Origin of the sequence: Pseudomonas inefficax (assembly GCF_032164165.1) — a bacterium.
GTDB lineage: Bacteria > Pseudomonadota > Gammaproteobacteria > Pseudomonadales > Pseudomonadaceae > Aquipseudomonas > Aquipseudomonas inefficax.
This window is the reverse complement of record NZ_CP134401.1, coordinates 4,863,202-4,920,872: the sequence shown is the minus strand read 5'-3', so window position 1 is coordinate 4,920,872 and position 57,671 is coordinate 4,863,202. Positions and strand designations below refer to the sequence as shown.

At 64.4% G+C, this 57,671-nt stretch carries 42 protein-coding genes (2 of these 42 only partly in view); 16 read left to right on the top strand and 26 right to left on the bottom strand.

What is annotated here, in order from left to right:
• Positions 1–198 carry the end of an FAD-dependent oxidoreductase gene (locus tag RIN61_RS22215; RefSeq protein WP_207879481.1) on the top strand. Its footprint begins 1,515 nt before the window's first position, so only the last 198 of its 1,713 coding nucleotides appear in the window; the start codon falls outside the window, past its left edge; it ends in the stop codon at positions 196–198.
• A gap of 693 nt (positions 199–891) precedes the next feature.
• Here the strand turns inward: RIN61_RS22215 and RIN61_RS22210 are convergent.
• From RIN61_RS22210 to RIN61_RS22195, 4 genes are all read right to left on the bottom strand, one after another.
• On the bottom strand, positions 892–3,777 hold the full coding sequence (locus tag RIN61_RS22210; RefSeq protein ID WP_313854126.1) for an HD domain-containing phosphohydrolase: 2,886 nt from the start codon (positions 3,775–3,777) through the stop codon (positions 892–894).
• A gap of 269 nt (positions 3,778–4,046) precedes the next feature.
• A complete protein-coding gene (locus RIN61_RS22205; RefSeq protein ID WP_313854123.1) occupies positions 4,047–5,540 on the bottom strand; it encodes an aldehyde dehydrogenase in 1,494 nt (497 codons plus the stop codon).
• A 165-nt stretch (positions 5,541–5,705) separates the two neighbouring features.
• The gene (locus tag RIN61_RS22200; RefSeq protein ID WP_207879158.1) at positions 5,706–7,088 is read right to left on the bottom strand and encodes an aspartate aminotransferase family protein; all 1,383 of its coding nucleotides are present in this window, start codon (positions 7,086–7,088) and stop codon (positions 5,706–5,708) included.
• 42 nt (positions 7,089–7,130) lie between these two features.
• The gene (locus RIN61_RS22195) at positions 7,131–7,973 is read right to left on the bottom strand and encodes a helix-turn-helix transcriptional regulator (protein ID WP_215521483.1); all 843 of its coding nucleotides are present in this window, start codon (positions 7,971–7,973) and stop codon (positions 7,131–7,133) included.
• Positions 7,974–8,254: 281 nt separating this feature from the next.
• On the opposite strand from RIN61_RS22195, the gene RIN61_RS22190 reads away from it, so the two are divergent.
• The 3 genes from RIN61_RS22190 to RIN61_RS22180 all read left to right on the top strand — a co-directional run bounded on the left by RIN61_RS22190 (position 8,255) and on the right by RIN61_RS22180 (position 13,075).
• Entirely contained in the window at positions 8,255–9,634 is a 1,380-nt protein-coding gene (locus RIN61_RS22190) for an APC family permease (protein ID WP_207879154.1), read from the top strand.
• Positions 9,635–9,896: 262 nt separating this feature from the next.
• Entirely contained in the window at positions 9,897–11,477 is a 1,581-nt protein-coding gene (locus RIN61_RS22185) for an aldehyde dehydrogenase (NADP(+)) (RefSeq protein ID WP_313854120.1), read from the top strand.
• Positions 11,478–11,701: 224 nt separating this feature from the next.
• Positions 11,702–13,075 carry an 8-oxoguanine deaminase gene (locus RIN61_RS22180; protein WP_112252204.1) on the top strand — a complete coding sequence of 458 codons (1,374 nt, stop codon included), beginning with the start codon at positions 11,702–11,704 and terminating at the stop codon, positions 13,073–13,075.
• A 60-nt stretch (positions 13,076–13,135) separates the two neighbouring features.
• On the opposite strand, the gene RIN61_RS22175 is transcribed toward RIN61_RS22180, so the two are convergent.
• Positions 13,136–13,627 carry a GNAT family N-acetyltransferase gene (locus RIN61_RS22175; protein ID WP_112252205.1) on the bottom strand — a complete coding sequence of 164 codons (492 nt, stop codon included), beginning with the start codon at positions 13,625–13,627 and terminating at the stop codon, positions 13,136–13,138.
• A gap of 254 nt (positions 13,628–13,881) precedes the next feature.
• Here RIN61_RS22175 and RIN61_RS22170 point away from each other — a divergent pair, with 254 nt between their 5' ends.
• The gene (locus tag RIN61_RS22170; RefSeq protein WP_112252206.1) at positions 13,882–14,250 is read left to right on the top strand and encodes a hypothetical protein; all 369 of its coding nucleotides are present in this window, start codon (positions 13,882–13,884) and stop codon (positions 14,248–14,250) included.
• A gap of 160 nt (positions 14,251–14,410) precedes the next feature.
• Here RIN61_RS22170 and RIN61_RS22165 read toward each other — a convergent pair whose 3' ends face one another.
• Positions 14,411–14,569 (bottom strand): DUF2986 domain-containing protein, encoded by a 159-nt coding sequence (locus RIN61_RS22165; protein ID WP_207879145.1) that lies wholly within the window; start codon positions 14,567–14,569, stop codon positions 14,411–14,413.
• Positions 14,570–14,722: 153 nt separating this feature from the next.
• Here RIN61_RS22165 and RIN61_RS22160 point away from each other — a divergent pair, with 153 nt between their 5' ends.
• Entirely contained in the window at positions 14,723–16,501 is a 1,779-nt protein-coding gene (locus RIN61_RS22160) for a phosphoethanolamine transferase CptA (protein ID WP_112252208.1), read from the top strand.
• 74 nt (positions 16,502–16,575) lie between these two features.
• On the opposite strand, the gene RIN61_RS22155 is transcribed toward RIN61_RS22160, so the two are convergent.
• Genes RIN61_RS22155 through RIN61_RS22140 form a run of 4 tightly spaced genes read right to left on the bottom strand, consistent with a single transcriptional unit; the run spans position 16,576 to position 19,985 of the window.
• A complete protein-coding gene (locus tag RIN61_RS22155) occupies positions 16,576–17,112 on the bottom strand; it encodes a PqiC family protein (RefSeq protein ID WP_112252209.1) in 537 nt (178 codons plus the stop codon).
• Positions 17,113–17,123: 11 nt separating this feature from the next.
• Complete coding sequence (locus RIN61_RS22150) at positions 17,124–18,764, bottom strand: PqiB family protein (protein ID WP_207879141.1); 1,641 nt, start codon at positions 18,762–18,764, stop codon at positions 17,124–17,126.
• Positions 18,748–19,392 carry a paraquat-inducible protein A gene (locus RIN61_RS22145; RefSeq protein ID WP_313854113.1) on the bottom strand — a complete coding sequence of 215 codons (645 nt, stop codon included), beginning with the start codon at positions 19,390–19,392 and terminating at the stop codon, positions 18,748–18,750. Before RIN61_RS22145 ends, RIN61_RS22150 begins: the two co-directional genes overlap by 17 nt.
• On the bottom strand, positions 19,389–19,985 hold the full coding sequence (locus RIN61_RS22140) for a paraquat-inducible protein A (protein WP_112252211.1): 597 nt from the start codon (positions 19,983–19,985) through the stop codon (positions 19,389–19,391). The genes RIN61_RS22145 and RIN61_RS22140 overlap by 4 nt, the downstream gene beginning before the upstream one ends.
• Before the next feature lie 151 nt (positions 19,986–20,136).
• Here RIN61_RS22140 and RIN61_RS22135 point away from each other — a divergent pair, with 151 nt between their 5' ends.
• Positions 20,137–20,610, top strand: a complete 474-nt coding sequence (locus tag RIN61_RS22135; protein ID WP_207879135.1) for a YMGG-like glycine zipper-containing protein — start codon at positions 20,137–20,139, stop codon at positions 20,608–20,610.
• Positions 20,611–20,648: 38 nt separating this feature from the next.
• Here the strand turns inward: RIN61_RS22135 and RIN61_RS22130 are convergent, their stop codons facing one another.
• Positions 20,649–21,554 (bottom strand): LysR family transcriptional regulator, encoded by a 906-nt coding sequence (locus RIN61_RS22130; protein WP_112252213.1) that lies wholly within the window; start codon positions 21,552–21,554, stop codon positions 20,649–20,651.
• A gap of 240 nt (positions 21,555–21,794) precedes the next feature.
• Here RIN61_RS22130 and RIN61_RS22125 point away from each other — a divergent pair, with 240 nt between their 5' ends.
• Complete coding sequence (locus RIN61_RS22125; RefSeq protein WP_112252214.1) at positions 21,795–22,181, top strand: VOC family protein; 387 nt, start codon at positions 21,795–21,797, stop codon at positions 22,179–22,181.
• A gap of 6 nt (positions 22,182–22,187) precedes the next feature.
• On the opposite strand, the gene RIN61_RS22120 is transcribed toward RIN61_RS22125, so the two are convergent.
• Genes RIN61_RS22120 through RIN61_RS22090 form a run of 7 tightly spaced genes read right to left on the bottom strand, consistent with a single transcriptional unit; the run spans position 22,188 to position 28,471 of the window.
• Positions 22,188–23,555, bottom strand: coding sequence for a sensor histidine kinase (locus tag RIN61_RS22120; protein WP_313854103.1), 1,368 nt, complete (start codon positions 23,553–23,555; stop codon positions 22,188–22,190).
• Positions 23,552–24,214: a response regulator gene (locus RIN61_RS22115; protein ID WP_112252216.1), complete on the bottom strand. Its 663-nt coding sequence runs from the start codon at positions 24,212–24,214 to the stop codon at positions 23,552–23,554. The genes RIN61_RS22120 and RIN61_RS22115 overlap by 4 nt, the downstream gene beginning before the upstream one ends.
• Before the next feature lie 2 nt (positions 24,215–24,216).
• The gene (locus tag RIN61_RS22110) at positions 24,217–24,858 is read right to left on the bottom strand and encodes a tetratricopeptide repeat protein (protein ID WP_112252217.1); all 642 of its coding nucleotides are present in this window, start codon (positions 24,856–24,858) and stop codon (positions 24,217–24,219) included.
• Positions 24,855–25,661, bottom strand: coding sequence for an SDR family oxidoreductase (locus RIN61_RS22105; protein WP_112252218.1), 807 nt, complete (start codon positions 25,659–25,661; stop codon positions 24,855–24,857). Before RIN61_RS22105 ends, RIN61_RS22110 begins: the two co-directional genes overlap by 4 nt.
• On the bottom strand, positions 25,648–26,328 hold the full coding sequence (locus RIN61_RS22100) for an iron-containing redox enzyme family protein (protein WP_112252219.1): 681 nt from the start codon (positions 26,326–26,328) through the stop codon (positions 25,648–25,650). The genes RIN61_RS22105 and RIN61_RS22100 overlap by 14 nt, the downstream gene beginning before the upstream one ends.
• 15 nt (positions 26,329–26,343) lie before the next feature.
• Positions 26,344–27,804: an AMP-binding protein gene (locus tag RIN61_RS22095; RefSeq protein WP_112252220.1), complete on the bottom strand. Its 1,461-nt coding sequence runs from the start codon at positions 27,802–27,804 to the stop codon at positions 26,344–26,346.
• Positions 27,794–28,471, bottom strand: coding sequence for a thermostable hemolysin (locus RIN61_RS22090; RefSeq protein ID WP_112252221.1), 678 nt, complete (start codon positions 28,469–28,471; stop codon positions 27,794–27,796). Before RIN61_RS22090 ends, RIN61_RS22095 begins: the two co-directional genes overlap by 11 nt.
• Positions 28,472–28,582: 111 nt before the next feature.
• On the opposite strand from RIN61_RS22090, the gene RIN61_RS22085 reads away from it, so the two are divergent.
• Positions 28,583–29,152, top strand: coding sequence for a hypothetical protein (locus tag RIN61_RS22085; RefSeq protein WP_313854097.1), 570 nt, complete (start codon positions 28,583–28,585; stop codon positions 29,150–29,152).
• 128 nt (positions 29,153–29,280) lie between these two features.
• Here the strand turns inward: RIN61_RS22085 and RIN61_RS22080 are convergent, their stop codons facing one another.
• The 5 genes from RIN61_RS22080 to RIN61_RS22060 form a co-directional block, all read right to left on the bottom strand.
• Entirely contained in the window at positions 29,281–30,957 is a 1,677-nt protein-coding gene (locus tag RIN61_RS22080) for an MFS transporter (RefSeq protein ID WP_207879124.1), read from the bottom strand.
• Positions 30,958–31,191: 234 nt separating this feature from the next.
• Positions 31,192–31,329, bottom strand: coding sequence for a hypothetical protein (locus RIN61_RS22075; RefSeq protein ID WP_252192250.1), 138 nt, complete (start codon positions 31,327–31,329; stop codon positions 31,192–31,194).
• On the bottom strand, positions 31,326–31,751 hold the full coding sequence (locus RIN61_RS22070; protein WP_207879122.1) for a VOC family protein: 426 nt from the start codon (positions 31,749–31,751) through the stop codon (positions 31,326–31,328). The genes RIN61_RS22075 and RIN61_RS22070 overlap by 4 nt, the downstream gene beginning before the upstream one ends.
• 223 nt (positions 31,752–31,974) lie before the next feature.
• On the bottom strand, positions 31,975–32,901 hold the full coding sequence (locus RIN61_RS22065; protein ID WP_112252224.1) for an alpha/beta fold hydrolase: 927 nt from the start codon (positions 32,899–32,901) through the stop codon (positions 31,975–31,977).
• Between the two features lie 185 nt (positions 32,902–33,086).
• On the bottom strand, positions 33,087–35,603 hold the full coding sequence (locus RIN61_RS22060) for a UvrD-helicase domain-containing protein (protein ID WP_207879120.1): 2,517 nt from the start codon (positions 35,601–35,603) through the stop codon (positions 33,087–33,089).
• Between the two features lie 175 nt (positions 35,604–35,778).
• On the opposite strand from RIN61_RS22060, the gene RIN61_RS22055 reads away from it, so the two are divergent.
• Positions 35,779–36,477 (top strand): pirin family protein, encoded by a 699-nt coding sequence (locus RIN61_RS22055; protein WP_047934682.1) that lies wholly within the window; start codon positions 35,779–35,781, stop codon positions 36,475–36,477.
• Between the two features lie 248 nt (positions 36,478–36,725).
• Here RIN61_RS22055 and RIN61_RS22050 read toward each other — a convergent pair whose 3' ends face one another.
• Positions 36,726–37,211 carry an isochorismatase family protein gene (locus RIN61_RS22050; protein WP_085592701.1) on the bottom strand — a complete coding sequence of 162 codons (486 nt, stop codon included), beginning with the start codon at positions 37,209–37,211 and terminating at the stop codon, positions 36,726–36,728.
• A 61-nt stretch (positions 37,212–37,272) separates the two neighbouring features.
• Complete coding sequence (locus RIN61_RS22045) at positions 37,273–38,184, bottom strand: LysR family transcriptional regulator (RefSeq protein WP_112252226.1); 912 nt, start codon at positions 38,182–38,184, stop codon at positions 37,273–37,275.
• Positions 38,185–38,379: 195 nt separating this feature from the next.
• Here RIN61_RS22045 and RIN61_RS22040 point away from each other — a divergent pair, with 195 nt between their 5' ends.
• From RIN61_RS22040 to ttdB, 3 genes are read left to right on the top strand one after another with little or no spacing between them, the layout of a single operon-like run.
• Complete coding sequence (locus RIN61_RS22040) at positions 38,380–39,735, top strand: dicarboxylate/amino acid:cation symporter (protein ID WP_313854089.1); 1,356 nt, start codon at positions 38,380–38,382, stop codon at positions 39,733–39,735.
• Between the two features lie 54 nt (positions 39,736–39,789).
• Positions 39,790–40,689, top strand: coding sequence for a L(+)-tartrate dehydratase subunit alpha (gene ttdA, locus RIN61_RS22035; RefSeq protein WP_112252228.1), 900 nt, complete (start codon positions 39,790–39,792; stop codon positions 40,687–40,689).
• The gene (gene ttdB / locus RIN61_RS22030) at positions 40,686–41,294 is read left to right on the top strand and encodes a L(+)-tartrate dehydratase subunit beta (RefSeq protein WP_003259286.1); all 609 of its coding nucleotides are present in this window, start codon (positions 40,686–40,688) and stop codon (positions 41,292–41,294) included. The genes ttdA and ttdB overlap by 4 nt, the downstream gene beginning before the upstream one ends.
• A gap of 241 nt (positions 41,295–41,535) precedes the next feature.
• Here the strand turns inward: ttdB and RIN61_RS22025 are convergent, their stop codons facing one another.
• Positions 41,536–53,190, bottom strand: a complete 11,655-nt coding sequence (locus tag RIN61_RS22025) for a peroxidase family protein (protein WP_313854080.1) — start codon at positions 53,188–53,190, stop codon at positions 41,536–41,538.
• 548 nt (positions 53,191–53,738) lie between these two features.
• Between RIN61_RS22025 and RIN61_RS22020 the strand changes: the two genes are divergently transcribed.
• The 3 genes in view from RIN61_RS22020 to RIN61_RS22010 are tightly spaced (at most 6 nt apart) and all read left to right on the top strand, a layout consistent with a single transcriptional unit that may run on beyond the window.
• Positions 53,739–55,475, top strand: a complete 1,737-nt coding sequence (locus tag RIN61_RS22020; protein ID WP_313854078.1) for a type I secretion system permease/ATPase — start codon at positions 53,739–53,741, stop codon at positions 55,473–55,475.
• Positions 55,476–55,481: 6 nt separating this feature from the next.
• Positions 55,482–56,822, top strand: coding sequence for an HlyD family type I secretion periplasmic adaptor subunit (locus RIN61_RS22015; RefSeq protein WP_133971540.1), 1,341 nt, complete (start codon positions 55,482–55,484; stop codon positions 56,820–56,822).
• Position 56,823: 1 nt separating this feature from the next.
• Positions 56,824–57,671, top strand: the 5' portion of a protein-coding gene (locus tag RIN61_RS22010) for a TolC family outer membrane protein (protein WP_313854075.1). Its footprint extends 481 nt past the window's final position; the window shows 848 of its 1,329 coding nt (coding positions 1–848); it begins with the start codon at positions 56,824–56,826; its stop codon lies beyond the right edge, outside the window.

The following is a 57,671-nucleotide window of genomic DNA, read 5'->3' as shown; positions in this document are numbered from 1 at the left end:
GCCGGGCTGCGCACCGACGGCAATGCCCGGGTGCTGGATGAGGCTGGGCAGCCGATTGCAGGCCTGTATGCAGCGGGTACCGACATGGCCAGCGTGTTTGGCGGCTGGTATCCGTCGGGTGGCATCAACCTGGGCCCGGCGCTGACTTTTGGCTATGTGGCCGGGCGGCATATTGCCGGGGCGCAGGGGTATGAGTGAAGTAAGGTAAGGCCGGCAATTTTGCAGCGCCTGTGAGATCGAGCGCCGCCCGCGCGGCGCTTCGCGGGGCAAGCCCGCTCCCACATTTGTTGCAACGTGGCCATGCCTGTGGGAGAGGCGTTGCCCGCTTTGGTGGAGAGTTTGAGACCGGAGAAGCGGCGGTAGCGCCAGCCGGGAAACCGCACAAAGGCAACAAGGCTGGCAACCATGGCCTGACAGGTTTGGCACGTTGCAACAAATGTGGGAGCGGGCTTGCCCCGCGAAGCGCCGCGCGGGCGGCGCTCGATCTCACAGGCGCTAAAACTGCCACGGCAAACGCCTTGCGGCCCTCATGCGCCCCGGAGGCAAACTCTCACTGCTTCATGCCCAGCTCGGCATCATCCATCTGCGCCTTTGGTAGAACGTGGTCTTGCCGACAGTGAATTGAGTGTCTTCTGTGGTCATTATTCAATCCCCCTGAAATATCTCGAGTGCCTGAGCCGGCCCTTTCGCGGGTAAACCCGCTCCCACAGGTACTGTGCAAGTCTTGAAGTCTGTGGTGATCCTGTGGGAGCGGGTTCACCCGCGAAGAGGCCAGCCCTGGCGACACATCAATAAAGCCTTAATGCAAAGTGCTGCGCCCATTGGGCATCTGCACCTGGATCAAGGTGTCTTCGAAGAAATGGGGGGTGTGGGTGGATCGGGGACTTTTGCTCAAGCCGGGCAACGCATCTGCTCCAACCAGTACGCCACGTCCACCTCGTCGATCTGCTCGGCCCGCAGGAAGCGCTCGGCATACTGGCGGTACACCCCACTGCTGAGAAACAGCTCCAGCAACTGCCCGTCGATGTGCCCGTCGCGGGCCATGCCCACCAGGATCTTCACCGACTCGGACAAGGTCTTCGGCGCCTTGTAGGGCCGGTCGGTCGCGGTCAGCGCCTCGAAGATGTCGGCAATCGCCATCACCCGCTCGGCAATGCCCAGGTCCTGCTCGCCCAGCCGGCGCGGGTAGCCGCTGCCGTCCATTTTCTCGTGGTGGTTGCCGGCAATGTCCGGCACCCGCTTGAGGTGGCGGGGGAACGGCAAGGAACTGAGCATGATGATGGTCTGCACGATGTGCTCGTTGATCTTGAAGCGTTCCTCATCATTCAGCGTGCCGCGGCGGATCGCCAGGTTGTACAGCTCGCCGTAATTGCTGGCGCAGGCCGGCAGGCGCATGTCGAAGCCCCAGCGGTTGCGCGGGTCGTCCTTGGCCACCGGCGGCTTGCGGGGGCCCCAGGGCACGCGATGCTCAGGGCGGTCGGCCAGCAGTGGCTCGTCAACCGGTAGTGCAGGCGCAGGTACGTCGGCAAAGCGTTCCGCTTCATCACGGGAAATGCCCAGGCGGTTGTCGAAATGGCGCTGCCAGCAGCGCTGGCCAATCTGCTGCAGGCGTTCGATGTCGGCGTCCTGCATGAACTCGCCGCCAATGTTGGCCTGGGCGACGAAGGCGAAGTCGTCCTGCAACTGAGCCTGGCTGCGCGCCAGGGTGGCTTGCAGCGCCTGCTGGTCGCCACCGCTGGCCAGGCCTTGCCAATAGGCCAGCCCGGCATCCCGCCAGAGCACCTCGAAACGCATGCGTACCTCGTGGATACGGTTGTACAAGGTTTCCAGCTTGGTCGCCTTGTCCACCACATACTCGGGGCTGGTGACCTTGCCGCAGTCGTGCAGCCAGGCCGCCACGTGGAATTCGTAGCGTTCAGCCGTGGTCATGCTGAAGCTGGCATACGGGCCGGTTTCGGCCGCCACCGCCTGGTCCAGCAGCATCTGCGCCAGTTGTGGCACCCGCTCGCAATGGCCGCCGGTATAGGGGCTCTTGGCATCGATGGCATCGGCCAGCAGCTTGATCATGGCATCCAGCAGGCGTTGCTGGGCTTCGGCCAGCTGGCGCGTCTCGATGGCCACCGCCGCCACCCCGGACAGTTCCGCAACAAAGCTGCGGAACGGCTGGCCTGCCTGTTCGTGTACAGGCCCATCGCCCAGTTGCAGGACCAGAATGCCCAACAGCGCCTGGCTACGGTCATTCAACACCAGGGCCATGCTGCCCTCATGCAGGCCGAGGGCCTGGGTCACCGCCGCGGCCAGGTGCTGCTGGGCCGTCTCGTCCACGGCCAGCTCGCCAGGGTACTGCTCGCCACGGCAGGCGGCGGCCAGGCGCAGCAAGGCGTGTTCGGCATCGAACAGGTACACCACGCCGGCATCGACCCCGGCGGCTTCCACCAGATGGGTCAACACACCGTCGAGCATGTGCTCCAGGTCGCGCTCGCTGCTGAGTGTGAGGGTAATCGCCTGGAAGCTGCGGATGGTCCCGGACATGCGGCCAAGCACGCGGCTCAGCTCACGCACCTCGGACACCCGGGAGCGCACCCCGACTTCGCGGCTGAAATCAAAGCCTGCCAGGCCTTGTACCTGCTCAGCCAGCAGCCGCAACGGGCGGCCGATACGCCGGCCGAGCACACCACCGAGCACCAGCAGCACGCTTATCAGGGCAGCGGTCCAGAGCAACTGCTCGAGCAGTACCTTGCGCGCACCGGCCAGCAATTCATGGCCTGGCACGGCAATCAGCACCTGCAGGTCCTGCCCGGCCAGGTTGGTCAGTTGCACATGCATGCCATACCAGGTCTGACCGTCCACCTGGTAAGGCTGCGGCCGGGTACCTTGCGGCAGGTCGGCGTAAAGATGCTCCAGGCTGGGAATGCCCAGTTCACCGATACGCGACAAGCGTGCGGCCTGCCCTTCGTGCACGATTACCCGCTGCAGTTCCGGGTAGGCCACCACACTGCCCTGATCGTCGACCACGACGATCTCGGTGCCGGGTGTCATGCGCAGGCCCTGGGTCTCGCTGGCCAGGTCGTCGACCGAAACGTCCATGCCGATCACCGCCCCACCGTCGACGCTGCGCTGGGCCATGGTCAGGCCGATCTCGCGGGTGGTGAAGAACACATAGGGGTGGGTCAGCACGGTGGTGGGCTGGGCGCTGGCTTCGACAAACCATGGGCGCGTGCGCGGGTCGTAGCGGTATTGGGGCTTGGCCTGGGCCTGCAAAAGGTTCAGCGCGCGGTCGTAGAAGCGCCATTCACCCTGCACCGCTCCACCCTCACGGCTGACGCTCTGCACCAGAAATGCCGAGCCCGGCGGCGCAGCGAAACGCTGCAGCAACTGCGGATCGCGAAGGCGCCGCACCAGCAGGAAATCACCACTGGGGTAACCCATGTAGGCAGCACTGAGCATGCGGTTGGCTTCCAGCGTCTCGACCAGTTGCGGCAAGCGTTCCAGGCGCTGCGCCGAGTTTTGCGCAGACGGGTTGTGGGCGAGCAGGCGGATACTGCTGTGCACCGGGTCGATCAGGCGCCGAGCGCGTTCGTCGATGGTCTTGCCAATTTGCTGGGCAGAATCACCCGCTGCGGCCACCAAGGTCTGGCGAATGCCGTGATAGCCCTGCCAGGCCAGGGCGGCGCCGAGCAACAACATGCCCAGTACGATGGCGAGTGCCACCAGCCACTGTAGTGAAATGCCACGTTCGGCGTTGCCAGCAGCACGACCATTCGACACGCAGCCCATCACAGGTACTCCATGTATGGCACATTGCCTTGGCTGATACCCGCAGCAGTGTAGAGGGCGGACGGGCTTTTTGCCGGGTTAGAGAAGAAATTTAGTCTTGCATGGCTCTTCTAGCCAGCACTGGCCCTTGTAGGAGCGGCCTTGTGTCGCGATAGGGCTGCAAAGCAGCCCCGGCAATTTGTGCATCCGTGCTGAAACCCTGGGGCTGCTTTGCAGCCCTATCGCGACACAAGGCCGCTCCTACAGGTCCTGGGTATGCCTTCAGGGTATCAGGCGCGCAACTGGTACCAGGTGGTCTTGAGCTGCGAATACTTGTCGAACGAATGCAGCGACAGGTCGCGGCCAAACCCGGACTGCCTGCCACCGCCGAACGGCACCGTCACGTCCAGCGCATCGACCGTGTTCACCGACACGGTGCCGGCTTTCAACGCCCGTGCCACTCGGTGCACCTGGTTGAAGTCATCGCTCCACACCGACGCCGCCAAGCCGTAGATGCTGTCGTTGGCCAGGCGCACGGCCTGCTCTTCACTGTCGAAGGCACTGACCGCCAGCACCGGCCCGAATACCTCCTCCCGCGCCAGGCTCATACGGCCATCGACCCCGGCAAAAATGGTCGGCTCGATGTAATTGTCCGAACCGTCGATAGTCAGGCGGCGACCACCGCATACCAACCGCGCCCCCTCCTGCCCGGCGCGGGCGATGGCAGCTTCGATGCGGCCCGTCTGCCCGGCATCGACAATCGCACCGGCCCGGCTCGCCGGGTCCAGCGGGTTGCCTGGCAGCCACTGGCGCGCCTTGGCCTGCAGGCGCTCGATGAACTCGTCATGGATCGAGCGCTGCACGTACAGCCGCGAATTGGCCGAGCACACCTCGCCCTGGTTGAAGAAGATACCGAATGCCGCCTTTTCCGTCGCCAGGTCCAGGTCCTGGCAGTTTTCGAACACCAGGTTGGGGCTCTTGCCGCCGCACTCCAGCCACACCTGCTTGAGGTTGGACTGTGCCGAGTACTGCATGAAGTACTTGCCCACCTGGGTGGAGCCAGTGAATACCAGGCAATCCACGTCCGGGTGCAGGCCCAGCGCTTGCCCGGCCTGTTCGCCCAGGCCCGGCACCACGTTCAGCACGCCTTCCGGCACACCGGCCTGCAGCGCCAGCTGGGCCAGGCGCAGGGCCGAGAACGGTGATTGCTCGGCGGGCTTGAGCACCACGCTGTTGCCGGCAGCCAATGCCGGGGCGAGCTTCCAGGCGGCCATATCGAGCGGGAAGTTCCACGGCACCACGGCGGCGACCACGCCGAGGGCTTCGCGGGTGATGGTGGCCAACGCGTCGGGCGCGGTGGGTGCCACCTGGTCATACAGCTTGTCCAGCGCCTCGCCGTACCAGGCGAACACCTGCGCCGAGCCCGGCACATCGATGTTGTAGGCGTCCATGACCGGCTTGCCCATGTTCAGCGAGTCGAGCAGGGCCAGTTCTTCGCGATTGGCCATGATCAGCTCGGCCAGGCGCAGCAGCACTTTCTTGCGTTCAGTTGGGGCCATGCGCGCCCACGGGCCTTGCTCGAAAGCCCGGCGGGCGCTGGCAACGGCCAGGTCGACCTCGGCCTGGCCACAGGCGCTGACCTGGGCCAGTACCTTGTTGGTGGCGGGGTTGATGGCGGCGAAGGTGGCGCCGTCCTGTGCGCTGACGGGCTTGCCGTCGATCAGTGCAGTTGCCGGGAGGTAGAGGTCCGAGGCACGTTGTTGCCAGAATTCGAGGGTGTACATTTGTACTCCTGATGAATATTGGAGCAGATCTTTATCTAGCGCCCTACATGATTCCTGTGGGAGCGGGTTCACCCGCGAAGAATGCAACTCGGTGCATGGCACCGGCTTCGCCGGTGTTCGCGGGTGAACCCGCTCCCACAGGGGCTGCGGAGCTCTCGCAGGTTTTTAGAGCTTGCCGACCATGCGCGCCGTGCGGTCCACGGCAATGCGGGTCTTTTCCACCAGCTCGTCCAGCTCGCTGTGGTTAGCGATCAGCGCCGGCGCCATGATCATCCGGCCCAGGGTCGAGCGAATGATCACCCCCTCCTCGAAACCGAAGGTGCGGCACTGCCAGGCCAGGTCGTTCTCGTTGGCAAAGCGCTTGCGTGTCGGCTTGTGCTCGGCGAACTGCAGCGCCGCCACCAAACCGGCGCCCTGCACCTGGCCGATCAATGGGTGGTCGGCAAACACCTCGCGCAGGATGCGCTGCAGGTACGGCCCGGTGTCGTCCTTTACCTGGCGCACGATGCCTTCGTCACGCAGCGCCTTCAGGTTGGCAATGGCCACCGCCGCCGCCACCGGGTGGCCGGAATAGGTCAGGCCGTGGGCGAACACCCCGCCCCGCTCCACCAGCGCCTCGGCAATGCGCTTGCTCAGCACCAGCCCGCCCATGGGCACGTAGCCGCTGGTCAGGCCCTTGGCGATCGACAGGGTGTCGGGCTCGAAGCCGAAGTACTCGTGGGCGAACCATTCGCCAGTGCGGCCAAAGCCGCCGATCACTTCATCGGCGCACAGCAACACATCGTACTGGCGGCAGATGCGCTGGATCTCGGGCCAGTAGCTTTCCGGCGGGAAGATCATGCCGCCGGCGCCCTGGAACGGCTCGGCGATGAAGCCGGCAACGTTCTCGGCACCCAGTTCGAGGATCTTCTCCTCCAGCTGCAGGGCGCAGCGGCGGCCGAACTCGGCCGGGGTCAGGTCGCCGCCCTCGGCGTACCAGTAGGGTTCGTCGATGTGCGCCACATCCGGGATCAACCCGCCCATTTCGTGCATGAACTTCATGCCACCCAGCGCCGTGGCAGCCAGGGTCGAACCGTGGTAACCGTTCCAGCGGCCGATCATGATCTTCTTGTTCGGCTGGCCAACTACCTGCCAGTAGCGGCGCACGGTACGGATCAGTACCTCGTTGGCCTCGGAGCCGGAGTTGGTGTAGATCGCGTGGCTGTAGTGCCCCGGCAACAGACTGAACAGCAGCTCGGACAGTTCGATCACCGCCGGGTGGGTGGTGTGGAAGAACATGTTGTAGTAGGCCAGCTGGTCCATCTGCGTGGCAGCGGCGGCGGTCAGGTCGCGACGGCCGTAGCCGAGCTGGGTGCACCACAGGCCGGACATGCCGTCCAGGTAGCGCTTGCCCTCGCTGTCCCACAGGTGCAGGCGTTCGCCGCCGACGATCACGCGCGGCCCTTCGGCGTTCAGCGCCTTCTGATCGAGGAAGGCATGGATGTGGTGCGCGGCATCGGCTGCCTGGTAGTCGCGGGTCTGGCGTTGCGGGGCGAAAGGCGCATTCATTGTTGGTTTTCCTTTGCGGTGGGGTTGCAGGGTGGCTTGCGCTCAGCGCAGCTTGCCCATGTAGCTTTCCAGCGGGTCCTTGCCCAGCACGCCCTGGGCATTGGCCAGCGCGTCGATGAACAGGGAGAACAACTCGGACTGGGTGCCGATGTCGAGCTTGGCGTAGACGTTCTTGCGGTGTGACTTGATGGTGTCCTCCGACACCGCCAGGCGCTCGGCCAGCGACTTGGTCGAGTGGCCACGCAGGATCAACTGGGCGATACGGCATTCACGCTCGGTCAGCAGCGAGCTGCCGAAGTTGTTCAGCGCCGCGTGGATGCGCTGCTCGAGGATGTTCTCGAAGCGCCCGGCGCGGCTGTCCAGCCCGGCGAAGTGCTTGCCGAGCACCGCCAGCACCCAGGGCGTGATAAGCGCGAACAACGCACGGGTTTGCCCATCGAGCTTGTCGGTGAACGCCAGCGATACCGCCAGGCTCTGCCTGGGTGCGACCTGCAGGATGTAGTTGAGCTCATCCTCCAGGTGCGAGTGCCGGTAGAACGACTGGTAGTACTCGCTGACCTCGAACTGGTCGGGCGCCACTTCGAACAGGCCGTAGCAACCGGACTCGACCTGCTCCACACAGGCCCCGTAGAACGGGTCGAGCAGATAAAAACCGGACAGGTAGCGGCTGACATTGCCCTCGGGCTGCCAGGGCGCCTTGTCGTCCTGCTCGAACAGCGCGCAGGGCATGCCGTCGTGCGGGTACAGGTACACCGTGGTCGCCTGGATCGGCCGGATCACGCCAAGTGCAGTAAACAGGGTGGCGGCAAAGCCCGGTCGGCCGATCGCCTCGGTAACCTTGGCCAGGTGCTCGAACCACTGTTGCGAAAGCAATTGATCAGTCACTGTGGGCCTGCCGTCTCAAGTAAAGGCACCGCCGCCAGTGCGGTGCGTCGTTGGCCAGATACTCCCATGGCATTGCAAACACCGAAATCACCCTTTGGGGTGAGCAGGCAAAGCCGTTTCCCGGCTCACCCCAAAGGGTGATTCCGGGTACCGGCGGGGTGTGGGAGCATCAACCCGCCCCAGCGCTGCGAGCCACTCGCTCGACCTCCTTGCACAACACCCACCGGTATCGAGCCCGCTCGCATACCGCGGCGTCCTGCATCCCTTTTCAGGAGTTAGCAATGCATACAACAACAAGTACAGCCCATAGCCCTGCACATAGCCCGTCGCAACCCACCGCCAGCAACGGCCGTTTCCGCAAGTCCATGGGGCTGCCCGCCCTGGTGCTGTTCGGCCTGGCTTACATGGTCCCCCTCGCAGTATTCACCACCTACGGGCTGGTCACCCAGATGACCAAGGGGCACCTGCCCACCGCCTACCTGCTGACCCTCGCCGCCATGCTGCTGACCGCCTACAGCTACGGCCGCATGGTCCAGGCCCACCCCTACTCCGGCTCGGTCTACACCTACACCCGCAAGGCCTTCGGCAGCCATATCGGCTTCATCGCCGGTTGGACCCTGCTGCTCGACTACATCTTCCTGCCGCTGCTCAGCTACCTGCTGATCGGCATCTACATGTCGGAGTACTTCCCGGCCATCCACGCCTGGGTCTGGGTGGCGGGCTCCATTGCCCTGGTCACCTTCCTCAACCTGATCGGCATCGAGTCGATCACCCGGGTCAACTGGATCCTGGTGGTGATGCAACTGGTGTTCATCATCGTGTTCGTCGCCCTGTCCATCCACAACCTCAGCGGGCAGGCGCAGCCGGTGTCGCTGCTGGCGCCCTTCCACCACGAAGGCTTCAGCGTGCCGTTGATCATGACCGGCGCCGCCGTGCTGTGCCTGTCGTTCCTGGGCTTCGACGCGGTCTCGACCATGGCCGAGGAAACCAGCAACCCCACCTACCGCATTCCCGTGGCGATTCTCGCCGTGTCGCTGATCGGCGGCATGTTGTTCCTGGTGGTGTCGTATTGCGCCCAGATGGTGTTCCCTGACTGGGGCAGCTTCGCCGACCCGGACTCGGCATCGGTGGACGTGATGCGTCGGGTCGGCGGCGAGCTGCTGGTGACCGCCTTCACCGCCACCTACGTAGCCGGCTGCTTCGCCTCGGCCATGGTGTCCCAGGCCAGTGTGTCGCGGGTGCTGTTCGCCATGGGCCGCGACGGTGCATTGCCCCGTGCGTTCGGCCAGCTGGTGACGAGAAAGCGCGTACCGGCCACGGCCATCCTGCTGGTCAGCCTGCTGTCGCTGATTGCCTTGGTGATCACCCTCGACACCGTGGCCAACATGATCAGCTTTGGCGCGCTGTTCGCCTTCTCGGCGGTGAACCTGGCCGTGGTCAAGCACTACCTTGTCGACCACAAGCTGCGTGGAGGTCGCAACTACTTGCTGTATGGCGCCATTCCCGGCCTGGGCTTTCTCAGCACGCTGTGGCTGTGGAGCAGCCTGACCAGCCTGTCGTTCACCATCGGTTTGTGCTGGATGGGCATGGGCCTTGTGGTGCTGCTGGGGCTTACCCGGGCGTTCCGGGTGAAGTTGCCGGAGTTGCAGATGGCCGAGTGACCCACGCGCTTTCGAGCATTTGCGCGGTCCCTGTGGGAGCGGGTTTACCCGCGAAGCAGGCGACTCGGTGGATGGCACCGGCTTCGCCGGTGTTCGCGGGTGAACCCGCTCCCACAGGGGGCCGTGCATACGATGGAAACTTTTGGAGAAGGCCGTTGCGATAACGATCTGTTATCACCTGATCCGCATTAATCATTATTCAGCACACATTTCACCCCCTACAGTCCCAGCCCAACGACTGTCATTGCCAACGGGAAACGAAATGTCCATCGAACATCGCCTGAACCATATCGCCGGCCAGCTCAGCGGCAACGGTGACGTGCTGCTGAACAGCGTCGACGCCCACACCGGCGAGCCGCTGCCATACGCCTTCCACCAGGCGACCGGCGACGAAGTCGATGCTGCCGTACTGGCCGCCGAGGCCGCCTACCCGGCCTACCGCAGCACCAGCCCGGCACAGCGCGCCGCCTTCCTCGACGCCATCGCCAATGAACTGGACGCACTGGCTGATGACTTTGTCCAGCATGTGATGCGCGAAACCGCGCTGCCCGAGGCACGCATCCGCGGCGAGCGCGCCCGCACCAGCAACCAGCTACGGCTGTTCGCCGATGTGGTGCGCCGTGGCGACTTCCTCGGTGCGCGCATCGACCGCGCGCTGCCCGAGCGCACCCCGCTGCCACGTCCGGACCTGCGCCAGTACCGCATCGGCGTCGGCCCGGTGGCCGTATTCGGTGCCAGCAACTTTCCGCTGGCCTTTTCCACCGCCGGCGGTGACACCGCCTCGGCGCTGGCGGCCGGCTGCCCGGTGGTGTTCAAGGCCCACAGCGGGCACATGCTGACCGCCGCCCACGTGGCCGCGGCGATCGACCGCGCGGTAGCCGGCAGTGGCATGCCAGCAGGCGTGTTCAACATGATCTATGGCGCCGGCGTGGGCGAGGCTCTGGTCAAGCACCCGGCCATCCAGGCGGTAGGCTTCACCGGTTCGCTGCGTGGGGGTCGCGCCCTGTGCGACATGGCGGCTGCGCGCCCGCAGCCGATTCCGGTATTCGCCGAAATGAGCAGCATCAACCCGGTAATCGTCCTGCCCCAGGCGCTGCAGGCCCGTGGCGAGCAAGTAGCCGGTGAACTGGCCGCCTCGGTGGTGCTGGGTTGCGGGCAGTTCTGCACCAACCCGGGCCTGGTGGTGGGCATCAAGTCGCCGCAGTTCGAGCGCTTCGTGCACACACTGGTGGCGCGCATGGCCGACCAGGCACCGCAGACCATGCTCAACGCCGGCACCCTGCGCAGCTACCAGAACGGTGTACAGCACCTGCTGGCGCACCCTGGCATCCAGCACCTGGCCGGGCAGCCACACGCCGGCAAGCAGGCCCAGCCGCAGCTGTTCAAGGCTGATGTGAGCCTGCTGCTGGACAGCGACCCACTGCTGCAGGAAGAAGTGTTCGGCCCAACCACCGTGGTGGTGGAAGTCGCCGATGCCCAGCAACTGGCCGAAGCGCTGCGCCACTTGCAAGGCCAGCTGACGGCCACCCTGATTGCCGAACCGGACGATCTGAGCGCCTTTGCCACGCTGGTGCCGCTGCTGGAACGCAAGGCCGGGCGCCTGCTGCTGAACGGCTACCCGACCGGCGTAGAGGTATCGGACGCGATGGTGCATGGCGGGCCATACCCGGCCACCTCTGATGCCCGTGGCACTTCGGTTGGTACCTTGGCCATCGACCGCTTCCTGCGCCCGGTGTGCTTCCAGAACTACCCGGATGCGCTGCTGCCGGATGCGCTGAAAAGTGCCAACCCGCTTGGGATTGCGCGGTTGGTGGATGGGGTCGCCAGCCGTGGGGCGGTTTGATCTGACATTGAGGTAGCCTGTGCTGGCCTCTTCGCGGGTAAACCCGCTCCCACAGGTACTGCACAGTGCTTGAATTCTGTGTAGTACCTGTGGGAGCGGGTTTACCCGCGAAGAGGCCAGCACAGGATCACCACCCCTGTATACAATCTGCAAAACTCTTGCTTACAATGCCATGCGCCTATGACATCGGTAATCGCCGATGCGTATTGCGGCAGGCTTAAGCCATGTCATCTACAAATGCTCCAAGAACGTTACTGATCAAAAACGCCGAGCTTCTGGTCACCATGGACGGCGAGCGCCGCGAGATCAAGAACGGCGGAATGTTCATCGAAGGCAACCTGATCCGCCAGGTCGGCCCCAGCGACACCCTGCCACAGCACGCCGATGTGGTGCTGGACATGGCCGGCAAGGTGGTCATCCCTGGCCTGGTCAACACCCACCACCACATGTACCAGAGCCTCACCCGCGTGGTGCCGGCGGCCCAGGACGGCGAGCTGTTCAACTGGTTGACCAACCTGTACCCGATCTGGGCACGCCTGACCCCCGAAATGATCGCGGTGTCGACCCAGACCGCCATGGCCGAACTGATCCTGTCCGGCTGCACCACCTCCAGCGACCACCTGTACATCTACCCCAACGGCTGCAAGCTCGACGACAGCATCCATGCCGCCGACGAGATCGGCATGCGCTTCCACGCCGCGCGCGGCAGCATGAGCGTGGGCCGCAGCCAGGGCGGCCTGCCGCCTGATTCGGTGGTGGAAAAGGAAGCCGACATCCTCAAGGAATCCCAGCGCCTTATCGAGGACTATCACGACGCCAGCCACGGCTCGATGCGCCGCATCGTGGTGGCGCCCTGCTCGCCGTTCTCGGTCAGCCGCGACCTGATGCGCGAAGCTGCCGTGCTGGCGCGCCAGTACGGGGTGTCGTTGCACACCCACCTGGCCGAAAACGTCAACGACATCGCCTACAGCCGCGAGAAGTTCGGCATGACCCCTGCCGAGTATGCCGAGGACCTCGGCTGGGTCGGCCACGACGTATGGCACGCCCACTGTGTGCAACTCGACCAGCATGGCATCGAGCTGTTCGCCCGCACCGGCACGGGTGTCGCCCACTGCCCATGCTCGAACATGCGTCTGGCCTCGGGCATCGCCCCGGTGCGCAAGATGCGCGACCACGGGGTGCCGGTGGGCCTTGGGGTCGACGGTTCGGCATCCAACGACGGCGCCAGCATGATCGGTGAAGTGCGCCAGGCCTTGCTGCTGCAACGGGTGGGCTTCGGCCCCGACGCGATGACTGCACGCGAGGCGCTGGAAATTGCAACGCTCGGCGGTGCCAAGGTGCTCAACCGCAATGACATCGGAGCCCTGGCCCCAGGCATGGTGGCCGACTTCGTCGCCTTCGACCTCGGCCACGTGGCCTATGCCGGTGGCCACCATGACCCGCTGGCGGCGCTGGTGTTCTGCACCCCGACCCAGGTGCATACCAGTGTCATCAATGGCCGTGTGGTGGTGAAGGACGGCCAGCTGGCCACGGTTGACCTGCCACGGGTGCTGGAGCGCCACAACCAGCTGGCACGCCAGCTGGTCAGCGGCGAATAAGCGGCCATCAGGGGCCGCTTTTGCGGCCCATCGCTGGCAAAGCCTCCGTGTTTTGCGAACTCAGAGGAACATGACCATCTCATGCCAGGCCATGCCGCCGTGGTCCGACGGCGAGGGTTTCACGTACTGATACCCCAGCTTCTGGTACAACGCCACATGCTGCTCCTTGCACATCAGGTGAATGGTCAGCTTGCCCGCAGCTTTCATGCGCAGGATGAATTCTTCCATCAACCGCTTGGCGTAGCCTTTGCCCTGGTGCGTCGGGTCCACCACCACCGACATGATCACCACGTTTGGCGCCGCCGGGTCATGCCCGACCAGCTCCTTGAATGCCTCGTCGGACATCACCACTTCGTGGGCACAGCCGCTGTTGATGAAACCAACGATCTCGCCCGCGTTTTCCAATACCAGAAAGCCCTGCGGGTATTGCGCGATGCGGGTGCGGATCTTCTCCAGCGTGGCCGCCTCATCGCCTTCATAGGCACCGATCTCGATGGCGTAGCAGCGTTCGGCGTCGGCGGCTGTGGGGGTACGGAACTGAGGGGGGCTCATGGCGGGTATCCTTGGCAATGGCTGAAAACAGCCGCCATGGTAAATGAGCCCCGCTGCCACGTGACCATCTTTTTTGAAGCGCAAAAGTTGTACAACTTGTTGCCGCTGCGAACTTTTTCCCGTTTACCGGTCTATGTGGGAGGCACAGAAAGGTAGCGGAACGCGAGACAAGGTTCGCCGACCACCTGCTGGCCAGATGGCTCAATTGTTATCAGAGGTTGGCTTCGCTCATGAAAATGCATGTCGCAAGGTTGATGCTGCTCGGCCTGTTCTCGTTCGCGGCGATGGGCACGGCATCGGCAACACAAATGAAGGCGCCCGTAGTGGCTGCCCCGGCGGTTCAATCACCGTTGCAGCCTGCCGGCAACCCCTGGTCCAGGGTAGCCAGTGTGGCCGATGCACAGCCAGCCACGCTGCTGGCTCACGATGACGACCGCTGGCACGACCACCGCAGCGACTGGCGCCGCGAACAGTGGCGCCGCGAGCAGGCCCGCCGTGATTGGGAGCGCCGGCGAGACTGGGAACGCCGACGCGACTGGGAACGGCGCCGCGACTGGGAGCACCGCCATGAGCGGGCCATGCACCACCGCTACAATGACGACCACCGTTACTACCGCCGTTGATCGTTGATCCGCAGTTGGCGCGCTCGATGTGGGAGCGGCCTTGTGTCGCGAAAGGGCTGCCCAGCAGCCCCAGCGTTGGTTGCCGTAATGCTGAAACCTGGGGCCGCTCTGCGGCCCTATCGCGACACAAGGCCGCTCCCACAGGGTCGCGTGACAGGCATCAGTTCTCCGTAAGGCCTGGGGTATCCCCCGCCACCTCGGCCTCCATCTTCAACCGGTCGGCCTTGCAAATGTACTTGGGCTTGCGCGGCGCCAGCTTGGCGCTGGCCTTCTTGGCATGCGCCTGCATTAGCTGCTTGATCTTCTTGCGACGGTTCATTCTCACTCGACCTGTCAGTCTGGTTTGGCTGGGCACATCATACCTTGCCTGGGCCAGCGTCTCGTTGACGTTATTTTCACACCCGGCAGATTAGCGTCACGCCCTTTCCGGTCACGGGCACATCCGCTGGCTGCCAAGTACGACGAGGCATACGTGTCACACACTCCATCCCCCTCCTCGCCCAAGCGCGTGGACTGGGCCGGCCTGGGCTGGCTTTTGCTGTTCTTCTGGTACTTCTCGGGCGTGACCCAGGCGCTGCTGCTGTTCAGTGGCACCACCGGGTTCGCCGGTTTTCGCGATGCATTCTTCCTCAGCAGCCTGTGGCTGGCACCGGTACTGCTGCTGCCGCGCTTCACCCGCGCCACGGCAGCGGTCATCGGCCTGGTGCTGTGGGCCGCTTCATTGGTGGGGCTGAGCTACTTCGGCATCTACCGCCAGGAGTTCTCGCAAAGCGTCATCTTCGTGATGTTCGAGTCCAACACCGCCGAGGCCGGTGAGTACTTCAGCCAGTACTTCAGCGCCTGGCTGGGCCTGGCACTGCTGTTGTACACGCTGGTGGCGGTGCTGTTGTGGAAGCGCGTACGCCCGGTCAGCCTGCCACTGCGCAGCCGCCTGCCGGTGGTCGCCCTGTTGCTGCTGGCCAACCTGGTGTACCCGTTCTACAAGCAGATGGTGACCCAGGAGCGCAGCTTCGCCGACGCGGCGGAAAAAGTGCAACAGCGCATGGAACCCGCCGTGCCCTGGCAATTACTGGTCGGCTACCGCCAGTACCGCCAGCAGCTGGACAACATGCAGGAACTGCTGGCCCAGAACGCCGCGCTGCCGCCCCTGCAGAACCTGCGTGACAACAGCGGTGCAGCGCCACGCACGCTGGTGCTGGTGCTGGGCGAATCCACCACCCGCGAGCACATGCACCTGTACGGCTACAACCGCGACACCACACCCAACCTCGATGCGCTGGCCGCCAGCGACAAGAGCCTGACGGTGTTCAGCAACGTCGTGTCGCCACGCCCGTACACCATCGAAGTCATGCAGCAGATCCTCACCTTCGGCAACGAGCAGAACCCGGACCGCTTCCTCACCGACCCGTCGCTGATCAACCTGATGAAGCAGGCCGGCTACAAGACCTTCTGGATCACCAACCAGCAGACCATGACCAAGCGCAACACCATGCTGACCACCTTTTCGCAGCAGACGGACGCGCCGGTGTACCTGAACAACCAGCGCAACCAGAATGCCAGCCAGTACGACGATGTGGTGCTGACACCGTTCGAGAAGGCCCTGCAGGACCCGGCGCCGAACAAGTTCATCATCGTGCACCTGTTGGGTACGCACATGGACTATCGCTACCGCTACCCCGACGACTACGCGCATTTCAACGACCGCCAGGGGGTGCCCGCCAAGCTGACGGACGACCAGGTGCAAACCTACAACTTCTATGACAACGCGGTGCGCTACAACGACTACGTGGTGTCGAGCCTGATCAAGCGTTATTCGGCCAGTACCGCCAATGGTTTCCTGCTGTACCTGTCCGACCATGGTGAAGATGTATACAGCTCTGGCAACCACGACCGCCTGGGGCGCAACGAAGGCGCGCCGACCCGGCCGATGTACACCATCCCCTTCCTGCTGTGGACTTCGCCCAGCTGGCAGGCCGAGCACCCGCGCGACTTGCAGGCGATGGCCGACCGCCCTTACAGCAGCTCGCACCTGATCCATACCCTGTCCGACCTGGCCGGGCTGAGCTATGACCGTTACGAACCGGCCAAGAGCCTGGTGAGCCCGCAGTTCGTGGTGGCACCGCGCTGGATTGGCGACCCGTACCGCAAGGATGGCCTGCGCGAGTTCGACGACTTGCCGCTGGACAAGGCCGAGCGGGAGCAGGAGACGGTCAGTAGTGGCAAGACACAGAACGCTGGGCGCCTGAACTGATTGTTTTGTCGTTGAAATTGCCGGGGGCGCTTTGCGCCCCTTTCACGACACACTGCCGCTCCCACAGGTGCCCGTCAGGCAGGTCGGGCACAGCTGCCCTGCCTGGCACTGCCCCGCACCACCTCGGCCAGTTTGCGCAGGTTGGCCTGGTGAGCATTGACCAGGCTGGCGATGCTGTTGTCCGCTGGCGCCTGCAGCGAGGTACGGCAGGTCAGTTCGGCCTCACCCGAACGTGTCAGGCGCCATACCGCTTCCAGCGAGGCGTAGCGCCCCGGCACGCTATCGAAGCGCTGCACGTCCACCCGCAACAACGCCTTGCCGCCCCCCACCGGCCCGCCCAACTGGTCCTGCAAGGCGCTGCGGAACTCATCTACCAGGTTGGCCCCCCACCACTCCGTTTCGAGGATGGCCAGGCCACTCTGCCCTTGCCGCACCACCAGCTGCGGGCGGTCCACCTGCGGTGGCACGGCTACCCTCTCCACCTGGATGCGCTGGCCGCCGTCGCGCATCGGCTCGCTCGGTACCAGCGTGTGATAGTTGTTCGGGGTACTGCTGCAGCCCGACAGCACGGCCAGCAGGCCGGCGCCACACACATTGCGCAGTCGATGCATCGGCTGTCTCCTCAGGGTTCAAGGTCGGTGGCAGTGGCGGCTTTCGGCCGGCCACGTATCAGCGACTCGGGGTGCCGGCCCAGGTAATCGGCAAGGTCACGCAGCGAACGCGACATGCGCTCCAGTTCGTCCAGGGTTTCGCCCATCCGCTCGCGCTGCGGTGAGTCCTCGGAGATGGCCGAATTGGCCGTGCGCAGGGTCTTGTGCACTTCGTCCAGCGCTACCTTCACGTCCGGCAGCGTCTGGCCATTGAACTGCTTGAGGCTGGCGCGCAACTCTCGCAGGCTGCCATCCAGGTTGTTGGCGATGCTCTCCAGCGGCAACTTGCTGATGCGCTCCACCACCCGCTGCAGCTGCTCCTGCAACTGCTCCAGGCTGCCGGGCAATGTGGGGATGGTGATGGGGTCGGCAGTCTTGTCGAAGGCCACTTTGGGGGCATCCGGGTAGAAGTCCAGGGAAATGAACATCTGCCCGGTGATCAGGTTGCCGCTGCGCGCCTGGGCCCGCAGCCCGTGCTCGACGAAGGTGCCGATCAGCCGCCGTGCGCCGTCCATGTCGCCTTCTGCATGCTTGAACACGGACAGCATCTTGCGGTGCACCGGCCCCAACCGCTGCGGGTAGATCACCGCATCGACCACCACCGGGAAAGTCTGCCGGGCAGCATCGTAGTCGAGCTTGACCGAAGTGACCCTGCCGAACTCGACACCCTTGAACTCCACCGGGGCTCCCACCGACAGACCGCGCATGGCCTGGTCGAAGCGCAACTGCAGGTACTGCGCCTGGCCACTGGGCGGTGCCAGGGCGGTGTCGCGGTCGGCAAACAGCTGGAAGCGCGCCTGGTCGGCAGCGGGCTCGGCTTGCGGGGCGAGGTCGGGCGAGCCAAAGGCCAGCCCGCCCACCAGGATGGACGACAGTGATTCGGTATCGATCTTCAGGCCGTTGGCACCGATCTGCATGTCGACGCCACTGGCGTTCCAGAAGCGGGTATCGGCGGTGACGAAGCTGTCGTAGGGGGCCTGCACGAACACGCCAATCTCCACGCCCTTGCCATCGCCCTGCAGGGCAAAGGACACCACCTCGCCCACCGGGATCTTGCGGTAATAGATCGACGAGCCAATATCCAGCGACCCCAGGTCGCTGGCGGTCAGGACAAAGCGCTTGCCCTTTTCGTCGTAGGTGATCGGCGGTGGCAGCTCCAGGCCGACAAAGGACTTCTCGGGCACTTTCGATTCGCCGGAATCCGCGCCGATGAAACTGCCCGACAGCAGCGTATCCACACCGGACACGCCGCCCACGCCAATGCGTGGCCGCACCACCCAGAAGCGCGCGCCCTGGGTGGCGAACGCGCGTGCGTCATTGGACAGCTGGACCTTGGCGACCACGCTCTTCTTGTCGTCGGCCAGGTCCACCGTGGTGACTTCACCAATTACTACGCTGCGGTACTTGACCTGGGTCTTGTGCGCCACCAGCCCTTCCCCGGTGTGGAAGGAAATGGCGATGACTGGCCCCTGCTGCATCCAGTTGCGCACCACCAGCGAAGCGCCGATCAGAATCGCCAGTATCGGCACGATCCATACCAGCGACACACTCCAGCGCCGGGTGTGCACTTCAACCTGCCCCGCTCCCTCGCGCTTGTCAGTCTGTTGCACCATCAATGCGGCCTCCCTCGTTGCCACGGCTATCCCAGATCAGGCGTGGATCGAAGCTCATCGCAGAAAACATGGTCAGTACCACCACCATGCCGAAAAACAGGATGCCCACTCGCGGCTCGATGGTGCCCAGCCCGCGCAGTTGCACCAGCGCCGCCACCAGCGCCACCACCATCACATCGAGCATCGACCAGTAGCCGATCAGCTCGACGAAACGGTACAGCTGCGAGCGCTGCCGACAGGCCCAGGTAGAACCGCGCTGGGCGGTGAACAGCAACAGCCCGAGCGAGAAGAACTTGATGGCCGGCACGCCTACGCTGGCAATGAAGATGATCAGCGCGATGTCCCAGGCGCCGGCCTCCCAGAACTCCAGCACGCCACCGCCAATGGTGCTTGCACTACCGCTGCCGAGCATTTCGGTGTGCATCACCGGCAGCAGGTTGGCGGGGATGTAGAAAACCAGCGCCGCCAGCAGAAACGCCCAGCCGCGGCTGATGGCATTGGCCTTGCGTCGGTGGATGGCGGCACCACAGCGGTCGCAGGTGTGCTTGCCGCTGCCCAGTTCACAGGCCTGACCGCAGCCATGGCACAGGCACAGGCCCAGGTCGTCGGCGTTGGCCGGGGTATTCATACTTGCTCCCAAAGGTCGCGGATATCCTTGCCGGCGACATGGATGATCAGCATGCTCAGCGCGGCCAGCGCCAACAGGCCGATGCCGGGTATGACGTCAAGCAACCCCGCCAGCTTGATCACCGCCACCATCGCCCCCAGCAAGCACACTTCCAGCATGCTCCACGGCCTCAGGCCTTCCAGGCTGCGCATGCACAGGGCAAAGCCGGGGGCGCGCTGGCCCGCCAGGGCGAAGCCTAGCAGCCAGCACAGCAGGCCGATCTGCAGCACCGGCGCAAAGATGATGGACAACGCCATGACCAGGGCGATGAAGGTGATACTGCCGTGGCTGAGGATCTGCACCGAGTCCCATAATGTCGCGGAATGGGTGAGCCCCTGCATGCCGATGGTCATCACCGGGTAGAAATTGGCCAACACCAGCAGGATGCCCCCCGTCACACTCAGGGCCAGCCGTTGCTCCACGGTCAGCGAAGTGTGGCGGTACAGCACGCCGCCACAGCGCTGGCAAACGGCGCGCTGGTGCTTGAGCAGCGGCGCACGGTGGTACACCGTGTCACAGTACTCACAGATGATCAGGTGCTGGGTCTGGCTCATGGGGTTTCCACAGGTGGCCCGGATTCCCGCCGTGATACGCGAGCGATCCACGTTTGATATCCGGTTTAGACCATCCCGGCAAAACCGCCATCATTGACAGCAAAGTCGAACTATCCTGTGAAACGGGATCCCCACCCGCTGGAGGTTTGCCATGCGTACGTTCACGTGGAGTTGCCTGCTGGTGCTGCTGTGCGCGGCATCGGCAGCCCAGGCGCAGTCGGTGGTGCCGCTCAAGGGCCAGAGCAGCCAGCAGATGCAACTGGATATCAATGACTGCAATACCGTCGCCACCAATGCCGCGAACAGTGCGGCGACCTCCAGCGACCCCCATGTCGGTGGCCGGGTACGCGGTGCTGCCGCCGGCGCGGTTGCCGGTGCGGCAGGCGCACAGGTGCGCGGCAACCAGCACGACGAGTTGTATGACCGGGTCGGTGATGATGCCAAACAGGAATACCGGCAGAACCGCGCCGGTGAAGTGGCCGCCGCCGGTGCTGCGGTCGGTGGCATGCGCCAGCGTCAGGACCGCCGTCAGGACCGGCGCGGCCAGGACGAAGCGAAAGCCCAGGCCCACGCCAGTGCTTACGCCGGGTGCCTGCAAGGGCGCGGCTATCAGGTCAACCCTTGATCAGCGGGCACGCCATGCTTCTGCATGGCGTGCCTGTTTCAGAACTTCGCCAACTGTTCCCGGCAGAACTCCACGAACAGCTGTGCCGGCTTGGTCAGTTGCACACGCTTCAACCATGCTGCCGCCAGCCCTGACAGCGCCACTGGCTCGGCGATATCCAGCATGGCCAGGCGTTGCCCGTCGTAGGTGTACTCCGAATGCGGCCGCGTCACCAGCAGCGAAAAGCCGAAGCCCTGCCCGACCATGCCGCGCACCATCTCGATCGATGGCGAGCTGAAGACGATGTTGGGCGTCAGGCCCATTTCGTTGAACAGGCTGACGAAGTAGGTACGACTGGGGGCAACGTCCAGCAGGATCATCGGCTCGGGGCACAGGTCACGCAGCGACACTTGGGCCTGGCCGGCGAAGCGGTGGTTCTCGGGCAGCAGCACATAGGGTTTCTGCGGCGGCATCAGCGGCTCGGCCTCGATGGTGCCGTCCAGGTCATGGTCGTAGAGGAACGCCAGGTCGAAGGTACCTGCAGTCAGGCCCTGGATCAGGTCCTGCTGCTCGCCGTCGCGCAGGCGGATATCCACCCCCGGGTAACGCTGGCGAAAGCCGGCGATCAGGCGCGGCAGGTACAGCGGTGCCACGGTTTCGAAGCAGCCGATGTCGATCTGCCCGGCCACGGTATCGTTGTCGGCCAGGGCATTCTGCTCGAATTCGTGGGCCATCTGCAGCAGCGACCTGGTCTTGGCATAGAAGCGCTTGCCGCTGGGCGTCAGTGACACGCCCTGGGCATGGTGACGGATGAACAGCTGCACGCCAAAGCTTTCCTCCAGGCTCTTGATCGCCGTGGAAATGGACGGCTGGGCGATGTACAGCTGGCGTGAAGCCTCGGCCACGCTGCCGGCCTCGACGGTGGTGACGAAGTACTTGAGTTGTCGCAATGTATAGGCCGCCACGGGCACCTCTCTGACGCCGGTCTGGGCGCGCTGGAATCGTGCCTGCCACTTTACCCTTGGCAACGGGTGGATGGGGGCTGGCTGATGAAGGATTTACCTATGGCTTGAACAGGTTTTCACGAGGGACGGCGTGCGTCTCGTCGCGTCACGTTCTTCGCGGGTGAACCAGCAGGAACTTGGCCAAAAGCCCCCGATTGTCTTTACTGATACTCAACGGTTCCAGGCATAGGGCGTGCGTTCATGAAGATCGTGGTCACCAGCATCCTCGTCGACGACCAGGCCAAAGCCCTGGCTTTCTACCACTACGTGCTCGGTTTCGAGCCAAAGCACGATATCCCCATGGGCCGCCACCGCTGGCTGACCCTGACCTCCCCCAACGACCCCAACGGCGTCGAGTTGCTGCTCGAACCCGACGCGCACCCGGCCGCCAAGGCATACAAGGCCGCGCTCAGGCAGGACGGCATTCCCGCCACCTCGTTTGGCGTGCGTGACATCCAGGCCGAATACACCCGGCTGTGCGCGGCGGGCGTGCAGTTCACCCAGCCGCCTACCCCCCTGGGGCCTGTCACCGTGGCAGTGTTTGACGACACCTGCGGCAACCTGATCCAGATCGCCCAAAAGCACTAGCGCTGTTCACGGCCCCACGGGCAGCCGCAAGGTTACGCGCAACCCGTGCGGTAGCTGGTTGCGCAACTGCACGCTGCCACCCAGGCGGGTCATGATGGTGCTGACGATCGACAACCCCAGCCCGGCGCCATTGGTCGAGCCCTTGCTGTAGAAACGCTCGAACACCCGCTGCTGTTCGACCTCGGCGATACCCGGCCCTTCGTCGTCGACGCTGACCACCAGGGCCTGCCCCTCCCGCTGCAGTGTCACGGTAACCCGACCGCCTGCCGGCGAATGGTCCACGGCATTGGCCACCAGGTTCTGCAAGGCAATACCCAGCGCGCCAGCGTCGGTGTGCAAGTGGTAGTCGCCGGCGGTGATGTCCAGTGAAGGCTCCAGCCCGCGCTCCAGAATCCATGGGGTCAGCTCGGCCAGGGTCTCGGCCACCACGCCCTCCAGGTCCACCCGCGGCCAGTCATGCCGGCCCGGCCGCGGCTCCAGGCGGGCCAGGGTCAACAGCTGGTTGACCACCCGGGCAAGGCGGTCGACACCGCCCATCAGGAACTGCAGAGCTTTGTCCCGCTCCGCAGCGCTTTCTGCATTGAGGGCGTTCTGCGCATGCAGGCGCAGGATGGCCAAGGGCGTGCGCATCTCGTGGGCAGCGTCGGCGATGAAACGATGCTCGCGGCGCAGCAGATCTTCGATCTGCCCGAGCAGGCGGTTGATCGCCGCCTGCATCGGTTCCAGCTCCTTGGGCAACGGCACCAGCTGCAACGGCTCGAGCGACTCGGCGTGGCGGGCGCGGATAACCCTGGCCATGTTCTGCAGCGGCCGCAGGCCCCAGCCAATGGCCGCCCACACCAGCAAGGCCAGGGCCAGGCTGCCGAACAGGAATGGCAACAGCGTGTGCCGCACGATGCGTTCGATCAGGTCATCACGCACATCGTTGCGCTCGCCCACCCAGATCACCCAGTGTTTTTCCGGCACGGGCAAGACGAAACTGCGCCAACGGCGCCCATCGACCACCACGTCGGCAAAACCCGGCACCCGCGGCGTCTGCCCCAACTGCGGCGCGCTGGGCGTGTGCACCAGCAGTCCGTCGTCGTCGGCCCACACCTGGAAGGCCAGCTTGCTCTCGTAGCGGTGCCCCACCTTGTGCTGCCCGGCCTTGCTCAAGGCCTCGTCGAAGGCGCGGTACAACTCGTCACGGCTCTGCTCCTGCACCGGCAGGCTCATGATGCCCTGCAGCAGCCGGGCGTTTTGCGCCAGGTGGGCGTCGTACACCTCGTTAATTTCGTGGCGGCTGTCGTGGTAGTTGTACAGCGCCAGCAACCCGCTGCCGACCAGCAACAGCAGCATCACCCGCCACAAGGTGCGTTGGCGCAGCGAGCTCATGCCTTGCGTTCCACCAGGTAGCCAATCCCGCGCACGGTGCGGATCAGGCCGTTAAACAGCTTCTTGCGCAGGTGGTAGATATTCACCTCCAGGGTGTTGCTCTCCGGCTCTTCATCCCAGCCATACAGCAACTGGGTCAAGCGTTCGCGGGTGAACACCTTGCCCGGCTGGGCCAGCAGTTCGTGCAGCAGCAGGTATTCCTTGGGCGTGAGCACCACCGGCTGGCCCAGGTAGCGTACCTGCTGGCTGACCGGGTCCAGGCACACCCCGGCATGCTCTATCAGCACCTGGGCGCGGCCGCTACTGCGCCGCAGCAAGGCCCTCAAGCGGGCCTTGAGTTCGTTGAGGTCGAAGGGTTTCACCAGGTAGTCGTCGGCGCCGGCGTCCAGCCCGGCGATGCGGTCCTCGGTGGCGTCGCGTGCGGTCAGCACCAGCACCGGCAGGCTCTTTCCGGCCGCACGCAGGCGCCGCAGCAACTCGATGCCATCCAGGCGCGGCAAACCCAGGTCGAGAATGGTCAGGTCGAACTCCTCGTGGCACAGGGCATGCAAGGCGCTGGCGCCATCCTGCAACCAGTCGAGGGTATAGCCCTCGCGACGCAGGCCGTCACAGATCCCCTCCCCCAGCGCGGCGTCGTCTTCTACCAGCAGCAGGCGCATGCTCAATCCTGTTTGTCCTTGATCGCTTTGAGTAAAGCATCGATTTCACCGCGCCGGCCTTGGTCGGCCAGCTCCCGCCCGGGTCGGGGCGGTGCCTGCAATGCCTTCTGCAGGGCGGCGCGGGCTTCGTCGTAGCGGTTCTGCCGGTACAGGTGGTCAGCCCAGAAGTAGTTGCTGTCGATACCGTCGGGGTTGATCGCCAGCGCCTGGCGCAGCATGGCCTCGGCCTTGGCCTGGTCGCCGAAGCTCAGCGGCCAGCCGGGCACCTGGTCGTACAGCGCGCCCAGGCTGGTGTAGGCCGAGCCCTGCAGCGCCTTGGGGTCCATGGCCAGGGCCTTTTCCAGGCTGGCGCGGGCGGCCTTGACCTTGCCCAGTGCACCCAACCCGCCGGTGGCACCAGCCCAGCTGCTGTTGACGATGCCATCCCAGATCAGTGGCTCGGCCGAACCCGGGTGCTGGTGCACGAACGCCGCCGACTGCACCGCCAGGGCTTCGAACGCCTCGGCACGCTGAGCCTCGGGCAGGTTGTAGCGAATCACCGCCCAGCGCTGCTGGATGGCATCGAGTTGCTGGGTAGCGTTCTGGTCGAGGGCCCAGGTGAACGGGGCGATGGCCAGCAGACTGGCCAGTATCAGACGTTTCATTTGCTCGACTCCTTGCTGTGCCAGGTGCTGTAGCGACGGATCAGCGGCAGTTGCTTGCGCAGGGCGCGATCGACCACACCCGGCAGCATGCCGTTCAGGCGTACGAAGAGTTTTTCCGGCCAGCCCAGGTACAGTTCGCTACGCTCGGCCTGTACCGCGTCGAGCACCGCGCGGGCGACGTCATGCGGGTCGTCGACGCCTACCTTCAACGCCTGGTTCAGGGCCTGCGCGGCGCTGCTGTTCATCGTCGTGCGGGTGGTGCGCGGTGCGGCATACAGCACGTTCACCGAGGTGTCGGCAAGCTCGCGGCGCAATGCCTCGGAGAACCCGCGCAAGGCAAACTTGCTGGCGCAGTAGGTGGCATAGCCCGGGTAGCCGATCGAGCCATAGATCGACCCCACGTTCACCACCAGCGCACTGGGCTGCTCGCGCAGCAGCGGCAGGCAAAGGCGGGTGAGCTGCACGGCGGCCTTGATGTTGAGGTCGAACAACTCGTCCAGGGCAGCCTCGTCCATCTGTTCGAGCAAGGCGAAGCGGTTGACCCCGGCGGCGTTGATCAACAGGTTGCAACTGCCCATCGCCCGCGTCGCCTCCAGCACGTCACGGCGGCCTTCGGCGCAGCGCAGGTCGGCCTGCTGCCAACGCAGTTGCCCGGGGTAGCGCGCCATCAGTTCGGTCAGCCTGCCCTGCTGCCGGCTGACCGCCAGTACACGGGCACCGGCACTGCATAGCTGGGCTGCCAGTTCCAGGCCGATGCCACCGCTGGCGCCGGTAAGCACCGCCACGCAATCAGGCAAGCGCATGCTGTACCTCCTGCTGCGCGGCGCGCGGCAGCCCTTCGAACATGGCGGTATACAGGCGATACACCACTTTGGCAGCGTGGATTACCGCCTGTTGGTCCTCGGGCTGGTCCAGGCGGTTCATCAGGTCACGGTAGGTGACCATGTGGTCCTGGTCCAGGGCGCCGTGGGAACTCAGGTAGCTGAACGCCTGGTCCGGCAGGCCGAGGCTGCTCTGCAGGGTACCGGCAGCCTGGGTGGCCAGGGCAATGCTGGTGCCTTCGAGCACGTTGACCATGCCGAACAGCCCGACCGGGTTGCCGCGGGCAATCTGATCGTAGAGAAACGCCACCATCAGCTCGATGGGCAATGCCGGCCGGCCGCCCACCACCTGATGCGGGTCGCCACCGCAGGCGGCGATATCATCGAGAATCCAGCGCTCATGGCCGTACTCCTCCTCGATGTACTCGCACACTGCCCCGCGCAGCCACTCAAGCCGCACCGGCAAACGGGCCCCGCAAGCCATCATCAATGGCACGGTGTGCCGCACGTGGTGGTAAGCCTGGGTGAGAAAGGCCACATAAGCCTCGAGGCTGGCCTTGCCGGCCAGCGCGTCGCGGATCACCGGGACACTGAACAATGCCGTACGCTCGTCGGCGGTTTCCTGCTGCAGGGTATCGAAGAAAAGCATGGCAAACCTCGCGGATCATTGAAGGTCGGATAACAGGGACTGGTAACACCGCAGGATCTGTTCGCGGCGTGGCCGGCCGTTGGCGGTCAGGGTTTGCCCGGCGGCACTCAAGGGTTCGGGCAGGCGCCGCCAGGCATGCACCCGGGCATAATCCGGCAGGCCGGCATTGGCCTGGCGGATGGCCTGTTCGAGGGTGTGGTCGTCAGCCTGCGGGTCCAGCGGCCAGATCAGCGCCAGGTTGTGTGCCAGGCCTTCGCCGTGGACGAACGCCTGGGCGATCACCCCGCCCTGGGTCAGTTCGGCCTCCACCCACTCGGGGTTGACGTTGCGCCCGAAGCTGGTGCTGTACTGGTGCTTCTTGCGCCCGGCCAGGTACAGGAAGCCGTCGCTGTCGAAGTGGCCCAGGTCACCGGTCGGCAACCACGGCTCGCTGAAGGGTGGCTCGCCCAGATAGCCGAGCAACGTCGAACCGGCCACGTGCACTTCGCCATCTTCGGCAATGCGCACCTGCACATGCGGCAGCGGCCGCCCGACGCTGCCCGGACGGTGCGCCCCGGGGCGATTGAGGCACACCACCGAGGCGCATTCGGACAAGCCATAGCCCTCGAACACCGGCAGCCCGACGGCCTCGACCCGGGCCAGCAGGCTCGGCGCCACCCGCGCGCCGCCCACCGCCACGAAGCGCAACGGGCCGACACGCATCAGGCCGCGCTCGATGGCGGTGACCAGCCCAAGCAGCAGTTGCGGCACCAGGATCAGGCTTTCGGCACCACTCAAGGCGATGGCGCCCAGCAATTGCTTGAAGTCGACCTGGCTGGCACCGCGAAAACCCAATTGCGCCTGCGGGTACAGGGCAATGCTCGCCCCGGCCAGCAGGGCCGCGTACAGGCCCAGGTTTTCCAGCAGCACCGCCAGGGGCAATACTGCCAGGTACTTGCCTGGCGCCGTGGGCCGGCTGGCGGCCTCCAGTTCACCCGCTACCCGCAGCATGGCCTCGGCGCTCAGGCATACGCCCTTGGGTGCACCGGTGCTACCGGAGGTGTAGGTAATCTTCGCGGTGCCCGGCGGTAAGGGCACGGCCGCTGGCGGCTGCCGGCTCCAGAAGCGCTCACCGGCAGTGAAGCCGCTGGCGTGCAAATCGTCAGCGAAGGTCTCATCAGCCAGCGCCAGCACCGCCCCGCTCTGTGCCAGGCAGTGGCGGCGCTGGGCGCTACTGAAGAACGCCGGCAGGATGACGATGGGGCGCGCCGCGAACAGCGCCGCCAGGTCCCAGAACAGCGCCTCGGGGCCGTTTTCCAGGGCCAGGGCGAAGGTGCCCGGTGGCTGCGCGCTCAACCAGGCCCGTCGTTGCTCGACCTCGTCCAGCAACTGTTGATAGGTATGTTGTCTGCCAAGGCCCAGCAACGCCGGTTGCGCCCCTCGGTGGCGGGCATGCAATTGCAACACTTCCCTGAACAACTGGCATTCACGCGGCATGGCCGGCCTCCTGCACGTTCGCGGGCAAGCCCAGCCGCTCGAAAACGCCACTGCGGGCCAGGGCTGCATGGCCGTAGTCGATATTGCCGACGAACACTTGCGGGTGCTGCGCGTAGTAACTGCCCCAACTGTCGGCATCGCCATTCAGCCGGCCTGGGTCGGCCATGGCCAGCGCCGTGGGCACCAGGCCCAGGCGATGAAAGCTGTTGACCAGGGTCGCGGCCCCAGTGAAGGCCACCCACTGCAAGCCGCGGGCAGCCAGCAACCAGGTCACTGCGATGATCATGATCCGCGCGCTGCCGGCGGTGAGCGCGGCCAGGTTGCCCACTTCGACCAACTGCGCACGGCTCACCGGGCTGCCCGACAGCCGGGTCACGGCCACTTCCAGCGGCTCATCCAGGTAACGCTCGATGAAGGTCGGACCACTGCCGGCCAGGCGTATGCCGGCGGCGGCCATCAGGCGCCCGTGGCTGTCATGCAGGCCGAGCAGTTCGGGCAGGTAATGCTGCACGTCGGCGTGGTGCGCGCAGGCAAAGCGGGCGTGAATGAACTGTTCCAGCTCCTCGCGCCCCGGCTCTCCCGGGTGTGTCAGCGTCATGTGGGCGAGGCGATCGCCGTGGCTGCCGATAGCCAGCGGAAACAGGCTGGCGCTGTCTGCCTGGGTCATGGCTGTCCCCCTTTCAAGTCAGGTCTTGGGGGCAGTATCCGGGGGCAATCTGAAGCCAATCTGAAGTGCTACATTTGCCATAGCCCTCATGCGCACCAACAAGGAAAACAGATGCGCCACGAATTCAGCGAAGTGCTCAACGACCTGGTCGACTACTTTCTGCTCGGCGATATCCAGCTGCTCGAGCGCTTCAAACACCAACGTGAACTGCCCGACGACCTGGCCCATGCCTTCACCCACGGCGACAGCGGTGACCAGGCCGTGCGCGAAGGGGTCGTGCTGCCACTGGCCGGGGTCGATAACCTGCCCTACCGCATCCTGTTCACCCTGGACAACCATACGCCGGCCCTGCGCGAACCCGGCAGCCGCCTGAAGCACCGCCGTAATGGCTATGTGCTGCAAGTCGAGCACGGTGCGCTGATGCTGTACACCTGGCGCATCCTGCAGCACTTCACGCCCAAGACCCTGGGTGACCTGATGGCCCGCTACCAGGTGCCGGGGCGGCCGATCATCGAGCTGGACAATGGCTGGTATGACGTGGAAGTGCTGGCGGGTGCGCTGGTGCGTGACGGGATGTATGAGCCGGCGTTCGAGTTCGTGTTGAAGAAGCGCTGGAGCCGGGGCGAGGCTGTTGGGGTGGATACAGGGTATGTGTTTGGGTTGCGGGGCTACTTTGACTGATTGAGCGCCTGTGCCGGCCCTTTCGCGGGTAAACCCGCTCCCACAGGTTCCCCGCTGCCCTCAGGTGCAGTGATATCCCTGTGGGAGCGAGTTTACCCGCGAAGAGGCCAGTCCTGCCAATGTCAATCTCAGGTGTGGTTGATATCCCGGTCCTTGGTTTCGGGCAGGAAGAATATCCCCAGCACCGCCGTCATCACCGCAATCACGATCGGGTACCACAAGCCGTAATAGATATCCCCGGTCGCCGCCACCATGGCAAATGCCACGGTCGGCAGGAAGCCGCCGAACCAGCCGTTGCCGATGTGGTAAGGCAGCGACATCGAGGTGTAGCGGATACGCGCCGGGAACAGCTCCACCAGCCAGGCCGCGATCGGCCCGTAGACCATGGTCACGTAGATCACCAGAATGGTCAGCAGCAACAGTACCATCGGGTAGTGGATCTTCGCCGGGTCGGCTTTTTCCGGGTAGCCGGCTTCCTTCAACGCCCCGGTCAAGGTTGCGGTAAAGGCGTCGCTGCGTGCCTTGAAGTCCGCTGCCGCCAGGCCGCTGCCATCAAAGCTTGGCAGCACCCGTTCACCGATGCGGATCTGCGCCACGCTGCCGGGTTCGGCCGCTTCGTTGGTATAGGGGATGGCCCGCTTGGCCAGCAGGCTCTTGGCGATATCGCACGAGCTGGTGAATTTGGCCTTGCCCACCGGGTCGAACTGGAACGCGCACTGGGCAGGGTCTGCCATCACCACCACCGGGTTCTGCTCCTGGGCGACGAATACGTCCGGGTTGCCGTACTGGGTCAGTGCCTTGAAGATCGGGAAGTAGGTCAGCGCGGCGATGATGCAACCGGCCATGATGATTTTCTTGCGGCCGATGCGGTCGGACAGGCTGCCGAAGAAGATGAAGAACGGTGTGCCGATCAATAGCGAACCGGCAATCAGCAGGTTGGCGGTCTGCGGCTCGATCTTGAGCATCTGCAACAGGAAGAACAACGCATAGAACTGCCCGGTGTACCACACCACGGCCTGGCCGGCGGTGCCGCCGAGCAGCGCCATGATCACCACCTTGAGGTTGTCCCAGCGGGCGAAGGATTCCGTCAGTGGCGCCTTGGACGACTTGCCCTCGGCCTTCATTTTCATGAACACCGGCGACTCGTTGAGTTGCATGCGGATGTACACCGAGATTGCCAGCAGCAGTATCGACAGCAGGAACGGCACCCGCCAGCCCCAGGCCTCGAACACCTCGTTACCCATGACCGTGCGGCAGGTCATGATCACCAGCAGCGAGAGGAACAGCCCCAGGGTGGCGGTGGTCTGGATCCACGCGGTGAAGAAGCCGCGCCGGCCCTTGGGTGCATGTTCGGCCACATAGGTGGCCGCGCCGCCGTACTCGCCACCCAATGCCAGGCCCTGCAGCAGGCGCAGGCTGATGAGGATGATCGGCGCGGCCACACCGATCGTGGCATAGCTGGGTAGCAGGCCCACCACGGCGGTGGACAGGCCCATGATGACGATGGTGATGAGGAAGGTGTACTTGCGCCCGATCATGTCGCCCAGGCGACCGAACACGATGGCGCCGAATGGCCGCACGGCGAAGCCGGCGGCAAAGGCCAGCAAGGCGAAGATGAACGAGGTGGTTTCATTGACCCCGGCAAAGAAGTGCTTGGCGATGATCGCCGCCAGGGAGCCGTACAGGTAGAAGTCGTACCATTCGAATACCGTGCCCAGGGACGAGGCGAAGATGACCTTGCGCTCCTCCCGGGTGATACCGCGTTGGGGCGCGCTGCCCGTGGATGTGCTGTCGAGAACCGCCATGGGGTGCCTCCGTCTTGTCGTCATGCAGGCCGGGAGCACCTCATATCTTTTTCACCATCGCACCCAGGCCCTGGGGGGCTTGCTTTGGATATGCGAAGCACGACGAGGCGGGCCGCCTCGGATCGCAGCAAGGTAACTGAAGCATAATAGGCTTTGCCGGGATATCCACTTGAACCTTGCGCGATCTGTTACCCGACGCCCGGTGGCTTGCGCAAGCTGCGCCGGGAACTCACGTCACAAGGCAACGCAACCCAGCGAATCGTGCAGCAGGCTGACAGGCGCGCCCTGCGCCTGCAGCGGCGCCCATTCCTGGGCGAACAACTTGGCTTGTGCGGTGTCGATCCAGTGCTCGCGAGAGTGCAGGTTACTCATGGAGCGTCCGTTGCCGGTACCGGCCCTTTCAACTCGACCTGGTTGCCATCGGGGTCGTAGCAGTACAGCGACAACCCCTCGCCTTCGGCGCCATAGCGTTTCTCGGCAGGTTCGACTTCAACCTCCGCAGCTTGCAGGTAGGCCGTAAGTGCAGCCTCATCGAACGGCTCGATGCGCAGGCAGAAATGGTGCAGGTTGCGCCCTTCGGCCCCCGGCGCCGCGCCGCCAGGCTGGCCCAGGGGACCGTCCAGGGTCACCAGATCGATCATTGCCGTGCCCGTGGCCAGGTGGACCATGCCCAGGTCTTTGCGCACACGGCTGACCGTGCAGCCGAGCAGTTCGGTGTAGAAGGCGACGCTGCGATCCAGGTCGCTGACGCGCAGAACGAGGTGGTCGATATGCTTGATGGTGAACGGTCGCATGCCAAGGCTCCTTGTGGCCGCTGAATTCCTGTAGAGGCTCGCCCAGCCCTTTGGGCTGCGCTGTCACGCAGGGAACCTGATTCGCAAGCGATCCAGGTACCCTGTGGGAGCGGCTTCAGCCGCGAAGAATCCAACGCGGTGCATGGCACCGGCTGCGCCGGTGTTCGCAGCTAAGCTCCCACAGCCACCATAGCCCAGGTCCGCACGGCATGACCATGCTCACCTACTCGTTTACCAACCGTTGCAGCACGCCCCCTTCATGGCGGGCCAGGATACGCAGCAACTGATCGACCAGCGCGCGATCCGGCGCATCCAGGTGGAAGTGGTGCCCGCCCGGATGCCAGGAGATCTTCGCCTGGCTGGGCAAGGCCGCCTGGCGCCGGGTAAAGGCGTCACCGGTGAATGCCCCCTGGCGACCGAACAGCAGGTACAACGGGCAACGAATCTGGCTGAGCAGGTCGCAGGCTTCGCGCTCGGTCAGCGGCATGGGTTCGGGCAGCACCAGACGTGGGTCGTGACGCCAGCAATAGCCCTCGCCCAGTTGCAGCAGGTCGCGCAGTGCCAGCAGCCGTGCCGCCTCTTCCGACAGCTCGGTGTCCAGGCGCTCGCGGCGTTGCGCCAGCGCCGTGTCCAGGTCCTCGAAACGGCCGACGTCCGGCTCGGCAAAACCCTGCAGCTGGCTGCGCTGCACCATGCGCTTGAGCCGGTAGGCCCGGGCCAGGTGCTGCACGCGGTCATCCTCGGCCACCGTGAACGGTGCGCCCATGCCGTCGAGAAAGGTCATGCTGGCAATACCGCTGGTCATGGCCGCCAGCAACGACGCCACCCCGGTGCCCATGCCATGGGCCAGCACATGGAATTGCGCCAGGCCCAGGCTGTCGGTAACCGCCAGCATGTCCTGGGCATGTTCCCACAGGTAGTAGCCACTGTCGTGGCGGCGATGGTCCGAGCGGCCGTGGCCGACCAGGTCGGGGGCGACCACGAAGCAGCCGTCAAGCATCGGTGCCAGGCGCTCGAACGAGGCGGCGTTGTCCAACCAGCCATGCAAGGCCAGCACGGGGATGCCGTCTTCCCTCCCCCAGGTCCGTACCGCTATTTCAATACCGTCGAGGTCCAGCAGGTGATCCTTGGGTGTCGATGAAGAACGCATGGGTACGCTTCCTGACTGAAGCCTGGCATGACCATGCCAGGCCGAATACGCCGCCGGCCCCTTCGCCTCCTGTCGCCAGCGGCAACCCTTGCGCCGGGCCATTCAGGGCTCCGACACGTTACCTTGGCGCAACCTCAGGCACACCACTGGCCCGTCACCGACCGTGACTTAACCGTCACCGACCCTCACTGCCCGCGCAAGTCCTCGAAGAACGCCTGCCTGCCATCCACCTGGCTGGACGCGCGCGGCGCCGCTGCCACTTCACCGTTGGCGGCTTCCACGTGCCAGTAGCAGTGCTGCACCGCGCGGGTTACCGCTACATAGGCCAGGCGCTGAACCTCTTCTTTCTGCGCGGTATCGAACGGCTGGGCATCACCGGCCTTGCCCAGCCCGGCCTGGCGATACACCTGGTTCTTGTAGGGCGAACTGGTCAGGTACTGGCAGTCGCCCAGCATGAATACTGCATCGGCCTGCAAGCCCTTGGCACTGTGGTAGGTCAACTGGCGCAGCCGACGCTGCTCGGCCGGCAGCGCCGCCTCGGCGTGCAGTACGCCTTGCAGGTGCTCGTTCATCAGCGCCCGGTCGCTGCCCTTGCGGTACAGCATCATCACCGTCTCGCCACGCTGGTAATGCTCGATCAGCGTTTCACCCAGCGCGGCCTCGTCACGGTCGAACACCTTGACCGGCGTGCCCGGCAACTCGGCAGCCGGGCCGCTGGCCCGGGCTTTCTTGCCGGCAATCGCCGGGGTGCCCTTGACCAGATGCTCGGCCGCATCGATCACCTGCTGCTGGCAACGGTAATTGTCGACCAGCATCACCCGGGTGTTGGCCGGTGACGGGAAGGCCTTGGTGAACTCCATGAAGTACTTGGGCGAACTGCCACGCCAGCCGTAGATCGACTGCCAGTCGTCGCCCACGCACAACAGCGACGAATGCTGGGCATGGCGCCCGGTGTGCATCGCCGGGCCACGACGACGGATCTCGGCGAGGCTGGCACGCAGCCAGCTGACGATCTGCGGTGACACGTCCTGGAACTCGTCGATCATCAGGTGCGCCAGCGGCCGCAGCAACGGGTCGGGCAGCAGTTGCAGGTTTTCCGGGTTGTTCTCGCCGAACAAGGCGAACATGCGGTTGTAGCTCATCACCGGCGGCGACTGGTCCAGCAGGTGCGCCTCCAGGGCCTTCCAGTACAGGGCCAATGCCTCGAAGAACAGCGCATCGCTGTCGCCGGAGGGGAAGCTCATCGCCGCCACGGCAGTGTTCACCTCCAGGCCGAGGTTCTCGATGAAATTCGCCGCACCGACAAAGGCATCGAGCAGTGGCGCCGGGGCCAGTTCGCCCTTGACCTTGTATTCGAAGCCGGGGCCGGCCACGGCGTCACCGGCCAGCGAGGCTGCCAGGCGCCGGGCCATGGCGTAGTTGTCGAGCCAGATCAGCGGCTGGTCGCAGAAGGCCTGCAACAGGGTGCGCTTGACCGCCCACTCGGCACGCACTGCCAGCTTGGCGCCAGGGCGCTGGTACTGCGCGCTCTCCGCCGGGTCGAAGCCCAGCACGAGCAAAGGCCCTTGGCCGGCCAGGCGGCCATGCACATGGAAGCGGCTGCCACGGATCTCGATGGTCTCGCGGCAGGGCTCGATGCCTTTGATCGGCCAGGCACCGGCGGCGAACCACAGGTCCTCGATCACGTCGCACAGTTCTTCGTCGCGCTGGGCCGCCAGCTGGGTCACCTGGGCGCGCTTCTGCACATCGGGGTTGTTCGGGTCCAGCGGCTTGAGCTGCAGGGCTTCGCTGCGCAACAGGCCAACCAGCTCGGCAAACCGCGGGTTCTCGCCCAGCAGGGTGCTGTAACACTGGTTCAGCTGCTGGCGCTGGGCATCGTTCAGGCGCAGGTCGAACGGGTTGCTCTCGGCCTCGGCCTCACGCCCGGCCGGCATCTCGTTGCCCAGCGTTTCGAACGCGCGCACCTGGCCAAAGCCCGGCAAGCTGCGCACCAGCGGCAGGATGCGCGAATGGAACGTGCGCACCAGCTCGCGGGCCTGCAGCGGTTGCAGGTTGATCTGCCACAAGGCGAATACCTGCAGCAGGCGCTTGATGAAGTCCTTGCGCGACTCACGGGTGAAGGTGACCACGGTCATCGCATCCAGCTCGTAGCCCAGGTAATGGCGCAACAGCAGGATGCGCAGCACCAGCGAGGTGGACTTGCCGGCCCCTGCCCCGGCCACCACGCAGGTGGACGGTGTGTCGCTGAAAATCAGCTTCCATTGCGCGGCGCTGGGCTGCGCCTCGGCGGGCAAGCGCTGGGCGACATCGGCCTTGAAGCGCTTTTTCAGCTCGGCAGTCAGGGGCAGCCGCCAGTCATCGAACAGGTTGTCATCCCGGCCCGGCACCGCGGCGGTGTCGGGCCGGGTATCGCGGATCACCAGCACCTGACGCCCGGCCTCGTAACCTTCCACCCGCCCGCGTTCGAACCCTTCACGCACGCCATCGGCATGGCCACTGCGCTGGCCGCTGGCGTGGCCGAGGAACCAGGAGTCGCGGTGCTGGGCCTGCAGGCGGGTCAGGCCACGCCCCAGCAGGCGGGCCGCCAGGCGGCGAAACCAGGGCAGTTGGGCAGGAGGGGTAAGGTCGGCGGGGGCCTTGGGTTGCTCTTGGGCCACGGTCACTCCGTTGATGAACAAAATCAGCGGGCATGTTCGCCGCATCGACAAAAAATCGCCAGCGAATGCTTGCAGATCAGTGGATTAGGCGATGAAACGGATAAAACACGCCATCCAGACAAATCTATTTTACTGATTATTTTAAGCCGATATTTACGCTTATTTTCGATACTTGTTTAGCGCATCATGGCCTCATTCCACTGATTCAAGGAGCACGACCATGCTGCAACTGCGACCGTTCGAAAGCCTCGGCCACGCCAACCACGGCTGGCTCGACGCCCACCACCATTTCTCGTTTGCCGAGTACTACGACCCGGCACGCATGCACTGGGGCAACCTGCGGGTGTGGAACGATGACCTGATCGCTGCCGGCAGCGGCTTTCCACCGCACCCGCACCGCGACATGGAAATCATCACCTATGTGCGTGAGGGCGCGATCAGCCATCAGGACAGCCTGGGTAACAAAGGCCGTACCGAAGCCGGTGATGTACAGGTGATGAGCGCCGGTACCGGCATCGTGCACAGCGAGTACAACCTGGAAGACGTCGACACACGTATTTTCCAGATCTGGATCGTGCCGGAGCGCACCGGCGAAGCACCACAATGGGGTAGCCGGCCGTTCCCCAAAGGGGAGCGTGGTGAAGGCTTCGTGACCCTGGCCAGCGGCCGTGCGGGCGATGAGGACAGCCTGCAGATCCGCACCGATGCGCGCTTGGTGGCAGCCACCCTGCGTGCAGGTGAAACCGCCGAGTACCGTTTCGATGCCGCACGCCGGGGCTACCTGGTGCCGGCCAAGGGGCTGGTGGAAGTCAACGGGCTGCGTGCCAAGGCGCGTGATGGCGTGGCGATCGAGCAGGAGGAGGTGCTGCGGGTGACCGCCATCGAGGACAGCGAGATCGTGCTGGTGGATGTGGCCTGAGGCCTGCCCCTGCAGGTTCGCATGCAGGTGTTCCCCTGTGGATTGCGCAGCCCTTTGGGCTGCGCTGTCGCACAGATAACTGAATTCGCAAGCGATCCTTGTACCCTGTGGGAGCGGCTTTAGCCGCGAAGAATCCAACGCGGTGCATGGCACCGGCTGCGCCGGTGTTCGCGGCTAAAGCCGCTCCCACAGGGTCCCTGCTAATTCAATGAGTTATGTGCAGTTCTATGAGAATGGGCCTGCAAGCGCTAGCCTGGTACAGCCACTTCGGCGAGCACTTCGGCCGAGGTAGTGACCTGGCGGAAGTGATGCTTCCACAGGTCGATGCCCAGCTTGCCCGACCTGTCGAGCGAAGAACCTACCGTCATGTCGGTGACCAGGGTGGGCATCAACCCTGCATCGAACAGGGCGAAACCGGCGGCCAGCACACAGGTTTCGGTCTGCAACCCACATACCAGCACGCGTTCCACACCCAATTTCTTGATGTAGTCGATGGCCTCGGCGCTCTGCCCGTAGCCATGCTTGACGAACACCTGGTCGGCCTCGACCAGGCTGTCGTCCTCGGCCGCCGGGTGCCAGCCAAGCTGCCGCTCGAACGGCGTGACCTGCTCATCGTGCAACTCGACCGAGGCGATGGTGGGGATGTTCGCCGACAACCGGCGCAAGCCATCGACCAGCCACTCGGGCGGGCTGAAGGTGGACTGGACATCGACGATGAGCAAAACCTGGCGCATGGGCGGATTCCGGGCATGGGCAAAGGCGCGGAGTATAACGCGATCGCCTGTGGGAAAGGCCTCAATGCCACGCTGCCAGGCTGTCCCCTTGGCGGAAGAACGCCCTCAGGTGCTCGACGAAGCACGACACCTTGGCCGACAGGTTCAGGCGTTCCAGGTACACCGCATAGATATCCGCAGGCGGCGTCTGGTAATCACCCAGCACTTCCACCAGGCGCCCGCTGCGCAGGTGATCGGCCAGGTTCCACTCGGCCCGCAGCAAGATGCCCTGCCCGTCCAGCGCCCAGTTCAGGGCGACCTCGCCATCGTTGGTGCTGAGGCTGCCATGTACCTTCACCGACTCGCTCTGCTTGCCGCGGCTCAGCCGCCAGATACCGAACGCGGCGTCATTCTGGCGCAGCACGATGCAGTTGTGACTGGCCAGGTCCTTTGGCGATTCAGGGGTCCCGTGGACTTGCAGGTAACCAGGCGATGCGCACAAGCGGCGGCGGTTGGACGCGATCTTGCGGGCGATCAGTCGCGAGTCAGGCAGCTCGCCAAAGCGGATGGCCACATCGATGGCGTCATTCGGCAGGGCAATCGGCCGGTCGGTCAGGTGCAACTGCACTTCCACCTCGGGGTAGCGCCGGGCAAACGAGGACACCGCCGGCCCCACATGGGTACGGCCAAAACCCAGCGGTGCATTGACCCGTAGCAAGCCCTTGGGCTCGGCACGGCTGCTGGACACCTGCCGCTCCATTTCCTCGATCTCGCCCAGTATGCGCCTGGCATTCACCAGGTAAGTCTCGCCCTCGGCGGTAAGGCTGATGCTGCGTGTGGTGCGGTTCAGCAGGCGTACGCCCAGGCGCTGTTCCAGCTGCGCCAGGCGCTTGGAGACCGCTGGCGGGGTCAGGTTCAGTTCGCGAGCGGTGCCCGCCAGGCTGCCCACCCTGATCAACTGGCTAAAGAAAGCCAGTTCCGATACCGGATTCATAATTAACCTGAAGGAAACAATGAGTTGAATTTCATTGTATTACAGCATTTTTGAAAAACCATTACCTTTTGCCCTGCGTGATTAACCACAACAAAGCTGGGCTCTTCGGCCGCCAAGGCCAGGTGTGACCTGCACCCTCACGAGCAGCCCGGCCGCCAGATAAATCCGACTCACAACAATAATTCGGAGACGGCAATGGCCAAGCGATTGTTCGGCAAGTTGTTCGGCAAGCTCTACGTACAGGTATTGATCGGCGTAACCCTCGGGGTGCTGATCGGGGTGTTCTGGCCACAGGTTGGCGCTGACCTGAAGCCCGTCGGTGATGCCTTCATCAAACTCATCAAGATGGTCTTCGCCCCGATCATCTTCGCCACGGTGGTGCTTGGCATCGCCAAGATGGAAAACATGAAGGAACTCGGCCGCGTCGGCGTGCGCGCGCTTATCTACTTCGAAGTGCTGTCCACCTTTGCCCTGGTGCTGGGGCTGGTGGTGGTCAACATCGTGCAGCCCGGCCAGGGCATGAACGTCGACCCCGCCACCCTCGATGCCAAGAGCATTTCCACCTACACCGCCGCGGCAGCCGGCAACAACGGCGGCTTCATCGACTTCCTGCTGCATGTGATACCCGGCAGCGTGACCGATGCTTTCGCCAAGAACGAGATCCTGCCAATCCTGCTGTTCAGCACCCTGTTCGGTATCGCCCTCTCCCACCTGGGCCCGCGCGGCAAGCCGATGGTGGATGTGCTGGAAGCGTTCTCCCACGGCATGTTCTTCATCGTTGGCATGATCATGCGCGTGGCACCGCTGGCCGCTTGCGGGGCCATGGCCTTCACCGTGGGCAAGTACGGGCTGGGCTCGATCGTTTCGCTGGGCAAGCTGATGGCGACCATGTACCTGACCTGCTTCCTGTTCGTGGTGGTGGTGCTGGGCGCCATTGCCCGGCTGTCCGGCTTCAACCTGTGGAAGTTCCTCAAGTACCTGAAGGAAGAGCTGTTCACGGTACTGGGTACCAGCTCATCCGAGTCGGTGGTGCCGCAACTGATGAACAAGCTGGAAAAGGTTGGCGTGTCCAAGCCTGTGGTCGGCCTGGTGATCCCCTCGGGCCTTACCTTCAACCCGGACGGCCAGTGCATCTACTACACCATGGCCGCCATCTTCATCGCCCAGGCCACCAACACACCGTTGACCCTGATGGACCAACTGATCGTGCTGGGTGTGCTGCTGCTCACCTCCAAAGGCTCTGCAGGCGTAACCGGCTCGGGCTTCATCACCCTGGCCGCGACCCTGGCGACCATGGACAACATCCCGGTGGCCGGCATGGTCCTGCTGCTGGGCGTGGACCGCTTCATGTCCGAAGCCCGGGCCATCACCAACACCATCGGCAACGCGGTCGGCACCGTGGCCATTGCCAACTGGGTGGGTGCGCTGGACAAGCAGCGCATGGCCCAGGCCCTGGACGGCCAACTGCCGGTCGAACCCGCCCCCGAACCCGAGGCCGCTGCGCCGCACCCTGCCCTTGCACGCATGGAGGCCGGCACACCCGCACCCTGACCTTTCGAAAAACAGCAAAAAGAACCCGCCTTGTGATGCAGTGAGGAAATAATCATGGACAAAGAAACAGCCGTGTCATCGCTTACCGACGTGATGGCCAAGTTCACCGCCTATATCGGCAAGCGCCTGCCCCGCGACGTCAAGGAAAAGACCGCCAAGTTGCGCGCCGCCGAAACCAACCCGCTGGCCATCGCCGTGTACGACTCGATGGCCGACAACCAGGAATACGCCGACAAGCTCAACCGGCCAAGCTGCCAGGACACCGGCGTCATCCAGTACTTCGTCTCGGCGGGCGCGCGCTTCCCGCTGCTGGGCGAGATGGAAAGCATCCTCGAGAACGCCACCAGGGAGGCCACCATCCAGGGGCCGCTGCGCCACAATGCGGTGGAAACCTTCATCGAGAAGAACACCGGCACCAACACCGGCTCGAAAATCCCGTGGCTGGACTGGGAAATCATCCCCGATGCCGACTACGCCATCGTCGACGTGTACATGGCCGGCGGCGGCTGCACGTTGCCGGGCTCGGCCAAGGTACTGATGCCAGGGCAAGGTTATGAAGGGGTGACCGAGTTCGTCTTCGATGTCATCACCTCACGCGGTGTCAACGCCTGCCCGCCACTGCTGGTGGGTGTAGGGGTATCGACCTCGGTGGAGACAGCGGCACGCCTGTCGAAGAAGGCCATCCTGCGCGAAGTGGACTCCAGCCACCCCAACGAAAGCGCGGCGATGATGGAAAGGTTGCTGGAGGATGGCCTCAACGAAATCGGCATCGGCCCGCAGGGCCTGACCGGCAACAGCAGCGTGATGGGCGTGAACATCGAGTCTTCGGCCCGCCACCCGTCCACCATCGGTGTGGCGGTGTCCACCGGCTGCTGGGCGCACCGCCGCGGCAAGATCCGCATCAACGCCGACCTGTCCTACGACATCCTCTCGCACGAAGGGGTAGTACTGTGAAAAAGATCCTGAGCACACCCATCAGCGACGAAGACCTGGCCAACCTCAACGTGGGCGATGTGGTCTACCTCACCGGCCAGCTGGTGACCTGCCGTGACGTTGCCCACCGTCGCCTCATCGAACTGGGCCGCGAGCTGCCGGTCGACTTGCGTGGCGGCGCGATTTTCCACGCAGGCCCCATCGTCAGGAAGAAGGACGATGGCAGCTTCGAGATGGTCTCCATCGGCCCGACCACCAGCATGCGCATGGAAAAGTTCGAGAAGCAGTTCATCGAGCAGACCGGCGTCAAGCTGATCGTCGGCAAGGGCGGCATGGGCCCGGAGACCACGACCGGTTGCCTGGAGAACAAGGCAGTGCATGCCGTGTTCCCGGGCGGTTGCGCGGTGCTGGCGGCGACCCAGGTGGAAGAGATCGAGCGTGCGGAATGGCAGGACCTGGGCATGCCGGAGACGCTGTGGGTGAACCGCGTGCGCGAGTTCGGCCCGTTGATCATCTCCATCGACACCAAGGGCAACAACCTGTTCGAGCAGAACAAGGCCCGCTTCAACGAGCGCAAGGGGGCGGTGATCGAGAAGATCAACAGCCAGGTGCGGTTCATCAAATAACTGCGTGCGACATGGGGCCGCCCTTGCGGCCCAATCGCCGGCAAGCCAGCTCCCACAGGTTCACCACAGGGCGGAGTATTGTGGGTTACCTTTGGGTTATCTGTTGCCAGTACCAACCTCTTCGCGGGCAAGCCCGCTCCCACAGGGGTATCACCAAGCCAGAGGCCAGTGATATCCCTGTGGGAGCGGGCTTGCCCGCGAATGGGCCGCAGAGCGGCCCTTGCCACGTCCTCTAAGTCCCTCAACCTGCCAGGTTGAAGTCCGCTGCAGTCACCGTGGTTGCATCCGCCACTCCCACCAGGCGGATGGAGTCGGTAGCACCAATGCTGACCAGCGTATCCGCGCCGACATCGGTGATGGTGACGTTGGCGGCAAAGGTGGCCGCGGTGATATTGAAGGCAGTGATATCCAGCAGGTCCTGCCCACCCGTCGCGTTGCTGTCGAAGTTGATAATCAGGTCATTGCCGAAGCCTGCGGCGAACTGGAAGACATCATTGCCATCCGTAGCCATCATGGTGTCATCGCCGGCACCGCCGTTGACCGTATCATCGCCTGCTGCGCCGTTGAGGAAGTCACTGCCGCTGCCACCCGACAGGATGTCGTTGCCGGCATCGCCGAACAGCGTGTCGTTGCCTGCCCCACCGTTCAGGACATCGACGCTGAGACCACCATCCAGGCTGTCGTTGCCGTCGCCACCGTTGAGGGTGTCATTACCTGAGCCACCAGTGATGACATTGTCCAGGGCGTTACCGGTACCGGTGAAGTTGGCGGCGCCGAAGTACCTCAGGTTCTCCAGGTTGTTGCCCAGCGTCCAGCTAGTCAGCGTGGTGCGCACCAGGTCAATACCGCCGCCGGCCTGTTCCACGATCACGTCCCCGATATTCTCGACAACGTAGCTATCGTTGCCGGCGCCACCCACATGCAGGTCGGCACCCAAGCTTCCGTTGAGGAAGTCGTTTCCGGCGCCGCCAGTTATGGTATTGGCCAAAGCATTACCGACACCCAGGAAATTGCCAGTGCCAGTAAAGCTCAGGTTCTCGACGTTGGCGCCGAGCGTGTAGCTGAGCAAGTTGGTCTGCACCAAATCCGTGCCACCACCAGTTGCTTCGGTGACGATGTCACCCGCATTGTCGACGACATAGGTGTCATTGCCGACACCGCCTATCAGGGCATCTGCACCCGCCCCACCGTTTAGGACATCGTTGCCCGAACCGCCAGTGATGACGTTGCTCAAGCCATTACCGGTACCCACGAAGTTGGCAGCGCCGAAGTAGGTCAGGTTCTCCAGGTTATTGCCCAGCGTCCAGCTAGCTAACGTCGTGCGCACCAGGTCTGTACCGCCTCCTGCCTGTTCCACGATCACGTCCCCGGCATTCTCGACCACGTAGCTATCGTTGCCGGCGCCGCCTACGTGCAGGTCGGCACCCAAGCTACCGTTGAGGAAATCGTTTCCGGCGCCGCCAATGATGGTATTAGCCAGGGCATTACCCACACCCAGGAAATTGCCAGTGCCGGTAAAGCTCAGATTCTCGACGTTGACGCCCAAGGCGTAGCTTGCCAATGTGGTCTGCACCAGATCCGAGCCCCCTCCGACTGCCTCGGTGACAACATCAGCCACGTTATCGACCACGAAGGTGTCGTTGCCGGTGCCGCCAATCATCAGATCTGCGCCGAGCGCACCGTTGAGTGTGTCGTTGCCATCACCACCGTTGAGAATGTCATTACCTGAACCACCCGTGATGACGTTGTTCAGGCCATTGCCGATGCCGACGAAGTTGGCGGCACCGAAGTAGGTCAGGTTCTCCAAATTGTTGCCCAGCGTCCAGCTGGTCAGCGTCGTGCGCACCAAGTCGGTACCAGCCCCCGCCTGTTCCACGATCACGTCCCCGATATTCTCGACAACATAGCTATCGTTGCCGGCACCACCCACATGGAGGTCGGCGCCTAAGCTACCGTTGAGGAAATCGTTTCCGGCGCCGCCAGTGATGATGTTGACCAAGGCGTTGCCAACACCAAAGAAATTGCCAGTACCGATGAAGCTCAGATTTTCGACGTTGGCATTGCTGGCCAAGCTGTAGGTTGTCAAGGTGGTTTGCACCAGATCCGAGCCTCCGCCTGCCGCCTCGGTGATGGTGTCACCTACGTTGTCGACCACAAAGGTGTCGTTGCCGGAACCTCCGGTCATGGCATCAACACCCAGCCCACCATTAAGCACGTCGTCTCCGGCGCCGCCGTCGAGAGTGTCGTTGCCTTCCCCCCCCTCAAGCGTGTCGTTGCCATCACCACCGAACAACTGATCGAATCCGGCCAGGCCAACAAGCGTATCGTTACCCGCCAGCCCCAACAGTACGTCGTCACCCACGGTGCCCGTCAGGGTATCTGCAGCGCCTGTACCCACTAGCGTCACACCTGGCACCCCTGGCACTACTGCCGTCGCTGCGGAGGTAAGCGTTTCCTGGGCGCCGAAACCATCGGTGTAGCGCACCTGCACGCGCAGTTGCAGATGGGCGTGCAACGGGCCTGGGGTGAAGGTGGCAGCGGTCGCACCGGCAATGTTGGTGAACGTTGTACCGCTACCTTGCTGCCACTGGAAGCTGAATGCACCCAGCCCGTCCAGGTCGGCAATGCTGGCCGTGAGGGCCGTCAGTGTCTGGCCCACCTCTGGCGTGGTGTCGCTGATCAGCACGGCACCGGTAGGCGCATCGTTGACGTTGGCCACCGGGTCGAGGATGTCGGAGGCGATGCTTTCCTGCACGCCGATGTCATCCACATAGCTGACCACCACCCGCATGTTCTGCCCCACCTGGTCCTGGGTAAGGACAAAGGTGCTGCTGATGGCGCCGGCAATATTGACCCAGCCGAGCCCGCGGTTGGACTGCCACTGGAAGGTGAACTGCGGGTTGCTCAGGCCGTCGGCATCGACGATGGTCGCCGTGTTGGCGGTGAGGGTCTGATTCTGCACCAGCAGCCCGGTCACGGTCGGCCCGGCAGTCGGTGCGCTGTTCGGCGACGAATCGACGATTTCCAGCGTGCCCTTGGCGTCCTGGTACACCGCCCGTACGCGGATGTTCAGCCCCGCCACATCGTCCGTGACCCGGTAAGTGGCGCCGGTGGCCCGGGAAACTTCGCCGGCAGCAACGAAGGTGATGTCTTCATAGACACCCGAACCTGGCAGGGTCTCGACTTGCCAGTAGTACGCCACAGGGCCGTTGATGGCGCCACTCGCATTGGTGGCGCTGACATTGTCGGCATCGTGCACCGCTACGTTGCTCACCCGCAGCAACTGGCCGCTGACCGATGTGTCGTTGCGCAGGCCGGTGACAGCATCGAGGATCGCCAGGTGGCCCGTTGGGCCGGCGTTGACCGCAGTGCCCACACCGGAGGCCTGGGCGCTGTCGGAGAACTGCAGGCGCTCGATACCGGTCAGGCGGTCGACACCATCACGCCCGTCCACCAGGTCGGTGACGATCACCGAATTGCCATCGACCACCACGCTATAGTCGGTGGCGACCCCCGAGAACACCGCCGTGTCGTAGCTGTCGGTGCCGCTCAGGATTTCACGAACGATCACCAGCTGGCCCGGGTTGTAGGTGCCATTGAGCATCAGCGGCACCATCGGCTCCATGCTGTCGTAGCTGGCGATTTCCGGGCCGGTGCCATCGCTGTTGGCACGCACGCTGATGCGCACGTTCAGCCACTTGTCACCGTCGAGGATGTCGTCGCCGCCACGGCCTTCGATCAGGTCACTGCCGCTGCCACCAAGGATGATGTTGCCACCGTCGTAGAACGTTGCTCCGGCGGCCAGCAGGCTGGACAGGCCGTTGATCAGGCTGATGTTGGTCAGCACGCTGCCGTTGGCGCCGTTGGTTGGCAAGGTGGCAGCGGTTTCGCTGTCACCGCGCAGGAAGTCGCCATGTGCCGAACCCGACAGGCCTTCCATGATGTCGAAGCGCACCAGCGTAGACGCGCCCGAACCCGGTACCGGCGGTACATCGAAGAAGCGGTCGCTGAAGTCGACAGTCACGCCCTGGGCCAGGCCCTTGAAGGTCGCCCAGTCGTAGCCGGAACCACCGATGTAGCGGTCACCGAAGCCCAGGCTGCCGACCATGATGTCGTCGCCGCCTTCACCGTTGAACTTGTCGTTCTCGCTGCCGCCGATGAACACGTCGTGGCCGATGACCGGGTCGTTGCCGAGCGGGTCGAAGTTGTCGCCGGGCGCACCGTCCGAGGTGCCCTTCTCGATCCAGTCGTCACCTTCGTTGCCCATGTCCTGCTCGTTGGCCTTGCTGCCCAGGATAAAGTCGTTGCCCTGGCCGCCAATGGCTTCGGAGGCGTCCTCACCGGTGACGATGAAGTCGTTGCCGAAACCGCCGATGATCAGGTTGACACCATTACCGCCGTGCAGCACATCGTGGCCGTCGCCGCCCTGGATGTTGTCGTCACCACCCATGTCGCTGATGATGTCGTCGCCGGCACCACCACGCAGCTGGTCGTTGCCGTCGCCACCCTCGATGCGGTCGTTGCCGCCATCGCCCCAGACCGTATCGTCACCCTCGCTGGACACCAGGATGTCGTCACCCTCGGTGCCGCCCAGCACGATGTGCTGGTCACCGGCATAGCGGATGTAGTTGGTGTCCGGGCCTGCCGTCAGCGGGCTGTCGCGGAACACCACCTGCTCGCCGTTTTCGCCCAGTGGGTCGGCATTGCCCAGGCCTTCGTTGAATTGCTTGCTCCGGTCCACTTCCAGGTAGAAGCCAACGTCGGAGAACACCAAGCCTGGCAGGTGAGTGGCCGAAGTGTTGGCCATGATCAGCTTGGCGAACGAGTTGCTTTCCAGTTCGGCGTTCATCGACAGGCCAGCAGTGCGCTCCAGGTAGTAGAAGCGGTCGCCGTCCTGCAGTTTCTCCATCTGGTTCTCGAACACGAAGTTGAAGGTGCTGCCCAGCATGCCGCCGAACGGGGTTTTCGCTTCGGCCAGGCCGCCGATCCACAGGTCGATGGCATCGACCCCAGTCACGGTCACTGCCCTCAGGTCATCGGCGGTACCCAGCAGACCATCCCTGCCAGGCAGATTGACGTTGGCGTACGCGCCGGTGCTGTTGAGGAAGTCCAGGCGGTCGGCTGGCGCGCCATCGCCGCCGAACACCAGGGCCATGGCCGCCGCGCGTTTTTCCAGTAGCGTGGTGGCTTCGGTGATGGTGCTGTGGGTGCCGTAGGCAGCGATGAAGTTGATCAGCGACTCCGGATGCTTCAGGTGCTGCACCAAGTCGACCCAGCTGGTGTAAGGCTTGAGCTGGGTATCGCCGGTTTGCGCGTAGATGTCGCGGCGCACAGCGTTCAGCGAAGGGATACCGACGTCGCGGCCACGGGCGATGTTGATCGCCGGCAGGTCCAGTGGCAGGCCGAGCAGGTTGTTGCGCAGCGCCTCGGTGACGAACTCGTCGATCTCGTTACCGGCCTGGCGGGTGACCCCGCGCACGATGGCACTGGTGGCATCCTCGGGGGTGACGCCACTGGCGGCATACGCCAGCGGGTTGAGGAACGCCGCGATCAGGCCCAGTTGCTGGTCGGGGTTGGCGCTGGCCGGGTCGCTGATGACGGTGAAGTCGACGTCGAAGCGGTCGACGGTCTCGGTCAGCATCGAGTGGCCGAAGCGGTACACGGTGTGGGCGAATTCGGCCACGATCGACGCATCGAGGTCGACGTCATACACCTGGGTCGGGGCGAAGAACAGGTCGACCCGCGGTTGTACGGTGCGGGCGAACTCCTCGAACACCAGGTGCTGGTACTGCATCTCGGTACCGAACTTGGCGGCCTGGAACAGCCGCTCGCCATTCCACACCAGCGCGTCGATTGCGGCCTGGTCGGCCGGCAGCACGGTTATCGGGTTGAGCAGCCACTCGTTGATGAACGCCAGGTCACCCGAATCGAGCACGGTGTCCATGGTCTGCGCCACCAGCCGGTTGTGCTCGGAGTGGAAGATCGCATGCACGGCAGTCAGGCCGATGTTCTCGTTGACCCGGCCGTCGCCGGCGATGTAGTGCGCGTCGAGCAGTTCGTTGTCGTAGGCCAGGTTGGCACCGGTGTTTGGGTTCACCGGCACGGCGTTGCCCACATCGGTATCGGCATCAGGCACCAGCACGCCACCGCTGAACACCGGCACGGCATTGTGGGCGATGTCGGCAAGGAACTGGTGACCGGTGCGTACGGCGTCGGTCAGACTGATGGGCGCGTCGCGGTTGCCTTCGACCAGTTGGGTCACATCGTCGGCGGTGCCGGCGATGCCATCAGCGCCATTGTTCACGCGCATCACCACCTGCGGCATGCCGGTAGGTCCGCGCAGGAAGTTGCCGTAGGCGTCGGTGGCGAGCAGCGGCACGTTGTCGACGTCGGCATCGGTGAGGTCGATGCCGAGCACATCGCGAGCCTGGGCCTTGACCACCTTCCAGGTCGCCATGCCACCGATTTCGGTATCGTCCGCGGTACCGTACCTGCCATCTGCACCCAGGTCACGGTTGGTAATCAGGCGGCCGGTGGCGACAGGTGCACCGTCGACTATCACGTAGGCGCGCAGGAACACCTGATGCGAGGGGTGCGAGCTGTAGGTCTGGTTCTGGTCCACGAATGGCGTGGTGGTGTTGGTGTGCTCGTGAATGTCATCGGCGTTGCCGAGGATGCCATCCGGCCCAGGCAGGTTGGTGGCACGGGTCACCACCATGAAGTTGGCGGAGCCACCTTCCACGAACAGCGGATCATCCGACTGCAGCGGGATGAAGATGGTGCCCGAGCCCCCCTTGGTGACCAGGTCCAGGCCATGGTCGAAGAACTGCCCGAAGAAGGTCATCCAGGCGTTGAACGGCGCAGACAGGCCAGCATCGGCGGCGGTGTTCTCGAACAGGTACACGTCGTGGTCGTCGCCGGTGCCGAACTGGCCGTCCAGGCCCGGGCTGGCGACGATGCGCACGCCGTCCTTGAGCACGTCGTCGTTGCCCACGGCACCGAAGTTGAGCACGCCGTCCGCACCCGGGTCATACGCGGTGGCATAGGCCGCCGGGTTGTTGGAAGTCTGGTCGACGACCAGGTTGCTGATGGTGCGCGGCTGCGAGTCGAACACCGGGCCGCTGGTCTGCTCGTACGACGAGCCCGGAATGGCCGGCGAGCCAGGGCCGAAGAAGCCGGCCGGCGCACCTTCGGCCGGGTTGAATACCGGGTCGGTCACGCGCGGGAAGATATTGTCGGCGGCCCCGAACTGGGTGTTGTTGATGCCGTTGAGGTTCAGCAGGTTGTTGTTCGAGCCGTCCACCGTCCGCAGGCCCAGCGGCGCACGAATGTTGGGCAGCAGCGAGAGGATGTCTGCCCCGTCGGCGTCGGCCTCGGCGATCCTGATCTGGTCGAGGATGAAGTTGAGGTCGGAGCGCACCATGTGCAGGCCAGCACCGCCGGCAGTGGCATCCACCACCGGTGTGGCCGGCGTCGGTACCACAGGCGCACCCGGTTGCACCACGGCGGTAGGCTGAGAGAACAGCACTTCGGTGGTGCCGTGGGCGTCCTGGTAGATCGCCTTGACCCGCAGGGCCAGCCCCGCCAGGTCTGGCGACACCTTGAACGTGGTGCCGTCGGCGCTCTGGAACGCCAGGTCGCCGGCCGGCAGCAGGATGATGTCCTCGAACACGCCACTGCCCGGCTCGGCCTCGAACTGCCAGTAGTACGACACCGAGCGGCCGGTGAGCGTGCCTAGCGGGTTGCCGGCGCTGATGTTGTCGGCATCCAGTACGCCGGCCACGTTCACGGTGAGAATATCACCCACGGTGATCGCGCCGCCGTTGCCGTCAGTAATGGCAGGACTGCCGGTAGGCTGCGCATTCACGCCCTCCACCAGCACGCGCTGGCCGTCGGAGAACTGCAGGCGTTCGATGTGCAGCAGGGTATCGACCCCATCGCGGCCGTCCACGGTATCGGTCACCGTCCACACATCGTCACTGGTATCGGCGGTGCCACGGGTGTTCTGGGTGACCACGTACTCGTTCTGCAGGCCGGAGAACACCGCGGTATCGAAGGCTGCGCCACCGGTCGAGGTGCCAGGAAGGATTTCCCGCACGGCCTTCAACTGGCCAGGGTTGTAGGTACGGTCGAGCATGAACGGAATCATGTCGGCCATGCTGTCGAAGCTGGCGATCTCAGGGCCGGTGTGGTTGACGTCTCCCGGGGCATACACGGCGATACGCACGTTGAGCCACTTGTCACCGTCGATCAGGTCATCGCCCCCACGGCCTTCGATCAGGTCGCTGCCGTTGCCGCCAAGCATGATGTTGCCGGTGGCAAAGCCGGTGGTCGGCAACCCGGCATCGGCCAGGAACTGCTGCAGGCCACGGATCAGCGCCACGTTGGTCAGCGCACTGCCGGTGGCACCACCGTGGTTGAGGATGGTCACGGCATCGACATTATCGCCCTTGAGCACATCGGCGAAGTTCGAACCGGACACGCCTTCGACCTCGGCGAAGCGGTCCAGTATTGAGGCCGGCGAAGCGCCTACCGGCTCGAACACACCAGTGTTCTGGGGCGGTGCATTGCCATGGGGTTGGGCCAGCGCGGCCAGGGTCAGGTCGACAGTAACGCCAACCTGGTCATTCTTGTGGGTAATCCAGTCGAAACCGGACATGCCGTCCATCTTGTCCTGAGCATCGCTGCCGACAAAGATGTCGTCGCCGCCCTCACCGATCATCTCGTCGAAGCCAGCGCCACCGACGAAGATGTCGTTGCCTATCACTTCGTCACCCAGCAGCGGCGCGAAGTTGTCGCCAGGCGCACCGTCCTGGGTGCCCTTCTCGATCCAGTCGTCACCCTCGTTGCCGGTCGGTGGCAGGTTGGTCTTGGCGCCGAGGATGAAGTCGTCACCCTGGCCGCCGAAGGTGGTGCTGATGTCTTCAGTGGTGATGATGAAGTCCTGGCCGTTGCCGCCCAGGATCAGGTTGCCGCCCACCAGCATGCTGCCGGCGACGATCACGTCGTTGCCGTCGTTGCCCTCCAGGCGGTTGTCGCCGAACGAATCGGTGATGATGTCATCACCGGCACCGCCCAGCACCGCGTCGTTGCCCGCACCGCCTTCCAGGGTGTCGTTGCCGGCGTCGCCGTAGACGGTATCGTCGCCCTCACCGGAGATGATGATGTCGTTGCCGGCGGTGCCGCCCAGCACCACGTGGTCTTCGCCGGTGTAATGCAGGAAGTTGGTGTCGGTGCCCACGGTATCGGGGTTGTCGCGAATCACCAGCGGCACCACTTCGACGCCGTTGATCATGATGCCGCCCGTCGGGTCAGCCCGGCCATCGACCCCCAGCCCGGTGAACTGGTTGGCCTGGTTCACCTCCAGGGTGAAGGTCGGTGTGAGGAACACGGTGTTGGACAGGTGGGCGACATCGGAGTTGAGCATGATCAGCTTGGCGAAGGAGTTGTTCTCCAGTTCGGTGCCGAAATTCATGCCCGCCGTACGCGCCAGGTAGTAGAACCGGTCGCCGTTCTGCAGCGCTTCCAGCTGGGTTTCGAAGACGAAGTTGAAGGTGGCGCCGAGCATGCCGCCGAATGGCATTTTCTGCTCGGCCAGGCCGCCGACCCAGAAGTCGATGTCATCGACACCGGTCACGGTCACCCCGCTGATGTCATCGGCGGTGCCGGGGATGCCGTCCGCGCCGGCCAGTGTCACATTGGCGTAGGCGCCGGTGCCGTTGAGGAAGTCCAGGCGGTCCGCTGGCGCGCCCTCACCGCCAAGCACCAGCGCCACGGCGGCGGCGCGCTTGGCCGCTTCGGTGTCCGCCCCGGTGATGGTGGCGTGGGTACCGTAGGCGGCGATGAAGTTGATCAGCGACGCCGGGTGCTTGAGATGGTCGGCAAAGTCGGCCCAGCTGATGTAAGGCTTGAGCTGGCTGTCGCCGGTCATCGCATAGAAATCGCGCCGCGCCTCGTTGAGGGTGGGGATGCCGGTGTCACGGCCACGGGCAATGTTCAGCGCGGGCAGGTCCAGCGGCAGGCCAAGCAGGTTGTTGCGCAGCGCCTCGGTGACGAACTCGTCGATTTCGTTGCCCAACTGACGGGTGACGCCACGGATGATCGCGCCGGCCGCTTCGTCGGCGGTGGCGCCACTGCCAGCGAAGGCCAGCGGGTTGAGGAAGGCAGCGATCAGGCCGAGCTGCGGGTCGCCGTCCACCGGGGCGAACGCCGGGTCGAAGCGGTCGACGGTTTCGGTCAGCATCGAGTGACCGAAGCGGTACACCACATGGGCGAACTCGGCGAGGATGGCCGGGTCGATCGAGGTGTCGTAGCCGTTGGGGGCAAGGAACTCGTCAATCTGCGGCTGGATGGTACGGGCGAACTCTTCGAACACCAGGTGCTGGTACTGCATCTCGGTGCCGAACTTGGCGGCCTGGAACAGCCGCTCGCCGTCCCATACCAGCGCGGCGATTTCGGCGGGCGTGGTGGGGATGGCAGCGACATCATCGATCAGCCACTGGTTGAGGAATGCCACGTCGCCGGAAGCCAACAGGGTGTCCTTGGTCTGCTGCACCAGGCGGTTGTGCTCGGAGTGGAACACGTGGTGCACGGCAGTCAGGCCGATGTTCTCGTTCACCCGGCCGTCGCCGGCGATGTAGTGGGCGTCGAGCAGTTCGTTGTCGTAGGTCAGGTTGTTGCCACCCGGCCCCACCGGCTGTGCGTTGCCCACGGCAGTATCGGCGTCGGCCTGCAGCACACCGTTCACGATCACCGGCGCGGCGTTGTGGGCGATGTCGTCAAGGAAGCCATGCCCGGTGCTCACGGCATTGGCCAGGCTGATCGGCGCGTCGCGGTTGCCTTCGACCAGCGTGGTGACGTCGTCGGCGGTACCGGCGATGCCGTCGGCGCCATTGTTGACGCGCATCACCACCTGCGGCATGCCGTTGGGCCCGCGCAGGAAGTTGCCGTAGGGGTCGGTGGCCAGCAGCGGCACACTGTGCACATCGGCATCGGTCAGGTTGATGCCGAGCAGGTCACGGGCCTGGGCCTTGACCACTGCCCAGGTGGCCATGCCACCGCTTTCGCCGTCGCCATCGTCGGCGGTGCCGAAGCGGCCATCGGCGCCCAGGTCACGGTTGGTGATGAGCCGCCCGGTGGTTACCGGGTCGCCTGCAGCATTGAGCGTGTATTCACGCAGGAACACCTGGTGCGAGGGGTGCGAACTGTAGGTCTGGCTCTGGTCGACGAACGGCGAGGTGGTGTTGGTCTGGCCATCGTCGGCGGTACCCACAACACCATCGGCGCCTGCGGTACGCACAGCCCGTGGCAGCACCATGAAGTTGGTCGGGCTGCCTTCGACGAACAGCGGGTCGTCCGGCTGCAGCGGGATGAACACGAAGTCGGTGCTGCTCTTGGTGACCAGGTCCAGTCCGTGGTCGAAGAACTGGCCGAAGAAGGTCATCCAGGCGTTGAAGCCGGCGGTCAAGCCGACGTCGGGCGACACGTTGGGGATGAAGAACACTTCCGTGTCGTCAGCGGTGCCGAACACCCCGTCGATGCCGGGGCTGATCACCGGAGCGGCACCACCATTGGCCTCGACCGCGGCCGGGTTGTTCGCCGTCTGGTCGACGATCAGGTTGCTGATGGTGCGTGGTTGCGAATCGGTGACCGTGCCGGTGCCGGCATAGTCGCCGCTGAAGGATGGGCTGAGCAGGCGCAGGAACGAGTTGTCGGCGGCACCGAACTCGCTCTGCCCGGTCACCAGGTTGTTGTAGCTGCCGTCCACGGTGCGCAGGCCGAACGGTACCTGGCTGTTGGGCAGCAGGTCGGTCAGGCTGGTGCCATCGGCATGGGCTTCGGCGATGAAGATCTGCTGGAGGATGAACTCCAGGTCCGACTTGCTGAAATCTGCCATTTCAATTGCCCTCGATCTGTCGGGAGATGACTCAGGGCAACAGGGTCCTTCCCGCGCCCAGTCAGTGTGACGTGCGCAGTTTCTGATTCTGGGTTCTGGGGCAGTTGGGCACTACGGTGCTGTGTTGTCGCCACTGGCCTCATCGCCGGCAAGCCGGCTCCCACAGTAACGGCGGGAACCTTGTAAACGGTGCGATACAGGTAGGCACCGCACATGCATCGACCCCAGCTCGCAGAGGGTCCGAATACATCAGACTAAAGTCGCAGAAGAAAAACTTGTCAATATCCCGTCAAAAAATTCGTTCGGCATTGATAACGCGATACAACTCGCTGTTTTTAATGGCACTTATGAAAAGTTCAAAGTCTTTATAGAGCAAAAAGATATTACCGAGTGTTTCAGTGCAACCTACGCTGCTGCATGTGGGAGCAACGCAGCGTTTTGGACCATTCGCCCTGAGAGCGACCCGCCTGCGAGCCGACCAGAAGCCACAACTACCGCTGTACGGGCCGCCGCAAGGGCTTCCCGATTGTGATAAAGGGAGGCTCCCGATGCACAAGCCGCCACGCACCCGTTCCGAGCTGGCTGAGGTGTTGTTTCGCCTGCGCCGCAGCTTTTTTGCCCTGGCCGCCTTCAGCGGCGTGATAAACGTCATGATGTTGACGCCAGCAATTTATATGTTGCAGGTGTACGACCGCGCCCTGGTCAGCCGCAATGTCACTACCCTGTCGATGCTTACCCTGCTGGTGATCGGCTTGTTCATGCTGATGTCGGCCCTGGAGATGGTCCGCACCCGCGTACTGATCCGGGTCGGCAACTTCCTCGACATGGACCTCAACCGGCGCATCTTCAGCGCAGCCTTCGAGCGCAACCTGAGCCGCGCCGGCGGCAACCCGGCCCAGGCCCTGCAGGACCTTGCGCAGGTGCGCCAGTTTCTGACCGGCAACGGCCTGTTCGCCTTCTTCGATGCCCCCTGGACACCGATCTACCTGCTGGTCTGCTACCTGATCCATCCACTGCTGGGGCTGGTGACGCTGATCGGCTCGCTGATCCTGGTGGGCCTGGCCTACCTCACCGAGAAGGCGACGCAAAAACCGTTGGCCGAAGCCAACCAGGCGGCCATGTCGTCGGCCAGCTACGCCAACAACAACCTGCGCAATGCCGAAGTGATCGAAGCCATGGGCATGCTGCCGGCGATCGGCAAGCGCTGGTACCAGGGCCACTTGCGCATTCTGCAGATGCAGACCCTGGCCTCGGACCGTGCTGCGGTGATCAGCAGCACCGGGCGTTTCGTGCGCATTACCTTGCAGTCGGTGATCCTCGGTGCCGGCGCACTGCTGGCGATCGAGGGCAAGATCACCCCCGGCATGATGATCGCCTGCTCGATCCTCACCGGCCGCGCCCTGGCCCCGGTGGAGCAGGTGATTGCCGCATGGAAGCAACTGCTGGGCTGCCGTTCCGCCTGGGGCCGGCTCAACGACCTGCTGCACGACTACCCGCAGCGGCCACCGAGCATGTCGCTGCAGCGGCCAATGGGCATGCTGGCCGTGGAAAACGTGGTTGCCGGCGCCCCCGGCACCAGCAATAGCATCGTGCGCGGGGTGAGCTTCAGCCTGGTCCCGGGTGAAAGCCTGGGCATCATTGGCCCTTCCGCCTCGGGCAAGTCCACCCTCGCCCGCCTGCTGGTAGGCGTGTGGCCGACCCAGGCCGGCAAGGTGCGCCTGGACGGCGCCGACATCTTCACCTGGAACAAGGCCGAACTCGGCCCGTGGCTCGGCTACCTGCCGCAGGACGTGGAGTTGTTCGAGGGCACCATCGCCGAGAACATCGCACGCTTCGCCGAAGTGGACAGCGAAGCGGTGATCCGCGCTGCCCGCAGCAGCGGCGTGCACGACATGATCCTGCGCTTCCCGCAGGGTTACGACACCCGCCTGGCCGCCGACGGCAGCCCGCTGTCCGGCGGCCAGAAGCAGCGCATCGCCCTGGCCCGTGCGCTGTACGGCGAGCCGAACCTGGTGGTGCTGGACGAGCCCAACGCCAACCTCGATGACGTTGGCGAAAAGGCCTTGGTCGATGCGCTAGCCGAACTCAAGGCGCGCGGGGCCACGGTAATCCTGATTTCCCACCGGCCCAACGTACTGTGCGCGGTCGACAAGGTGCTGATGCTGCGTGACGGTACCGTGCACATGCTCGGCAGCCGCGACGAAGTGTTCGCTGCGCTGCGCAAGGCCAGCGTGATCCCGGCGGCGACCGCAGCGCCGCTGGCCTCGGTAAAAGTACGGGAGTGATCGATCATGCAGATGACCCAACACACCGAGTTGATTCCCGCCGAGGCCCGCAACAGTATCGACCTGGACATGGGCCGGCCGGCACGCTGGGGCGTATGGATGGTCATCGCCGGCTTTGGCGGTTTCCTGCTGTGGTCGTGCCTGGCGCCACTGGATGCCGGGGTAGTCGCCACCGGCACGGTAAAGGTCACCAGCAACCGCAAGGCGGTGCAGCACCTGACCGGCGGCACGGTCGAGGCGATCCTGGTGCGTGAAGGCGACAGGGTGAAGAAAGGCCAGGAGGTGGTACGCCTGGACGCCCTGCGCGCGGTGGCCGAACAGGGCGCGATCAGTGCCCAGTACATCGTCAGCAAGACCGTGGAAAACCGCCTGGAAGCCGAGCGCGATGGCCGCGACACAGTCACCTTCGACCCTGCCCTGCTCGAGCACTACCGCAGCGACCCGCGCCTGCTGGCAGCCATGGACCTGCAACAGCGCCTGCTGGACACCCGCCGCGCGGGCCTTGCCGGCGAACTGAGCATCCTCGAGGAAAACCTGGCCGCCACGGCGGTGCAGCTCAAGGGCCTGCAGCAGGTGTACGGCGCCCGCGCCTCGCAGATCGGCTTCCTCAACCAGGAGCTGCAAGGTACACGCGTGCTGGCCGCCGAAGGTTATGTGCCACGCAACCGCCTGCTGGAGCTGGAGCGCAACAATGCCGACCTGTCCGCCGGCCAGGCCGAAAACCTCAACAACATTGCCCGGGCGCGCAGCCAGGCCACCGAGATCAAGCTGCGCATCCTGCAACGCCAGCACGACTACCTCAAGGAAGTGGAATCGCAACTGACCGATACCGCCAAGGAGAACACCACCCTGGCCGATCGCCTGCGCGCGCTGGACTATGAAGTGACCCATACAGTGATTCGCTCGCCGATCGACGGCATGGTCCAGGCCCTGAGCATCGCCACGGTCGGCGGCATCATCCAGCCTGGGGCCAAGATCATGGAGGTGGTGCCGCTCGACCAGCCGTTGCAGGTCGACGCGATGATCCCGGTGCAGGCCATCGACAAGATGGTGCCCGGCCTGGACGTGGACCTCGCCTTCCCGGCCTTCAACCATGCGAAGACGCCGAATATTCCGGGACGGGTCATGACCATTTCCGCCGACCGCCTGATGGACGAAGAGAGCAAGCAGCCGTACTACCTGGCCCAGGTGGAAGTGACGCAGGGCGGCATGGACTTGCTGGGCAGCAACCACATCCGCCCCGGCATGCCGGCCACCGTCACCATCAAGACCGGCGAGCGCAACCTGCTCAGCTACCTGCTCAAGCCGATGCTCGAACGCGTGGACGCCTCGTTCAAGGAGCAATGACATGAATCGCCCGTGCCTGATGTTGTGCCTGTTGGGGTTGTCCGTACAGGCCAGTGCCATGGACCTGAAGCAAGCCTGGGACCTGCTGCAGTACCAGGGCCCGATCTACCGCGCCGCGGTGCACGAGAAAAAAGCCGGCAGCGAGAACCGCGCCATCGGCCAGGCCGGCCTGCTGCCGCAGATCAACGCTGCCGGCTACTTCAACAGGGTCAATGGCAGCCAACGTCAGAATGGCCGGGACAGCGACCTGGACTATGACTCCAAGGGCGCCAACGTGCGGTTGCGCCAACCGCTGTTCAACAAGCAGAAGATGGCCGAATACCGTCAGGGCCAGCAGCGTGCGGACTACAGCGTGGCGGTGTTCGATGCCAAGAGCCAGGACGCCGCGGTGCGCCTGGCCGAGGCTTACTTCGACGTGCTGCTGGCCAGCGAAACCATCACCCTGGCCAAGGCCAAGCTGAATGCCTTCGAAGAGCAATTGGCGTCGGCGAAGCGCCGCATGGAGCTGGGTGCCGGCACCATCACCGACATCGACGAGTCGGTAGCCCGTCGCGACCTGGCCGAGGCCGACCTGATCGAGGCCCAGGACAACCTGGTCAACGCCCGCCGCAAGCTGGAGGAATATATTGGTGAAACGCCGGAGTCGCTGACCACCTTGCAGCCGGGCTTCAACACCCCGCCGCTGATGCCAGGCAACCTGCAGGACTGGCTGGTCAAGGCCCAGGCCGACAGCCCGTTGATCCATGCGCGCCGGCACAGCTATGAGCTGGCCGAAGAAGAAGTGAACCGCGCCCGCGCCGGGCACTGGCCAACCCTGGATTTCGTGGCGGGCTATACCGCCGGCAGCAG

Excerpts from the sequence above, each read along its gene's own strand:
- RIN61_RS22210 (WP_313854126.1), bottom strand. The coding sequence starts at position 3,777 with ATGGGCTGCGTGTCGAATGGTCGTGCTGCTGGCAACGCCGAACGTGGC.
- RIN61_RS22205 (WP_313854123.1), bottom strand. The coding sequence starts at position 5,540 with ATGTACACCCTCGAATTCTGGCAACAACGTGCCTCGGACCTCTACCTC.
- RIN61_RS22200 (WP_207879158.1), bottom strand. The coding sequence starts at position 7,088 with ATGAATGCGCCTTTCGCCCCGCAACGCCAGACCCGCGACTACCAGGCA.
- RIN61_RS22190 (WP_207879154.1), top strand. The coding sequence starts at position 8,255 with ATGCATACAACAACAAGTACAGCCCATAGCCCTGCACATAGCCCGTCG.
- RIN61_RS22185 (WP_313854120.1), top strand. The coding sequence starts at position 9,897 with ATGTCCATCGAACATCGCCTGAACCATATCGCCGGCCAGCTCAGCGGC.
- RIN61_RS22180 (WP_112252204.1), top strand. The coding sequence starts at position 11,702 with ATGTCATCTACAAATGCTCCAAGAACGTTACTGATCAAAAACGCCGAG.
- RIN61_RS22175 (WP_112252205.1), bottom strand. The coding sequence starts at position 13,627 with ATGAGCCCCCCTCAGTTCCGTACCCCCACAGCCGCCGACGCCGAACGC.
- RIN61_RS22170 (WP_112252206.1), top strand. The coding sequence starts at position 13,882 with ATGCTGCTCGGCCTGTTCTCGTTCGCGGCGATGGGCACGGCATCGGCA.
- RIN61_RS22165 (WP_207879145.1), bottom strand. The coding sequence starts at position 14,569 with ATGAACCGTCGCAAGAAGATCAAGCAGCTAATGCAGGCGCATGCCAAG.
- RIN61_RS22155 (WP_112252209.1), bottom strand. The coding sequence starts at position 17,112 with ATGCATCGACTGCGCAATGTGTGTGGCGCCGGCCTGCTGGCCGTGCTG.
- RIN61_RS22150 (WP_207879141.1), bottom strand. The coding sequence starts at position 18,764 with ATGGTGCAACAGACTGACAAGCGCGAGGGAGCGGGGCAGGTTGAAGTG.
- RIN61_RS22145 (WP_313854113.1), bottom strand. The coding sequence starts at position 19,392 with ATGAATACCCCGGCCAACGCCGACGACCTGGGCCTGTGCCTGTGCCAT.
- RIN61_RS22140 (WP_112252211.1), bottom strand. The coding sequence starts at position 19,985 with ATGAGCCAGACCCAGCACCTGATCATCTGTGAGTACTGTGACACGGTG.
- RIN61_RS22135 (WP_207879135.1), top strand. The coding sequence starts at position 20,137 with ATGCGTACGTTCACGTGGAGTTGCCTGCTGGTGCTGCTGTGCGCGGCA.
- RIN61_RS22125 (WP_112252214.1), top strand. The coding sequence starts at position 21,795 with ATGAAGATCGTGGTCACCAGCATCCTCGTCGACGACCAGGCCAAAGCC.
- RIN61_RS22120 (WP_313854103.1), bottom strand. The coding sequence starts at position 23,555 with ATGAGCTCGCTGCGCCAACGCACCTTGTGGCGGGTGATGCTGCTGTTG.
- RIN61_RS22115 (WP_112252216.1), bottom strand. The coding sequence starts at position 24,214 with ATGCGCCTGCTGCTGGTAGAAGACGACGCCGCGCTGGGGGAGGGGATC.
- RIN61_RS22110 (WP_112252217.1), bottom strand. The coding sequence starts at position 24,858 with ATGAAACGTCTGATACTGGCCAGTCTGCTGGCCATCGCCCCGTTCACC.
- RIN61_RS22105 (WP_112252218.1), bottom strand. The coding sequence starts at position 25,661 with ATGCGCTTGCCTGATTGCGTGGCGGTGCTTACCGGCGCCAGCGGTGGC.
- RIN61_RS22100 (WP_112252219.1), bottom strand. The coding sequence starts at position 26,328 with ATGCTTTTCTTCGATACCCTGCAGCAGGAAACCGCCGACGAGCGTACG.
- RIN61_RS22095 (WP_112252220.1), bottom strand. The coding sequence starts at position 27,804 with ATGCCGCGTGAATGCCAGTTGTTCAGGGAAGTGTTGCAATTGCATGCC.
- RIN61_RS22090 (WP_112252221.1), bottom strand. The coding sequence starts at position 28,471 with ATGACCCAGGCAGACAGCGCCAGCCTGTTTCCGCTGGCTATCGGCAGC.
- RIN61_RS22085 (WP_313854097.1), top strand. The coding sequence starts at position 28,583 with ATGCGCCACGAATTCAGCGAAGTGCTCAACGACCTGGTCGACTACTTT.
- RIN61_RS22080 (WP_207879124.1), bottom strand. The coding sequence starts at position 30,957 with ATGGCGGTTCTCGACAGCACATCCACGGGCAGCGCGCCCCAACGCGGT.
- RIN61_RS22075 (WP_252192250.1), bottom strand. The coding sequence starts at position 31,329 with ATGAGTAACCTGCACTCTCGCGAGCACTGGATCGACACCGCACAAGCC.
- RIN61_RS22070 (WP_207879122.1), bottom strand. The coding sequence starts at position 31,751 with ATGCGACCGTTCACCATCAAGCATATCGACCACCTCGTTCTGCGCGTC.
- RIN61_RS22065 (WP_112252224.1), bottom strand. The coding sequence starts at position 32,901 with ATGCGTTCTTCATCGACACCCAAGGATCACCTGCTGGACCTCGACGGT.
- RIN61_RS22060 (WP_207879120.1), bottom strand. The coding sequence starts at position 35,603 with ATGCGGCGAACATGCCCGCTGATTTTGTTCATCAACGGAGTGACCGTG.
- RIN61_RS22055 (WP_047934682.1), top strand. The coding sequence starts at position 35,779 with ATGCTGCAACTGCGACCGTTCGAAAGCCTCGGCCACGCCAACCACGGC.
- RIN61_RS22050 (WP_085592701.1), bottom strand. The coding sequence starts at position 37,211 with ATGCGCCAGGTTTTGCTCATCGTCGATGTCCAGTCCACCTTCAGCCCG.
- RIN61_RS22045 (WP_112252226.1), bottom strand. The coding sequence starts at position 38,184 with ATGAATCCGGTATCGGAACTGGCTTTCTTTAGCCAGTTGATCAGGGTG.
- RIN61_RS22040 (WP_313854089.1), top strand. The coding sequence starts at position 38,380 with ATGGCCAAGCGATTGTTCGGCAAGTTGTTCGGCAAGCTCTACGTACAG.
- ttdA (WP_112252228.1), top strand. The coding sequence starts at position 39,790 with ATGGACAAAGAAACAGCCGTGTCATCGCTTACCGACGTGATGGCCAAG.
- RIN61_RS22025 (WP_313854080.1), bottom strand. The coding sequence starts at position 53,190 with ATGGCAGATTTCAGCAAGTCGGACCTGGAGTTCATCCTCCAGCAGATC.
- RIN61_RS22020 (WP_313854078.1), top strand. The coding sequence starts at position 53,739 with ATGCACAAGCCGCCACGCACCCGTTCCGAGCTGGCTGAGGTGTTGTTT.
- RIN61_RS22015 (WP_133971540.1), top strand. The coding sequence starts at position 55,482 with ATGCAGATGACCCAACACACCGAGTTGATTCCCGCCGAGGCCCGCAAC.